Source organism: Acidovorax sp. FG27 (assembly GCF_040365715.1).
Lineage (GTDB): Bacteria > Pseudomonadota > Gammaproteobacteria > Burkholderiales > Burkholderiaceae_C > Paracidovorax.
In genome coordinates this window covers 448133-503271 of the sequence record NZ_BAABVY010000009.1, presented here as the reverse complement: position 1 = coordinate 503271, position 55139 = coordinate 448133, and the positions used below count along the sequence as shown (strand labels likewise).

The window sequence follows — 55139 nt, the reverse complement described above, 5'->3', positions numbered from 1 at the left end:
CGCTGCTGCGGGGTGATCGGCCCGATCTGGCTGCCCGGGGGCAGCACGAAGACGCGCTCGGTGACGCTGGGCCGGCCCTTGGCATCGAGGAAGCTCACCAACGCCTCGCCCACGGCCAGCTCGGTGATGGCCGCCTCGATGTCCAGCCCGGGCTTGGGCCGCATGGTGGTGGCGGTGGCCTTCACCGCCTTCTGGTCGCGCGGGGTGAAGGCGCGCAGCGCATGCTGCACGCGGTTGCCCAGCTGCGCCAGCACGCTGTCGGGAATGTCCAGCGGGTTCTGGGTGACGAAATAGACGCCCACGCCCTTGGATCGCACCAGCCGCACCACGAGCTCGATCCGCTCGACGAGCACCTTGGGCGCTTCGTTGAACAGCAGGTGGGCCTCGTCGAAGAAGAAGACGAGCTTGGGCTTTTCCGGGTCGCCGATCTCGGGCAGTGTCTCGAACAGCTCCGACAGCATCCAGAGCAGGAAGGTGGCGTAGAGGCGCGGCGAATTCATCAGCTTGTCGGCCGCGAGGATGTTGATCACGCCCCGGCCATCGACGGTCTGCATCAGGTCGTTGATGTCGAGCATGGGCTCGCCGAAGAACCGGTCGCCACCCTGGGTCTCGATCTGCAGCAGCCCGCGCTGGATGGCGCCCACGCTGGCGGCGCTGATGTTGCCGTACTCGGTGGTGAACTGCTTGGCGTTGTCGCCCACGTGCGTGAGCATGGCGCGCAGGTCTTTCAGGTCGAGCAGCAAAAGGCCGCTGTCGTCGGCGATCTTGAACACGAGGTTCAGCACGCCCAGCTGGGTTTCGTTCAGGTTCAGCATGCGGCCCAGCAGCAGCGGCCCCATGTCGGAAATGGTGGCGCGCACCGGGTGGCCCTGTTCGCCGAAGACGTCCCACACCGTGGTGGGGCAGGCGACGGGCTCGGGCACCTGCAGGCCGCGCTCGGCGAGCGTGGCCGCCAGCTTGTCGCCGATGCGGCCCGGCTGGCTGATGCCGGTAAGGTCGCCCTTCACGTCGGCCATGAAGACCGCCACGCCGATGCGCGAGAACCCTTCGGCCAGCGCCTGCAGCGTGACCGTCTTGCCCGTGCCGGTGGCGCCGGTGATGAGCCCGTGCCGGTTGGCGAGGCCGGGCAGGAGGTGGCATTCGGCAGTGCCCGAACGGGCGATCAGAAGAGGTTCGGCCATGATGGGTGGGCAGTCAAAAGTAAAATCGCGGCCAGTAGATTAAATCAATACCAGCACCCGAAGGACACCCGTGGCAGGACACAGTAAATGGGCGAACATCCAGCACCGCAAGGGGCGGCAGGATGAGAAGCGCGGAAAGATCTGGACGCGGATCATCCGCGAGATCACGGTGGCGGCACGCGCCGGTGGCGGCGACGTGTCGGCCAACCCGCGCCTGCGCCTGGCGATCGACAAGGCCAAGGCGGCCAACATGCCGGCCGACCGCATCAAGTACAACATCGACAAGGCCACCGGCAATGCCGAGGGCGTGAACTACGAAGAGATCCGCTACGAGGGCTACGGCATCGGCGGCGCGGCCATCATTGTTGACACCATGACCGACAACCGCGTGCGGACCGTGGCCGACGTGCGACACGCTTTCAGCAAATATGGCGGCAACATGGGCACCGAAGGCTCGGTGGCGTTCCAGTTCAAGCACTGCGGCCAGCTCATCTTCGCGCCCGGCACCGACGAGGACCGCGTGATGGAACTCGCGCTGGAAGCCGGCGCCGAGGACGTGGTCACCGGCGAGGACGGGGCCATCGAGGTGCTGACGGCCTATGGCGACTTCGAAGCCGTCAAGAATGCGCTGCAGGCCGCTGGCCTGGTGCCCGAGGTGGCCGAGGTCACCATGCGCGCCGACAACACCATCGAGCTGGAAGGCGACGACGCTGCCCGCATGCAGAAGCTGCTCGACGTCCTGGAAGACCTGGACGACGTGCAAGAGGTCTATCACAACGCAGCATTATGAAAATTCTCGTGATTGGTGGCGGCGGCCGGGAACACGCAATGGCCTGGAAGATCAGCCAGTCGCCCAAGGTGGCGAAGGTGTTCGTGGCGCCCGGCAACGGCGGCACGGCGCTCGATTCCAAGCTGGAAAACGTGGACATCACCGACGTGCGGGCGCTGCGCGAATGGGCGCAGGCGCAGAAGATCGCGCTGACCGTGGTCGGCCCCGAGGCGCCGCTCGCCGTCGGCGTGGTGGACGAGTTCCGCGCGCACGGCCTGCGCATCTTCGGCCCCACCCGGGCCGCCGCGCAGCTGGAGAGCTCCAAGGCGTTCTCCAAGGCTTTCATGAAGCGCCACGGCATTCCCACGGCCGAGTACGAGGCCTTCACCGACCCGGCGGCCGCGCACGCCTACGTGGACCGGCTGGGCGCGCCCATCGTGGTCAAGGCCGATGGCCTGGCCGCCGGCAAGGGCGTGGTGGTCGCGATGACGCTGCAGGAAGCGCACGACGCGGTCGACTTCATGCTGGTGGACAACAAGTACGGCGTGAGCCACAACGAAGGTGGCGCGCGCGTGGTGATCGAGCAGTTCCTCGAAGGCGAGGAGGCCTCCTTCATCGTGCTGTGCGACGGCAAGAACGTGGCGGCACTGGCCACCAGCCAGGACCACAAGCGGCTCAAAGACGGCGACGAAGGCCCCAACACCGGCGGCATGGGCGCGTACTCGCCCGCGCCCGTGGTCACGGCCGACGTGCACGCCCGCGCAATGCGCGAGATCATCCTGCCCACCATCCGGGGCATGGAAAAGGACGGCATTCCCTACACCGGCTTCCTCTACGCCGGTCTGATGATCGACGCCACCGGCCACCCGAAGACGCTGGAATTCAACTGCCGCATGGGCGACCCGGAAACCCAGCCCATCCTGATGCGCCTGAAGAGCGACCTGGTCGACGTGCTGGCCGCCGCCGTGGACGGCAAGCTCGACCAGCTCGAGATGCAGTGGGACCGCCGCCCCGCCCTGGGCGTGGTGATGGCCGCGCACGGCTACCCCGAAAGCCCGCGCAAGGGCGACGCCATCACCGGCCTGCCCGCCGATGCCGACGACGCCATGGTGTTCCATGCCGGCACCGCGCTCGACGAGGCGGGCGTGCCGCGCACCACCGGCGGCCGCGTACTGTGCGTCACGGCGCTGGCCGACAGCGTCAAGCTGGCGCAGCAGCGGGTGTACGACGTGGCACGCGGCATCCACTTCGACGGCGCGCAGTACCGCCGCGACATCGGCCACCGCGCCATCAAGAGCTGATGCAGCCCACCGACGCGGGCTCGGCCGCGCAGCCCCTGCATTCCGGCGGCGTGGCCGCCCGGGTGCGCGGCTATCTGGTCGGCCTGCAGGCACGCATCACCGACGCCATCGAGGGCGTCGAGGGGGCGGTGCAAGAAGGCGGTGCGCGCTTTCGCTCCGACGCCTGGACCAAGGAGGCCGGCGAGCCGCTGCAGGGCGACGGCATCACCCGCATCCTGGAAGGCGGGCGCGTGTTCGAGCGGGCCGGCTGCGGCTTCTCGCACGTGCGCGGCCCGCGGCTGCCGCCTTCGGCCACGGCGCACCGGCCCGAGCTGGCCGGCGCGCCGTTCGAGGCCATGGGCGTGTCGCTGGTGTTCCACCCGCGCAACCCCTACGTGCCGACCGTGCACATGAACGTGCGCATGATCGCCGCCGGCCACCCGGGCGCGGCGCCGGTGTGCTGGTTCGGCGGCGGCATGGATCTGACGCCCATCTACGGCTTCGAGGAAGACGCGGTGCATTTCCACCGCAGCTGCCAGGCCGCGCTGGCGCCTTTCGGCGGCGACAAGTACCCGCGCTTCAAGGCGTGGTGCGACGAGTACTTCTTCCTGAAGCACCGGGGCGAGCAGCGCGGCGTGGGCGGCATCTTCTTCGACGATTTCTCGGAGCCGGGCTTCGACGCCAGCCTGGCGATGATGCAGTCGGTGGGCGACGCCTTCCTGGGTGCCTACCTGCCCATCGTGCAGCGCCGCCAGGGGCTGCCCCATGGCGAGCGCGAACGCGAGTTCCAGCTCTACCGCCGGGGCCGCTACGTCGAATTCAACCTGGTCTGGGACCGGGGCACGCACTTCGGGCTGCAGTCGGGCGGGCGCACCGAATCCATCCTGCTGTCGATGCCACCGCTCGCCGCCTGGGCCTACCGGCGCGAAGACCCGGCCGGCTCGCCCGAGGCCGAACTGACGGCCCGGTTCCTGCAGCGGCGCGACTGGCTGGGAACATGTTGACGAGTGCCTGAGAGCCCGGCCACAGGTTCCAAGGCTCCGCCGAGGGCCATCAACTATAATTTTGATAGCTGCAAGCGCTTGAACCCATTGCGCCAAACGCACAAAACACCCCTGGCGGGGCACGGGGGCGCCGGCAGGCGCAGGGAGCGGTCCACTGGCCGGCGGCCCGCCAGCCCGCTATAAATACATTTCCTTCTTCACCGAACACAGCCTGATGACCACCTCCACCACCTCGGAAACCGCCGCCAAGAAAGACGTCACCAAGCTCCAGCGCGCCATCGTCGATGGCCTGGAGGACGTCAAGGCGCAAGACGTGCAGGTGTTCAACACCGAGCACCTGTCGCCGCTGTTCGAGCGCGTGATCGTGGCGTCGGGCACCTCCAACCGGCAGACCAAGGCGCTGGCCTCCAGCGTGCGCGACGCCGTGCGCGAGGCCGGCTTTCCGAAGCCGCGCATTGAGGGTGAAGACAACGGCGAGTGGATCATCGTGGACTGCGGCGCGGCCGTGGCGCACATCATGCAGCCCGCCATCCGCCAGTACTACCGGCTGGAAGAAATCTGGGGCGACAAGCCCGTGCGCCTGAAGCTGGGCGCGCCCAAGCCCGCCGTCGCCGAAGCCGGCGACAAGCCCAAGCGCAAGAAGGCCGCCGTGGCCGCCAAGCCGGAACAGCCCGCCCGCAAGCCCGGCGTGTCCAAGGCCAAGGCGGCGACGGCGGAAGCCGCACCCGCCGCCGGCCGCAAGACTGCTGCCGCCAAGACGGCGGCCAAGACGACGGCGGCCAAGGCCCCTGCGAAGAAGGCCGCCGCCTCGAGCCGCGCGCCGGTCAAGACCGCCGCGAAAACGGCAGCCAAGACGGCAGCGAAGGCACCCGCCAAGACCGCAGCCAAGCCCATCAAGACCCTGGTCGTGAAGCCAGCCGCCAAGAAGGCGGCTCCCGCCAAGACGGGCGCACGCTCGGCGCCCCGCGCCGCAGCCAAGGCGTCGGCCAAGGCGCCCGCCAGGAAGGCCCCGGCCCGCAAGTCCTGACTGACGAGCAGGCACGGGCCGGGCACCGATGAAGCTGCTGATCGTGGCCGTGGGCCAGCGCGTGCCCGATTGGGCGCAGACGGCCTACGACGACTACGCCAAGCGGTTTCCGCCGGAGCTGAAGGTCGAACTCAAGGCCGTGAAGACGGAGCCGCGCGGCTCCAAGACGCTCGAGACGCTCTACGCCGCCGAGCGCGAGCGCATCGAGGCGGCGATCCCCCGCGGCATGCGGGTCGTGGTGCTCGATGAGCGCGGCACCAACCTGACCACCAAGGCCCTGGCCCAGCGCCTGAAGGACTGGCAACTGAGCGGCGACGACGTGGCGCTGGTCATCGGCGGCCCGGACGGCCTGGAGCCGGCCTTCCGGCAGGCGGCGCACGAGCGCATTCGCCTGTCGGACCTGACGCTGCCCCACGCCATGGTCCGCGTGCTGCTGATCGAACAGCTCTATCGCGCGTGGTCCGTCAACGCCGGCCACCCGTATCACCGGGAGTGAGCGGCCCGCGGTTGGCTACGCCGAGCTGCTGCCACTCTTCATCTTGCTATGAAATTTATAGCTGAATGCGCTTGATGTACGGGCGCGAGAGGCTGTTTTGACCCCGAATTCCAAAGCCATGGCCGACTTCCTCTATCTCGCATCCCAGAGCCCGCGCCGCCGGCAGTTGCTCGAACAGATCGGCGTGCGCGCCGAACTGCTGCTGCCCAACGCCGATGGCGACGTGGCGGAAGACGCGGAAGCCATCGAAGCCGTGCTGCCCGGCGAGTCGCCCGAAGCCTACGTGCAGCGCGTCACGGGCCTGAAGCTGGATGCCGCCGTGGCGCGGCATGCCCGGCGCGCCCTGGCGGCCGCGCCCATCCTGTGTTCCGACACCACGGTGGCGCTGGACGGCCGCATCTTCGGCAAGCCCGAGGACGCCGCCGATGCTGCGCGCATGCTGGCCGTGCTGGCCGGGCGCGAGCACCAGGTGCTGACCGCCGTGGCGGTGCAGGCGGCCGGACGGCGGTGGGCGGCGCTGTCCGTCTCCACCGTACGTTTCGCTGCCATGACCCCGGCGCAGATCGACGCCTACGTCGCCAGCGGCGAGCCGCTCGGAAAGGCCGGCGCCTACGGCATCCAGGGCCGCGTGGCGGCGCACGTGGAGCACCTGGCGGGCAGCTATTCGGGCATCATGGGCCTGCCTCTGTACGAGACGGCGCAACTGCTGCGCGCAGCCGGCTTCGTCGTCTAACTCCTCTCCCGGCGGCTGCCGGCGTCTTCCCTTCCGACCATGCAACAAGACATCCTCATCAACTGGTCGCCCCAGGAAACCCGCGTGGCCGTCGTCGAACACGGCGCCGTGCAGGAGCTGCACGTGGAGCGCACGCTGGAGCGCGGGCTGGTCGGCAACGTGTACCTGGGCAAGGTCTCGCGCGTGCTGCCGGGCATGCAGTCCGCCTTCATCGACATCGGCTTGGAGCGCGCCGCCTTCTTGCACGTGGCCGACGTGTGGCAGCGGCAGGAGGGCGGCGAGGCGCCCATGTTCGCCCGCAAGGGCGAGCCGCCAGTGCCCATCGAAAAGCAGGTGTTCGAGGGCCAGTCGATCATGGTGCAGGTCATCAAGGACCCGATCGGCACCAAGGGCGCGCGTCTCTCCACGCAGATCAGCGTGGCGGGCCGGCTGCTGGTGTTTCTGCCACAGGACGACCACATCGGCATATCGCAGAAGATCCCGGCCGCCGAGCGCGACGCGCTGCGCGCGCGGCTGCAGGCCCTGGTGGCCGACAAGACGCACGGCGGCGCTTCGGGTGGCGGCTTCATCCTGCGCACCAATGGCGAGGATTCGACCGACGCCGAGCTGGCCGAGGACATCACCTACCTGCGCAAGACCTGGGCGCGCATCAAGCAGGCCGCGCTGCGGCTGCCGCCCACCTCGCTGCTGCACCAGGACCTGAGCCTGCTGCAGCGCGTGCTGCGCGACCTGGTGGGCGAAGAGACCACCAGCATCCGGCTCGACTCCCGCGAGCAGTTCGCGGCGCTGCAGGCCTTCGGCCGCGAGTTCATGCCCGCGGCGGTGCCCAAGCTGCAGCTCTACCGGGGCGAGCGGCCCATCTTCGATCTCTACGCCATCGACGAGGAGATCGCGCGTGCGCTGGGCCGGCGGGTGGACCTGAAGTCGGGCGGCTACCTCATCATCGACCAGACCGAGGCGCTGACGACGGTGGACGTCAACACCGGCGGCTACGTGGGTGCCCGCAATTTCGACGACACCATCTTCCGCACCAATCTGGAGGCCGCCGGCGCCATTGCCCGCCAGCTGCGGCTGCGCAACCTGGGCGGCATCATCATTGCCGACTTCATCGACATGGCGCGGGAAGACCACCAGGAAGCGGTGCTGGCCGAATTCCGCAAGCAGCTGTCGCGCGACCGGGTGAAGACCATGTCGGGCGGCTTCTCGCAGCTGGGGCTGGTGGAGATGACCCGCAAGCGCACCCGCGAGTCATTGGCCCACATGCTGTGCGAGCCGTGCAGGCACTGCCAGGGCTCGGGCCAGGTGAAGACCGCCCGCAGCGTGTGCTACGACGTGCTGCGCGAGATCCTGCGCGAGGCGCGGCAGTTCAACCCGCGCGAATTCCGCGTGATCGCCTCGCCGCACGTGGTGGAGCTGTTCCTCGACGAGGAGAGCCAGCATCTGGCGGGGCTGTCGGACTTCATCGGCAAGCCCATTTCATTGCAGGCCGAAGGCGCCATGGCGCAGGAGCAGTACGACATCGTGCTGCTCTGACGCCGCCGCGCAGACTGCCCGAGTCCGCAGATGCACACGGCGCGGTGATTCATGCAGAGGTTCCCTAGAGCCGCCGCAGCCGCAGCAGCGCTTCGTTCAGCGTCGCATCCTGCTTGGCGAAGCAAAAGCGCACCACGCGCTGATCGAAGCCGTTGCCATAGAAGGCCGACAGCGGAATCGCCGCCACGCCGATCTCGCGCGTGAGCCAGAGGCAGAAGTCGGCCTCGCTCAGGTCGCTGACGGCGGAGATGTCCACGCACTGGAAATAGCTGCCCGTGCTGGGCAGCAGCTTCAGGCGCGAGCCGGCCAGGCCCTGGCGGAAGAGGTCGCGCTTGGCCTGGTAGAAGGCCGGCAGCTGCAGATACGGCGCCGGGTCTTGCAGGTACGCGGCCAGGCCGTGCTGCATGGGCGTGTTGACGGTGAACACGTTGAACTGGTGCACCTTGCGGAATTCGGCCATCAATGGCGCCGGCGCGGCCACGGTGCCCACCTTCCAGCCGGTCACGTGGAAGGTCTTGCCGAAGCTGGAGACGATGAACGCGCGCGCCGCCAGGCCCGGGAACCGCGCCGCGCTCTGGTGCTCCACGCCGTCGAACACCATGTGCTCGTATACCTCGTCGCTGATCAACAGCACGTCGGTCGGGGCCAGCAGCTCCTGCAGCGCCAGCATGTCCTGATCGGACCAGATGGTGGCGCTGGGGTTGTGCGGGGAGTTGACGATGATGGCCCGGGTGCGCGGCGAGAGGGCCGCGCCGATGGCGCCGAAGTCGGGCCGGAAGGTGCCCGGCGTGAGCGGCACACGCACCACGGTGCCGCCCGCCAGCTCGATGTTGGGCACGTAGCTGTCGTAGCAGGGCTCCAGCACGATGACCTCGTCGCCCGGCCGCACCGTGGCGAGGATGGCCGTCAGGATCGCCTGGGTGGCGCCGGCGGTGACGGTGATTTCACTGTTCGCGTCGTAGGCGCGGCCGTGCAGCGCCTCGATCTTGCGGGCCACGGCCTGGCGCAGAGCGGGCACTCCGGGCATGGGCGGGTACTGGTTGTGGCCGGCCTGCATGGCTTGCGTGACGGCGTCGACCAGCGCCGGGTCGCAGGCGAAGTCCGGGAAACCCTGGCCCAGGTTCACCGCCCCATGCTCCAGCGCCAAAGCGGACATCACGGAAAAGATGGTGGTGCCGACCTGCGGCAGTTTGGTGGGCACGGCAGGCGTGCGGGGTGAGGGCGAAGCGGCTTGGTTCATGGGACGCTGTAAGGGCTGAGAGCAGACGGGTGAAGAGGCTGCGACCGCAAGCACGGCGGCCGCTTCACAGTTCGTAGTCGTTGACGTGGCCGGTCATGGCGCGGGAAATGAGTTCACGGTTGAGCCGGTCGCTCAGCAGTTCGGCGAACTTGTAGACGAAGTTGCGCAGGTAGGCGCCGCGCTTGAAGGCCACGCGGGCCACGCTCTGGCCGAAGAGATGGCCCACGGGGCGCACCACCAGGTCGTTCAGCGGGTCGTCGCGCATCGCCATCTCGGCCACGATGCCCACGCCCAGTCCCAGCCGCACATAGGTCTTGATCACGTCGGAGTCGATGGCCTCCAGCACGATGCGCGGCTGGAGCTTGCGCGCGGCGAAGGCCTGGTCGATCTTGCCCCGGCCGGTGAACGAAGGGTGGTAGGTGATGAGCGACTCGTGCGCGATGTCGTCCAGGCCGATGCGTTCCTTCTGCGCCAGCGGGTGGTGGGTGGGGATGACCAGTACGTGCTGCCATTCGTAGCAGGGCAGGGTCACCAGGTCGGGGTAGTCGGCGAGCGACTCGGTGGCCATGCCGATTTCGGCCACCTCGTCGATCACCATGCGCGCCACCTCGTGCGGTGTGGCCTGGTGCAGGCTGATGTTGACCTTGGGGTAGGCCTCGCGCAGCTTGGCCACCGGCACGGGCAACACGTAGCGGGCCTGCGTGTGGGTGGTGGCGATGCTGAGCGTGCCGCTGTCCTGCGCGCTGAATTGCTCGCCGATGCGCTTCAGGTTGCCCACCTCCCGCATGATCAGCTCGATGCTTTTCAGCACGTGCTGGCCCGGTTCGGTGATGCGCTTGAGCCGCTTGCCGTGGCGCGCGAAGATGTCCACGCCCAGCTCGTCCTCCAGTTCGATGATGGCCTTGGAGACACCGGGCTGCGAGGTGTGTAGCGCCTTGGCGGCCTCGGTCAGGTTCAGGTTCCGGCGGGCGGCTTCCTGAACGAAGCGGAACTGGTGCAGGTTCATATCTGATTGCGGCTAAGAAGTCGCAACATTATGCTGCAGACTTCTAAGCTGAACGGATGGGGGCGACCGTTTTCAGGCAAACGGCGTCGCGGCGATCTCGGCCATCAGGGCCGTCATGCGCTCGTCTTCGCCGATCGCCTGCTGCACGTGGAACTGCACCTGGGGGTGGTCGTCGCGCAGCGCCTGCACCAGGACGGGCAGGTCTTCCCGCGCATGCCGGCCGGTGCCGAGGAACATGGGCACGATGGTGATGCGGCGCACGCCCGCCTGCGCCATGCGCGCCACGGTGGTCGGCAGGTCGGGCTCGCTGAGTTCCAGGTAGGCGCACGCCACGGCGAGCGCGGGCCTCTCCGCCGCGATGCGGGCGGCGACTGCCTCCATGGGCTGGCTCCAGAGCGGGTCGCGCGAGCCATGGGCGAACAGCACGACGCCGTCGCGGGAAGAAGAATCGATGGAAGTCATCGCCTGAGCACCAGCCAGCCGAACGCGCCGAGTGAGAGAAGGGAATAGATCAGCCCCGGCGCCGCCGCCGTGAGCCACGGAGACCAGTTCTGCAGGTTGCCGGCATAGCCGAACACGTTATTGAGCAGGAAGAAGCTGATGCCGGCCATCACCCCGCCGAAGACGTAGCCGGCGATACCGCCCGAGCGGAAGTGCAGGTAGGCGAAGGGCAGCGACAGCACCACCATCACCAAGCAGCTCAAGGGGTAGAACACCTTGCGCCAGAACTCGATCTCGTACTTCTGCGCCGACTGGCCGTTGGCCTCGAGGTGACGGATGTACTGGAACAGGTCGATGGTCGCCATCTTGTCGGGCTTGAGCAGCGAGGCCGCCACCATGTCGGTGCTGATGCGCGTCGGCCACCGGTAGTCCGGTGCCTGCAGCCGTTCCACGCGAGGCGCCGCGGCGCCCCCGCCGGCCATGGAGGTGAGCGCGCCGGGCGACGCGCTGCCGTGGTGAAAGACGCTGCGGCGCACGCCCTCCAGGTTCCAGCCCTCGCCGTCGGGCGCGAATTCGCCCCGTTCCGCCTGCACGGTGGCGGCGATGCGGCCCTGCGCGTCGAATTCGAACACCCGCACGCCCCGCATGTGGCCGTTGGGGTCGAGCGCCCGCACGTTCACCGCCACCGAATGGTCGCCCTGGCGTTCCTTCAACCAGGCGCCGGTGGCGCCCGCGCTGATCTGACCCGTGCGGCGGGCCTTCACCAGTTGCGCGGCCCGGTCGCTGAGCGGCGCCAGGTAGTCGCCCACGGCGAAGGTGACGATGACGAACGCGCAGCCCAGCACCAGCAGCGTGCGCAGGGCCCGCCAGGGCCCCAGGCCGCTGGTGCGCATGATGGTGAATTCCGAGCTCTGCGCGAGGCGGGCCATCACGAAGATGGTGCCGATCAGCACGGTGATGGGCAGCAGCTCGTAGAGGTGGGCGGGCAGGCTGAGCGCGACGTATAGCAGTGCGTAGGAGAGGGTGTAGCCGGCTTCGCTGGCGCGGCCCACCCAGCGCAGTTCGTCCACCATGTCGAAGAAGAAGAACAGCGCCAGGAAGGCGAGGGTGACGAAGGCCACGCCGGTGGCGGCCTCGCGGTAGATGAGTCGGCGGATGGTTTTCATGGGCGACGGCGTCCGGCCAGCAGCATGCGCAGGGACCAGTGGTTGTGGCGCCAGGCCAGCAGGGCGACGCCGAAGGCCAGCGTGCCGCCGTGCAGCATCAGCATGAAAGGCCCGACGTCCAGGCGCCCGACGGCCACCCAGCTCTGGCCGACGGTCATGAGGTTGTAGTAGGTGATGAAGGCGAAGAGCGCGAACAGCATGCTGCCGCTGCGCCCGGCCCGCGGGTTGACCACGGCGATCGCCAGGCCGAGCACGACGAAGTTGAGCGCGGCCAGCGCAAGGCCCAGGCGCCAGCCCAGTTCCGCCATGTTGACGGGCGTGGGCTCCTTGATCAGGTCCAGCGTGTCCTGCGTCTTGACGGCGGCATCGTCCGACGAGCGGGACGACGCGGAGCCGATCCGCGTGCCGTATTCCTCGAAATCGCTGACCTTGATGGAAGGCTTGTCGAGTGTGTTCTCGAGCCGCTGGCCGTCGCTCAGCAGCACGAGGCGCTCGTTGTTGCGCACCTCGAGGCGCGCGCTGCGCGCGGAGGTGACCGTCTCGCGGTTGTGCTCGTTCGTCGCGATGAACACGTTGGAGGCCTCGCCCGCGTCGGACGTGGCGCGGTCGATGAAGAAGACGCGCGAGCCGTTCGCCGATTCCTGGAATTCACCCGGCGCGACGCGGTCGATGTCGCTGCGCTGCTCGTACTGGGCGCGCAGCTCCTGCACCTGCCGGTTGGCCCAGGGCCAGATGGCCAGAGACAGGGCCGCCACCACCACCATCACCGGCCAGGCGAAGCGCAGCAGCGGCTTGAGCAGGCTGAGCAGCCCCCGTCCGCTGGCGAACCAGATCACCATTTCGCTGTCGCGGTACATGCGCGAGAGCGTGCTGACCGTGGCCACGAACAGGCTGAGCGTCAGGATGGTGGACAACTGCCCCAGCACCGTGAAGCCCATCACCAGCATGACGTCGGAGGGGTTGACGCTGCCGCGGGCGGCCTGGCCCAGCGTGCGGATCAGCATCATCGTCATGACCACGGTGACCAGCACCACCAGCGTGGCCCCGAAGCTGCGTGCCAGCTCCTTGCGGATGGATGAATCGAATAACATGGGCTCGAAGGAAAACGCCGATTATGAACTTCGATCTGAAGACCCTGCCCCTGTCCACCGCCGCTGCCGAGAAGTGCGACCTGTTGGTCGTGCTCGTCCCCGAAGGCTTCAAGCCGGCCTCCGATGCCCTGTCCACCCTGGTCGCCCATGCGCTCAAGCAGGCCGACCTGGAAACCAAGCCAGGCAAGCACCTGTCGCTCTATCAGGCGCCCGCCGTGGCCGCCCGCCGGCTGGTGCTGGCCGGGGCCGGCAACGGCAGCCCGCGCCACGTGCGCCAGGCGCTGCAGGGCTGCGCCGCCGCGCTGAAGACGCCCCAGGTCAAGCGTGCGGCCATCGTCTTCGCCGGGGCCGCCCAGCCCGACGCCGTGGGCGCCGCCGTGATGGCGCTGGCGGACGCCAGCTACGCCTACACGGCCACCAAGTCCAAGGCCGAGCCCCGCATGCTCGGCCGCGTGACGGTGGGCGTGCCGGACGCGGCCGCCGTGCGCGAGGCGTTCGTGCGTGGCACCGGCGTGGCCGCCGGCGTGGAGTTCGCCCGGGAGTGGGCCAACCGCCCGGCTAACCATGCCACCCCGACCCTGCTCGCGGACGCCGCCAAGGCGCTGGCCAAGGCGTCCAACATGCAGTGCAAGGTGCACGGCCCGGCCGAGGTGGCCCGCCTGGGCATGGGCTCGTTTATGGCCGTGGCGCGGGGCTCCGAGGAGCCGCTGCGGTTCATCGAGCTGCACTACAGCGGCGCCGGCAAGGGCGTGGCCCCGGTCGTGCTGGTGGGCAAGGGCATCACCTTCGACACGGGCGGCATCTCGATCAAGCCGGCGGCCGAGATGGACGAGATGAAGTTCGACATGGGCGGCGCGGCCAGCGTGCTGGGCGTGTTCAAGGCGCTGGCCGAACTCAAGCCCGCGATCAACGTCGTGGGGCTCATCCCGGCCTGCGAGAACATGCCCGACGGCCGCGCCGTCAAGCCGGGCGACGTGGTCACCACCATGAACGGGCTGACGGTGGAAGTGCTCAACACCGACGCCGAGGGCCGGCTGGTGCTGTGCGACGCGCTCACCTACGCGGCGCGCTTCAAGCCGGCGGCCCTGGTCGACATCGCCACCCTGACCGGTGCCTGCGTGGTGGCCCTGGGCGGCTTGCGCAGCGGCCTCTTCGCCACCGACGAGGCCCTGGCTCGCCAGCTGGAGCAGGCCGGGGATGCGGCGCTCGACCCCTGCTGGCGCATGCCGCTGGACGACGAATACGCCGACAGCCTGAAGAGCAATTTCGCCGATCTGGGCAACGTGGGCGGCCGCGCCGGCGGCGCCATCACCGCCGCCAAGTTCCTGCAGCGCTTCGTCGGCGACACGCCCTGGGCGCATCTGGACATCGCGGGCACGGCCTGGAAGGGCGGGGCGGCCAAGGGCGGCACGGGGCGGCCCGTCGGCCTGCTGGTGCACTACCTGCTGGACGTGGCGCGCACGCCCGCCGTGGCCCCAAAGGCCGCGGGCCGGCGCACCGCAACGGCGGGCAGCAAGCCCGTGCGCGCTGCCGCTCGTTGAGACCGGCGGCGGGCCATGACCGAGATCGCCTTCCACTTCAATGCGCCCGACAAGCTGGCCTACGCCTGCCGGTTCGCCCGCAAGGTGAGCCGGGGCGATGCGCGGCTCGTGATCACCGGGCCCGACGAGGTGCTCGACCCGCTGGACCGCATGCTGTGGGCCATGGGCGCGACCGACTTCGTGGCGCACTGCCGCGACGACGCCGACGAAGACACGCAGCGCGCATCGCCGGTGCTGCTGGCGCGCGATGCGGGCACCGCGCCGCACAGCGACGTGCTGCTGAACATGGGGGCCGTGGTGCCGCCTGCGTTCAGCCGGTTCTCCAGGCTGATCGAGGTGGTGAGCAGCATCGACGGGCAGGACCGCCAGGCAGCCCGGGACCGCTGGCGCCACTACGCCGCCCGGGGCTACCAGATCGTGCGGCACGACCTCGTGCTGAAAGGCGCGTGATGACCATCCCCCCGCAGCCGCCCAAGGGCCCTCCCAGATTCGTGCCGACGCTCACCGAAGTGGTGCGCATCGACCCGGCCGCCGGGCCGGACGCAGCGCTGCCGGCCGCGCATCCGCAACCCGCTGCCCCGCCGGCCTCCTGGAATGCCGCCCCGGGCCTTGCGGCGCCCGCTGTGCCGGTGCCGGCTCCATGGCAGCAACCTGCGGCCGCTGCCTTCGCGCCGCCACCGGGGGCCGCGCCACAGCCTGCATCCGCCAGCGCCTTGCCGGCCGGCATCGAGGAGTACATCGTCCACCGCGTGATGCAGCGCGTGGACGTGGTGCTGGACCAGCGCCTGCGCGAGGCCATTGCCACGGTGGTGCAGGAGCAGACCCGCTCGATGGTGCCGCGCCTGCGCGAGGAGGTCGAATCGGTGGTGCGGCATGCGGTCTACGAGGCGGTGGCCGAGGAACTTTCGGCCGATGCCGCCGCGCCGCGCTGAGTTGACAGGGTAAATCCTGCCGATTTGCATCATCCTTTCGCGTGTTCCCTAGTGATCTGGCCCGTAAATTGCGATATGTTCGCCTGCGTTGGGACACAACCATATTTCTCAGCGCCTACCCCTTAATGGAGATCCATATGCAATTGAAGTTGAAACTGACCGTCGCCGCTGCTATCGCTGCGGTCGCCGGAATGGCCACCGCCCAAGAAGTGGTGAAAATTGGCCACGTCGGCCCGGTTTCTGGTGCGCAGGCCCACTACGGCAAAGACAACGAAAACGGCGCTCGCATGGCCGTCGAGGAACTGAATGCCCAGGGCGTGACCATCGGTGGCAAGAAGGTCAAGTTTGAACTCCAGGCGGAAGACGATGCCGCCGATCCGAAGCAGGGCACCGCCGCTGCGCAGAAGCTCTGCGACGCCAAGGTCGCCGGTGTGGTCGGTCACCTGAATTCGGGCACCACCATCCCCGCATCCAAGGTGTACAACGACTGCGGCATTCCGCACGTCACCGGCGCGGCCACCAACCCCAACCTGACCAAGCCTGGCTACAAGACCACGTTCCGCATCATCGCCAACGACAACGCGCTGGGCGCAGGCCTGGCCGCTTACGCTGCCGACACGCTGAAGCTCAAGAACGTCGCCATCATCGATGACCGTACCGCTTACGGCCAGGGCGTCGCGTCGGTGTTCAAGAAGATCGCTGCCGAAAAGGGCATCAAGATCGTCGACGAGCAGTTCACGACCGACAAGGCCACCGACTTCATGGCCATCCTGACGGCCATCAAGGCCAAGAACCCCGACGGCGTGTTCTACGGCGGCATGGACCCACAGGCCGGCCCGATGCTGCGCCAGATGGAACAGCTGGGCATGGCCAACGTGAAGTACTTCGGCGGCGACGGCATCTGCACGGCAGAAATCGCCCGCCTGGCTGCCGGCGCCAAGACGCTGGAGAACGTGGTCTGCGCCGAAGGCGGCGCATCGCTGGCCAAGATGCCTGGCGGCACGGCCTGGAAGGCCAAGTACGACGCCAAGTACCCCAACCAGTTCCAGGTGTACAGCCCCTACACCTATGACGCCACCATGCTGCTGGTGGACGCCATGAAGCGCGCTGGTTCGTGGGATCCGAAGGTCTACATTCCCGAGCTGGCCAAGTCCAACTTCAAGGGCGTGACCGCGAACATCGCCTTCGAACCCAACGGCGAAATGAAGAACCCCGCTATCACCCTGTACGTGTACAAGGACGGCAAGAAGTCGCCTCTGAACTGACGACGCCTGCTGCCTGGCCGGTCCCGGACCGGCCAGGCATGCACCCGACCCGGCCGGACGCCATGTCCCGCCGGGTTTTTTTATGGCTGGGCGGGGGAGGTGACGAGGGGATGCGAAGGCAACGGTCGCAGCACGCGTGCGATCCGCCGGTCGCTCGCGGCTTCGAGGCAGGACGAAAAAAAGCGGCCATGTGGCCGCTCTTTTCCAAGGTGCACCCGAAGGTGCGCGCCACACCGCTCCTGAAGGGCAGCAGGCAGGCGAAGGGGATTACTCTACCTTGGCCTTGGTGCGCAGTTCTTCCTGGAACTTCATCAGCTTTTGCTGCTGCATCTGCTGGGCGATCTGCGCCTTGACTTCTTCCAGCTTCGGCAGCTGGGCTTCGCGCACGTCGTCCAGGCGGATCACGTGCCAGCCGAACTGGCTCTTGACCGGGGTCTGCGTCATCTGGCCCTTGTTCAGCTTGACCAGTGCCTCGGTGAATTCAGGCACGTAGGTGCTGGCGTTGGCCCAGTCCAGATCGCCGCCACGGGCGCCGGATCCAGGGTCCTTCGACTGCTTCTTGGCGATGTCGGCGAACTTGGCGCCCTTCTTGATGGAAGCGATGATGGCCTTGGCCTCGTCTTCCTTCTCCACCAGGATGTGGCTGGCCTTGTATTCCTTGCCGGTGTTGGCGGCGACGTACTTGTCGTACTCGGCCTTGATCTCCGCATCGGAGACGGGATTGTTCTTCTGGAAGTCTTCGAACAGCTGGCGGATCAGGATCGTCTGGCGGGCGATTTCCATGTTCGCCTTGAACTCGGGCGAGCCTTCCAGGCCGCGCTTTTGCGCTTCCTGCATGAAGATCTCGCGGGCGATGACCTCTTCCTTGATCTGGCCTTCGACTTCGGGCGTCACGGGACGGCCCGAGCGCTCGACCTGCTGCCTCAGCGCGTCGGCGCGTTCCTTGGGAACGGCCTTGCCGTTCACCACGGCGATGTTTTGCGCAGAGACCGGCAGAACCACCGTGCCCAGCAGAGCTGCGGCCACGAGGCCTGACAAGAGCTTTTTCTTCATTCGCTTATCCACAAAAAGGAAGTTGGTCGCGGCGCTTGTGGCCGCCAGCCCGAGAAGGGGGCAGATCAGACAATTTCAATGGCGATGGCGTGGGCGCCCTGGTCAATGAAAAGCCGCAGCGCATCATACACAAGGCGATGCTGCGCCACCCGTGTACGGCCCGTAAAGAAAGGTGACGCGATGCGCACCCGGAAGTGGGTGCCGAAACCGGTGCCGTTGGCGCCCACATGGCCCGCATGGGCGGCGCTTTCGTCCAGCACCTGCAGGTGCGTGGGCGTCAATGCCTGCGCCAGGCAGGCGTGCATGGCCTCGGCCGTGATGGGCAGCGGGGCGCCAGGCTCGGGCCCGCTCATGGCTGCGCGTCCTTCGGTGCGGCGGCCCCCGTGTGCGCGGCATCGCTCGCGGTGCCCGCTTCGCCCTCCGTCTCTTTCAGGAAGCGGCTGATGTAGAAGGCCTGCGCCACGACGAACACCACCATCAGGCCCATGCCGCCGAAGAGCTTGAAGTTGACCCAGGTATCGGTGTCGAAGGTGTAGGCCACCCACAGGTTGACGAGCCCCATGGCCGCGAAGAACCCCGCCCAGCTCCACTGGAGCGTGCGCCAGGCGGTGTCGGGCAGCTGCATCTGCGCGCCCATCACCGAACGGATGAGGTTCTTGCGAAACAGCAGCTGGCCCAGGATCAGCGCCGCGCCCATCAGCCAGTACAGCACCGTGGGCTTCCACTTGATGAAGGTCTCGCTGTGCGAGAGCAGCGTGGCGCCGCCGAAGACCACGATCACGCCCAGGCTGACCCACTGCATCGGTTCGACCTTGCCGTGGCGCATGCGCAGGTAGGCGATCTGCACCACCGAGGCCGCGATGGTGACGGCCGTCGCGGTGAAGATGCCCCAGACCTTGAAGGCCACGAAGAACAGGATGATGGGGAAGAAGTCGATCAGCAGTTTCATGAAAGGCGGAAGCGTTGGTTCGGTGCCGGTGCGCGCTGCGATGGGCCCTCAGCGAGCCTCTGGCGGCTCGAAGTCGAGCGACGCCGAATTCATGCAGTAGCGCAGGCCGGTGGGCGCCGGGCCGTCCTCGAAGACGTGGCCCAGGTGCGCCCCGCATTGTGCACAAACGGTTTCGGTGCGCACCATGCCATGGCTGCGGTCCACGATTTCCTCGATGGCGCCCGGCACGGCCTGCGAGAAGCTGGGCCAGCCGCAGCCGGCGTCGAACTTGGTGTCCGAGTCGAACAGCTTGGCGCCGCAGCACACGCAGTGGTAGCTGCCGTCGGCCCAGTGGGCTTCGTACTTGCCGGTGAAGGGCCGCTCGGTCGCCGCGTGGCGGGTGACCTGGAAGGCGGCGGGCTCGGCGCCCTTGTCTTTCAGCAGGGCTTGCCATTCGGCGTCGGATTTTTCGATGGAGAAGGTCATGATGAGCAGCTGATCTCGATGGTGGAGGCCCAGTCGGGCGGGAAGTCCGCCCAGTGGGCGTCCTGCGAGGCGTGTTCTTCACATGGGCGCTCCAGCAGCGCCTGCAAGGTGTGCAGCACCGTGAAGTCGCCGCGGGTGGCCGCGCGGATGGCTTCTTCGCCCAGGTGGTTGCGCAGCACGAACTTGGGATTGGTCTTGAGCATCAAATCGGCCGCCAGCGCTTGATCCTCGAGCGCATTGCGCTCTTGAAATGATAGCAACCAGCGATTCCAGCCCGTCCGGTCGAGGAACAGGTCGCCCACGGCCTCGTAGTCGCCGCCCGCACGCGCCTGCGACAGGCGCCGCCAGAAGATGGTCCAGTCCACGCCGCCCTGCGCCAGCAGCTGCAGCAGCCCGTCGATGAGCGCCGCGTCGCCGTCGCCCGCGCCCGGCTGCAGCAGGCCCAGCTTCTCGCGCATGCGGGCGATGAAGCGGGCAGGAAACACCGCCTTGTACGACTCCAGCGCCGCCTGCGCATGCGCCGTGTCGCCGATCAGCGGCATCAGCGCCTGTCCCAGGCAAAAGAGGTTCCAGTACGCCACGTTCGGCTGCCGGTTGAAGGCGTAGCGGCCCTGGTGGTCGCTGTGGTTGCAGATGTGGCCGGGCACGAACGCGTCGAGGAACTGGAACGGGCCGTAGTCGATGGTCAACCCGAGGATGCTCATGTTGTCCGTGTTCATCACGCCGTGGCAGAAACCCACCGCCTGCCACTGCGCCAGCAGCGCGGCCGTGCGCTCGCTCACCGCCTGCAGCAGCGCCGCGTAGGCGTTGCCGCCGAGGTGGGCCGTGGCATCGGTACCGCGGCAGTCGGGGTAGTAGCGGTCGATGACGTAGTCGGCCAGCTGGCGCAGCTCGGCCTGCCGGCCCTGGGTGGCGAAATGCTCGAAATGCCCGAACCGGATGAAGCTCGGCGCCAAGCGCGTGACCACCGCCGCCGTCTCCGCTTCTTCCCGGTACACCGGCGCGGGCGAGCCGGTGAGGCTGAGCGCACGGGTGGTGGGCACGCCCAGCGCGTGCATCGCCTCGCTGCAGAGGAACTCGCGGATCGACGAACGCAGCACTGCCCGCCCGTCGCCGCCGCGCGAATAGGGAGTGCGGCCGGCGCCCTTGAGCTGCACTTCGATGCCGCCCTCGGTTTCGCCCAGCAGGATGGCGCGCCCGTCGCCCAATTGCCCCGCCCACACGCCGAACTGGTGGCCGCTGTAGACCGAGGCGAGCGGCCGCATGCCTGCCAGCGCGGCGTTGCCGCTGAACACCTGGAGCGCGGTGCCCGAGGCCAGCCATTCGGGCGACACGCCCAGCCACCGGCCGGCATCGGCGCTGGTGGCGATCGCGTAGGGTGCGGGCAGCGGCGTGGGCTGCAGCTCGGTGAAGAACGCGGGGCCCAGGTCCGCGAAACCATTGCGCCAGACCAGGCCCGAGCGCGGTGGGGCCTCGTCAATCGAGAGGGTGAAAGGCATGGCCCGATTGTCTCGCAGGGGTGATCTCCAGCCCGCGGCAGGGACTTCGGGCGCGCCCTTGTCCGCTGCGCGACAGCGTGGACGCATGGCCGCCGCCGGGTGGGGCCTGCCCCTGCCCGCAGGCTGCAAAGCGCACGGTAGGATGCCCGTCGTCACAACGATCCCCCCCATCCAAGGAGACACCGACATGCTGGGACTGATGCAGAACCAACCGTTGCTGGTTTCGACATTGATCGAGTTCGCCGAGCGCCACCACGGCGACGCCGAGATCGTGTCGCGCCGCGTGGAAGGCGACATCCACCGCACCACCTACCGCGCCCTCTCGGCGCGCGCCAAGCAACTGGCGAACGCGCTGGACGGGCTGGGCCTGCAGGCGGGCGACCGCGTGGCGAGCCTGGCGTGGAACGGCTACCGGCACCTGGAGATGTACTTCGGCGTCAGCGGCTCCGAGCGCGTGATGCACACCATCAACCCGCGCCTGCACCCCGACCAGATCGCCTGGATCGTCAACCACGCCGAGGACCAGGTGCTGTGCTTCGACCTGACCTTTCTGCCGCTGGTGCAGGCGGTGCATGCCCGCTGCCCCACGGTGCGCCACTGGGTCGCGCTGTGCGATGCGGACCGGCTGCCGCAGGACAGCGGCGTGCCGGGCCTGGTCAGCTACGAAGCGCTGATCGGCGGCGCGTCGCCCGACTACGCCTGGCCCCGCTTCGACGAGAACACGGCCTGCGGCATGTGCTACACCAGCGGCACCACGGGCAACCCCAAGGCGGCGCTCTACAGCCACCGCTCCAGCACGCTGCACGCCTACGCGGCCGCGCTGCCCGACGTCATGTGCCTGTCGGCGCGCGACGCGGTGCTGCCGGTGGTGCCCATGTTCCACGTCAACGCCTGGGGCATTCCGTATTCCGCGCCGCTCACGGGCTGCAAGCTGGTGTTTCCGGGCCCGGCGCTCGATGGCAAGTCGGTCTATGAGCTGATCGAAGCCGAGGGCGTGACCTTCGCGGCCGGCGTGCCCACCGTGTGGCAGATGCTGCTGGGCCACATGAAGGCCGGCGGCTTGCGGTTCTCCACACTCAACCGCACGGTGATCGGCGGCTCGGCGTGCCCGCCCGCGATGATCCAGACCTTCCAGGACGACTACGGCGTGCGCGTGCTGCACGCCTGGGGCATGACCGAGATGAGCCCGCTGGGCACGCTGACCACGCTCAAGAACAAGCACCTGGGCCTGCCCAAGAAGGCGCAGATGGAGATCCTGCGCAAGCAGGGCCGCGCCATCTTCGGCGTCGACATGAAGATCGTGGACGGCAACGGCCGCGAGCTGCCCTGGGACGGCAAGACCTATGGCGACCTGCTGGTCAAGGGGCCGTGGATCGTCGCCGGCTATTTCAAGAGCGAGGGCGGCGACCCACTGGTGCCCGACGAGCACGGCATCGGCTGGTTCCCGACCGGCGACGTGGCCACCATCGACGAAGACGGCTTCATGCAGATCACCGACCGCAGCAAGGACGTGATCAAGTCGGGCGGCGAGTGGATCAGCTCCATCGACATCGAGAACATCGCCATGGGCCACCCCGCCGTGGCCATGGCCGCCTGCGTGGGCATGCCGCACCCCAAGTGGGACGAGCGGCCCATCGTGGCCGTGGTGCGCAAGCCCGGCGCCGAGGTCACGCGCGAGGAGCTGCTGCAGTTCTACGAAGGCAAGACCGCCAAGTGGCAGATCCCGGACGACGTGGTGTTCGTCGAGGCCATCCCCATCGGCGCCACCGGCAAGATGCTCAAGACCCGGCTGCGCGAGCAGCTCCAGGGCTATCGCCTGCCGGGCGTTTGACGGCTGCGGCGGGCCCGCCGCCGCCGTCCGCCGCCCGTAGTCGCTTGGGCGATAGCGGCTACGGGCATTCCCTGAAACGAACCCTGGCCCTTGCCGATACGCTGCATCGTGTTGACAACCCGTTGACCTCAAAAAAAGGAGACAGACCATGGGCTTCGCTATCAAGGCAATAGCAGCATCCGTCCTGTTGGCGAGCGCTGGCGGCGCATTCGCCCAAAAGGGTGAGACCGTCAAGATCGCCTGGCTGGACCCCCTGTCCGGCCTGATGGCGGCGGTCGGCACCAACCAGTTGAAGAGCTTCCAGTTCATCGCCGACGAGTTCAGCAAGAAGAACGCCTCGGGCGTGAAGTTCGAGATCATCGGTATCGACAACAAGCTGAGCCCGCAGGAGACCACCAGCGCGCTGCGCTCCGCGATGGACCAGGGTGCCCGTTACGTGGTGCAGGGCAACGGCTCGGGCCCGGCGCTGGCCATCATGGACGCGCTGGAAAAGCACAACGCCCGCAACCCGGGCAAGGAGGTCGTCTTCCTCAACTACGCGGCGGTGGACCCGGACCTCACCAACAGCAAGTGCAGCTACTGGCACTTCCGGCTCGACGCCGACACGTCGATGAAGATGGAAGCCATGACCACCTTCATCAAGGACGTGCCCGAGGTCAAGAAGGTCTACCTGATCAACCAGAACTATTCGCACGGCCAGCAGGTGGCCAAGTACGCCAAGGAAAACCTGGCGCGCAAGCGCCCCGACGTGCAGATCGTGGGCGACGACCTGCACCCGCTGGCGCAGGTGCGCGACTTCGCGCCCTACATCGCCAAGATCAAGCAGTCGGGCGCCGACACGGTGATCACCGGCAACTGGGGTTCCGACCTGGCGCTGCTCATCAAGGCGGCCAACGACGCGGGCCTGAACAACGTCAACTTCTACACCTATTACGGCGGCGTCACCGGCAGCCCCACGGCCATGGGCGCGGCGTCTGCGGGCCGGGTGTACATGGTGTCGTACAACCACCTGAACCTGCCGGGCGACATCGGCCGCATCGTCAAGGACTACAAGGCCAAGTTCAACGACGACATGTACACCGGCGCCGTCTACCATGCGTTCGCCATCCTGGACAACAGCTTCGTCAAGGCCAGGTCCACCGACCCCGTGAAGGTGGCCGCCGTGATGGAAGGCATGAAGTTCAACAGCTTCAACGGCGAGGTGGAGATGCGCAAGAGCGACCACCAGCTGCAGCAGGGCCTCTTCGTGTCGAAGTGGGAAAAGGCCGGCGGCAAGTACCCCAACGACGCCGAGAACACGGGCTACACCTTCGTGCCGGTGAAGTACTACGAGCCCTACGTCGCCAGCACGCCCACCTCGTGCCAGATGAAGCGGCCGTCCTGACGCGGCACACGCGTCCAGCCGTTCGGGGCCCGACTCGCTTCGGGCCTTTTTTTCACCCCAGCCTCCGACCTCTCCGATGAACCTTGAGTTTTTCGCCATCTCGTTGCTGAACGGCGTGAGCTACGGCTTGCTGCTGTTCATGTTGAGTTCGGGGCTGACGCTGATCTTCAGCATGATGGGCGTGCTCAACTTCGCCCACACCAGCTTCTACATGCTGGGCGCCTACCTGGCCTATTCGATCTCGGGCGTGATCGGCTTCTGGCCGGCGCTCGTCATCTCGCCGCTGCTGATCGGCGCCATGGGCGCGGCCTTCGAGCGCTTCGCGCTGCGGCGCGTGCACAAGTTCGGCCACGTGCCCGAATTGCTGGTCACGTTCGGCCTGTCCTACCTCATCCTGGAGGTGGTGCAGCTCATCTGGGGCCGCTCCACCGTGCCCTACGCCTTGCCCAGCCAGCTGCAGGGGCCGCTCTTCACGCTCTACGGCACGCAGTTCCCCAAGTCGCGCTCCTTCATCATGCTGGTGGCGCTGCTGATGCTCGTGTCGGTGTGGCTGCTGCTGACCCGCACCCGCATCGGCCTTGTCATCCAGGCGGCGCTGAAGCACCCGGACATGGTCGAGGCGCTGGGCCACAACGTGCCGCGCGTCTTCATGCTGGTGTTCGGCGGCGGCTGTGCGCTGGCGGGCCTGGCCGGCGTGATCGGCGGCAATACCTACATCACCGAGCCGGCCATGGCGGCATCGGTAGGCTCCATCATCTTCGTGGTGGTGGTGGTGGGCGGCATGGGCTCGCTGGCGGGGGCGTTCATCGCCTCGCTGCTCATCGGCCTGGTGCAGACCTTCGCCGTGGCGCTCGACTACTCGCTGGTGCATGCCTTCGCCCGCTTCGGGGTGCAGGTGACCGAGCAGACCTTCGGCTGGCCGGTGCTCAAGCTCACCATCTCGCAGATCGCCCCGATCCTTCCGTACCTCTTCCTGGTGCTGATCCTGATCTTCCGGCCCAAGGGCCTGCTGGGTACCCGGGAGGACTGACGCATGAGCCAAAACCCATCCTCTTCCTCGCCATCGACCAGCCCCGGGACCGCGCCTGCCGCCGTGCGATACCACCGCTTCAGGCCGCTCAACGTGGGCCGCTTCGTCGTCTGGACCGCCTTCGCGCTGGCGCTGATCGCCGCGCCCTGGGTCTTCACCAGCAGCCTGGCGCTGACCATGCTGGCGCAGGTCGGCTATCTCATCATCATCTGCCTGTCATACAACATCCTGCTCGGGCAGGGCGGCATGCTGAGCTTCGGCCACGCGGTGTACACGGGGCTGGGCTCGTTCATCGCCATCCATGCCATGAACCTGGCCGGCAAGGGCGCGCTGCCGATCCCGCTGGTGTTCATTCCGCTGGTGGGCGGCCTGGCCGGGCTCTTCTTCGCGGTGCTGCTGGGCTTCGTCACCACCAAGAAATCGGGCACCACCTTCGCCATGATCACGCTGGGCATCGGCGAGCTGGTGGCTTCGATGGCGCTGATGTTCCCCGAGTTCTTCGGTGGCGAAGGCGGCATCACCACCGACCGGGTGTACGGCAAGTCGTTCTTCGGCATCAGCTTCGGCCCGGCCATCCAGGTGTATTACCTGATCGCGGTGTACTGCTTCATCTGCACGGCGCTGATGTTCGCGTTCACCGGCACGCCGCTCGGCCGCATCCTGAACGCGGTGCGCGACAACCCCGAACGGGTGGAGTTCATCGGCTACAACACCCAGCGCGTGCGCTACTACGCCTTCATCATCGCGGGCTTCTTCGCCGGCGTGGGCGGGGGGCTGGCCGCCATCAACTTCGAGATCGTCACGGCGGCCGACAGCGTGAGCGTGGTGCGCTCGGGCGGCTACCTGCTGTTCACCTTCCTCGGCGGCGCCACCTTCTTCTTCGGCCCCATCATCGGCGCCGTGCTGCTGGTGCTGGCCTCGGTGCTGCTGTCCGAGCTGTCGAAGGCGTGGCTGCTCTACCTGGGCCTGGCCTTCCTCTTCATGGTGATGTATGCGCCGGGCGGCATCGCCAGCCTCATCATGATGAACCTGCGGCTGGCGCGCTTCGGCAAGCTCAAGCAGCTGCTGCCGTCCTATCTGGCGCTCACCGCCACCGCGCTGGTCGCGCTGCTGGGCGCCGCTGCCATGGTCGAGATGACCTATCACCTGCAGCTCAACGCCGCGCTCGGCCCGAAGCTGCCCTTCATGGGCGTCACGCTCGATGCGCGGGCCTTCGGCACCTGGGCGGGGGCGGGGCTGCTGTTCGCCATCGGCATCGGCCTCTTCGAGGTATGCCGACGCCGCTTCGTGCGCCGCTGGAGCGTGATCCAGGAGGAAATCGAACATGCCGTCAAGCGCGGGGAGGGCGCCTGAATGAACCGCGACGACCTGACCGTGACCGCCACTACACCCGTGAAGACACCTGCGACCACGCCCGCGGCCACCCCGGCGCTCGAATTGCGCGACCTGCGCAAGAGCTTCGGCAAGACCGAGATCATCCGGGGCGCCAACCTGTCCGTGGCGCCGGGCGAGCGCGTGGCCATCATCGGCCCCAACGGCGCGGGCAAGTCCACGCTGTTCAACCTCATCAGCGGGCGCTTTGGCGCCACCAGCGGCGAGGTGCTGCTGAACGGCCAGCGCATCGACGGCAAGGCGCCGTATGAGATCAACCGCATGGGGCTGTCGCGCAGCTTCCAGATCACCAACATCTTCCCCAAGCTCAGCGTGTTCGAGAACCTGCGCTGCGGCGTGCTGTGGAGCCTGGGCTACCGCTACACCTTCCTTAAGTTCCTCTCGCGGCTCCATGATGCGAACGAGCGGGCCGAGCAGCTCATGCAGCAGATCCGCCTGGACAAGAAGCGCGACACGCTGGCGATGAACCTGACCTACGCCGAGCAGCGCGCCCTGGAGATCGGCATCACCATCGCTGGCGGCGCCAACGTCATCCTGCTGGACGAGCCCACCGCCGGCATGAGCAAGAGCGAGACCACGCGCTTCATCCACCTCATCAAGGAAGTGACCGTGGGCCGCACGCTGCTGACCGTGGAGCACGACATGGGGGTGGTCTTCGGCCTGGCCGACAAGATCGCCGTGGTGGTCTATGGCGAGGTGATCGCCTACGACACTCCCGAAGCCGTGCGGGCCAACCCCCGGGTCCAGGAGGCCTACCTCGGCTCCGTCATCGCCGCGCAGCAGGAAGGGGGCCACTGAATGCTTCACATCGATCAACTGCACGCGTATTACGGCAAGAGCCACGTGCTGCATGGCGTCTCGTTCGACGTGCAGCCCGGCGAGATTGTCGCGCTGCTGGGCCGCAACGGCTCGGGCCGCTCGACCACCGCCAAGGCCATCATGGGACTTGTGCACTGGGAAGGGGGCCTGGCCTGGAAGGGCGAAAGCCTGCAGGGGCGCAAGGCGTACGAGATCGCCCACCGGGGCATCGGCTATGTGCCCGAGAGCCGCGACATCTTCCCGAATCTGACCGTGCACCAGAACCTGCTGCTCGGCCAGAAGGGCAACGGCCGCGGCAGCCGCTGGAGCTTCGACGACATGTACGAGATGTTCCCGCGCCTGAAGGAGCGCCAGCACACCGAGGCCGGCGTCATGTCGGGCGGCGAGCAGCAGATGCTCACCCTGTGCCGCACGCTGATGGGCGACCCGGAGCTCATCATCATCGACGAGCCCACCGAGGGCCTGGCGCCCAAGATCGTGGAGCTGGTGGCCGAGTACCTGGTGAAGATCAAGTCGCGCGGCGTGTCGGTGCTGCTCATCGAGCAAAAGCTCACCATCGCCATGACCATCTCCGACCGGGCGCTGGTGATGGGGCACGGCAGCATCGTGTTCGAGGGCACGCCGGGCGACCTGCGCGCCAACACCTACGTGCGCAAGGAGTGGCTGGAGGTGTGAAGGCAGGCACGCGGGGGCGGTGCCCCACCGCCCGCCCGCCGGCCCCGCGGCCGCGTCACTCCAGCTTGGCGCCCGAGTCCTTCACGATGGCCTGGTAGCGCGCCACCTCGCTGGCGGCGAACGCCTGGAACTGCTCGGGCGTGCCCGGGTTGGTTTCCGCGCCGAATTCCTGCAGATGCCGCGCCACCGCCGGCTGCTGCAGGATCTTGTTGATCTCGCGGTTGAGCCGCTGGGTGATGTCTTTCGGCAGGCCGGCCGGCGCCATGACACCGTACCAGGCCGACGCCTGGATGCCCCCGGGCACGCCGGCTTCCTCGAAGGTTGGCACCTCCGGCAGGGCGGCCATGCGCTTTTTCGACGCGACCGCCAGCGCCCGCAGCGTGCCGCCCTGCACGTGGGGCAGCGAGCCGGTGTCCAGCATCATGTCCAGGTGCCCGGCCATGAGGTCGCTGGCCGCCGGCCCGCTGCCCTTGTAGGGAACGTGCGTCATCTGCAGTTGCGTGGCGCGAACGAGCATCGAGCCGGCCAGATGCTGCGACGAGCCATTGCCCGCCGAGCCATACGACAGCTTGCCCGGCTGGGCGCGCGCCGCCGCCAGCAGCTCGGCCAGCGTCTTGTAGGGCGATGCGGCGCGCACCACCAGCACGTTGGGTACCGAGGCCACGAAGGCCACCGGCGTGAAGTCCTTCGCCGGGTCGAAGGGTAGCTTGCTGTAGAGATGCGGATTCACGGCGTTGGTGGAGCTGGTCGCCATGATCAGCGTGTAGCCGTCGGCCTTTTCGCGCACGAACTGCCCCGTGCCGATGTTGCCGCCGGCGCCGGGGCGGTTGTCCACGATCACGGACTGGCCCAGCGCCTGCCCCAGCGGCACCGCCAGCACCCGGGCGATGGCGTCCGTCGCGCCGCCCGGCGCCCACGGCACGACCAGCCGGATCGGGCGCTCGCCCGGATAGTCGGCCGCGTGGGCGGTCAGCGTGGGCGCCAGCGAAGCCAGCAGCGCACAGGCCAGGGCGGTACGTCGGGAAAGAAGAGGGGGTTGGTGAAAGGGCATCTGATGTCTCCGGTGATTGTTGGAATGGAGGGAGTGCGGCGGCGTCACGGCCGGGGTGTATCGGCCAGGCCCGCCGGCACCAGCACCTTGTCGAGCCAGGATTGCTGCACCTGGCCGTTCGCGATCTCGGCCTTCACGGCCGTTTCGTGCGCGGCCGTGCGCAGCGCGGCCTGCAGGAGCGCCGGCGCCTCGGCCGCAGGGAAGCTGACCACGCCGTCTTCGTCGCCCACCAGCAGGTCGCCCGGCAGCACGACCTGGCCTGCGACCGTGACCGGCACGTTGATGGCGCCCGGCCCGAGCTTGTAGGGACCACGGTGGCTCACGCCACGGGCATAGCAGGGGAAGTCCGCTGCCTCGAAGGCGGCGGTGTCGCGGACCGCACCGTCGATCACGAAGCCCGCGCAGCCGCGTTGCTGGGCGTAGAGCAGGATGAGTTCGCCCACCAGCGCATTGGTGGTGTCGCCGCCGCCGTCCACCACCAGCACGTGGCCCGGCCGCATCATGGTGAGCGCCTTGTAGATCAGCAGGTTGTCGCCGGGGCGCACCTTCACGGTGATCGCCGTGCCGACGAGCCGGGCACGCGAATGGATGCGCCGCAGGTTGCACAGGCCCGACAGGCGCTGCAGGTTGTCGCTGAGGTGCGAGACGGCGATGTCGCGAAACGACTCCGCCAGCGGGCTGGGCTCGGGCGCGGCAAGGACGGTGTACGGGCAGGGGATTGCGCTCATCGGTGAATCTGGGTGCGGGGAAGGAACGAGCGCGATTGTTCGATGCCTTGCAGTTGAAGAAAAGCGATATTTATCGATGGTTTTCGATATCGAAGATTGATACATTGACCGGGTTAACCACCACCCGTTCGCCCATGTTTTCTTTCAAGCAACTCGAGGCGCTGTACTGGATCGACCGGGCGGGCAGCTTCGCCGGCGCCGCCCAGCGGCTCAATACCTCGCAGGCGGCGATTTCCAAGCGCATCCAGGAGCTGGAGTCGGTGCTGTCCGCCGACATCTTCGACCGCAGCCAGCGGCAGGCCCGGTTGACCGAGAAGGGCGAAGAGGTGCTGCAGGCCGCCGTGCGGCTGCTGGAGCAGCGCGATCAGGCGCTGGAGGCGCTCACCCGGCCGGAAGCGATGACCCGGCGGCTGCGCATTGGCGTGACCGAGCTCACCGCCATGACCTGGCTGCCCCGCCTGCTGCAGCGCGTGCGTGCCGAGTACCCGCGGGTCGCCATCCTGCCCGACGTGGATTCAGGCCTGCACCTGCGCGACAAGCTGCTGGCCGACGACATCGACGTGGCCATCGCCCCGCAGGCATTGGACGAGCCCCGCTTCACCACCCGCTCGCTCGGGCCGGTCCCGTTCGCCTGGATGTGCCAGCCGGGCGCGCTGCCCGCGGACCGGCTGGTGGCGGCGCATGAGCTGGCGGGGCAGACCATCCTGGTGCAGGGCCCGAAGTCGGTGCTGGGCGAGGTGGTGGAGCGCTGGCTGCGCAGCCAGCAGGTGCACTGCGCGCGCTCCATCTCGACCGACAGCGTGTTGCCGCTGATCGGGCTGACGGTGGCCGGCATGGGCGTGAGCTACCTGCCCCGCGATTGCCTGGCCACCTGGATCGACACGGGCGCGCTGCAGACCTTCCGCACCGCCATGCCGGCGCCGGAGGTGCAGTACGCAGTGTCCTGGAGGGCGGAGCGCCGGAGCGTGCTGGTGTCGTCGGTGAGCGAGATCGCCCGGGAATGCTGCGACTTTTCGAGCATGTTCCAGCGGTCGGCCCAGGATGCCGTCGCCGGTCGCGCCTGACGGTGCTCGCGCTTCTGTCCGGTCTGGGACAGACCTGTCTTTGCCGTGCCATCCACCGCCCCTAGAATGGAAAAGCACGATCGTTCGATTCGTCGCCCAGCGCGGCGCCCCGTTTGCCACCCTTTCACATCCGAGGAACTCCAGAGCATGACCGCTGCCTACGAAGTCCACGGCGACATCGCCGTGATCACGCTGAACAACCCGCCCGTCAACGGGCTGGGCCATGCCACCCGCAAGGGCATCACCGACGGGCTGGAGCGTGCCAACGCTGATGCCGCCGTGAAGGCCATCGTCATCACCGGCGCGGGCGGCGCGTTCTCGGGCGGGGCCGACATCAAGGAGTTCGGCACCGACAAGGCGCTGCAGGAGCCCAACCTGCTGTCGGTCATCAGCACCGTGGAGAATTCGGCCAAGCCGGTGGTCGCGGCCATCCACACCGTGTGCATGGGCGGCGGACTTGAGCTGGCGCTGGGCTGCCACTACCGCATCGCCGCGCCCGGCTGCAACGTGGCGCTGCCGGAGGTAAAGCTCGGCCTCCTGCCCGGCGCCGGCGGCACGCAGCGGCTGCCCCGCGTGGTGGGCGTGGAGCCGGCCCTCAACATGATCGTGAGCGGCGAGCCGGTCAAGAGCGAGCTGATCGGCTCCATCCCCGGCCAGAAGCTGTTCGACAAGATGGCCGCCTCGCCCGAGTCACTGGCCGAGGAGGCCCTGGCCTTCGCCCGCAGCGTGGCCGATTCCCGGCCGCTGCCGCTGGTGCGCAACCTGCCCTGCAAGCACCCCGAGGGCGATGCGTACTTCCAGTTCGCGCGCAACATGGTCAAGGGCATGGCCAAGAATTTGCCCGCGCCCGCCAAGTGCGTGGATGCGGTCGAGGCCGCTACCAAGCGCAAGTTCGCCGACGGCATGGCCTATGAGCGCGAACTGTTCATCAACCTGATGTGGACGCCCGAGTCGCGCGCGCTTCGCCACATCTTCTTCTCCGAGCGCGCGGCCAGCAAGATTCCGGACGTGCCGTCCGACACGCCGCAGCGCGCCATCAAAACGGTGGGCGTGATCGGCGCGGGCACCATGGGCGGCGGCATCGCCATGAACTTCCTGAACGCCGGCATTCCGGTGACGATCCTGGAAACGAAGCAGGAAGCGCTCGACCGTGGCACCGCCACCATCCGCAAGAACTACGAATCGCAGGTCAAGAAGGGCAAGCTCAAGGAAGACAAGTACCAGCAGCGCATGGGCCTGCTGCAGACCACGCTGAGCTATGAAGATCTGAAGGACGCCGATCTCATCATCGAGGCCGTCTTCGAGGAAATGGGCGTCAAGGAAGCGGTCTTCAAGCAGCTCGACGCCGTGGCCAAGCCCGGCGCCATCCTGGCCTCCAACACCTCCACGCTGGACGTGGACCAGATCGCCTCGTTCACGAAGCGCCCGCAGGATGTGGTGGGCATGCATTTCTTCAGCCCCGCCAACGTGATGCGCCTGCTGGAAGTGGTGCGCGGCAAGGAGACCGCCAAGGAAGTGCTGGCCACGGTCATGGCGATTGCCAAGAAGATCAAGAAGACGGCGGTCGTATCCGGCGTGTGCGATGGCTTCATCGGCAACCGCATGATCGAGCGCTACAGCCAGCAGGCCGGCTTCCTGCTGGACGAAGGCGCCACACCGCAACAGGTGGACCGCGCCATCGAGAAGTTCGGCTTCGCCATGGGCCCGTTCCGCATGGGCGACCTGGCGGGCAACGACATCGGCTGGGCGATCCGCAAGCGGCGCGCCGTCGAGCGTCCGGACATGAAGTACAGCCGCACGGCCGACAGGCTCTGCGAGCTGGGCCGCTTCGGCCAGAAGACCGGCGCTGGCTGGTACGACTACCAGGCCGGCAAGCGCGACGCCATTCCGAGCGAGCTGGTGAACAAGATGGTCGAAGACCACCGCAAGGAACTGGGCGTCACGCCGCGCAAGATCAGCGACGAAGAGATCGTGCAGCGGCTGGTGTTCGCGCTGGTAAACGAAGGCGCGAAGATCCTGGACGAAGGCATCGCCAGCAAGGCAGGCGACATCGACATGGTGTACCTCACCGGCTATGGCTTCCCGATCCACCGCGGCGGCCCCATGCACTACGCGAGCGAGCTGGGCCTCTTCAACGTCGAGCAGGCCATGAAGCGCTTCGCCAAGAACCCGCTGGACGACGCCGCCGCCTGGGAGCCCGCGCCGCTGCTCTCGCGCCTGGCCGCAGAAGGCAGGGCCTTCGCCTGAGCACGGCGTCTTCGCCGCTCCCGCTGACCGAACAAGGAATCTTGCACATGACCTCCGCAGTGATCGTCTCCACCGCCCGCACCCCGCTCGCCAAGAGCTGGAAGGGCTCGTTCAACATGACCCACGGCGCCACCCTGGGCGGCCATGCCGTGCAGCACGCCGTGCAGCGCGCCGGCATCGACGGCGCAGAAGTCGATGACGTCATCATGGGCTGCGCCACGCCCGAAGGCGCCACCGGCAGCAACATCGCCCGCCAGATCGCGCTGAAGGCGGGCCTGCCCGTCACCACCTCGGGCATGACCATCAACCGCTTCTGCTCCTCGGGCCTGCAGACCATCGCCACCGCCGCGCAGCGCATCATCGCGGGCGAGGGCGACGTGTATGTGGCCGGCGGCGTGGAAAGCATCTCCTGCGTGCAGCAGGAAATGAACCTGCACATGATCCGCGACCTGGCACTGGAAAAGCAGAAGCCCGAGATCTACTGGAACATGCTGCAGACGGCCGAACAGGTCGCCAAGCGCTACGGCATCGGCCGCGAAGCGATGGACGAATACGGCGCCGCCAGCCAGCAGAAGGCCTGCGCCGCACAGGCCGCCGGCCTGTTCGACGCCGAGATCGCGCCCATCACCGTCACCGCCGGCATCGCCGACAAGACGATGGGCCTGATCACGAAACAGGTCACCGTCTCCAAGGATGAAGGTACGCGCGAAGGCACGACGGTGGAGGCCATTCGCGGCCTGCGCTCGGCCCTGCCGGGTGGCCTGGTTTCGGCCGGCAACGCCAGCCAGTTCAGCGACGGCGCGGGTGCCTGCGTGGTGGTGAGCGAAGCCTACGCCGGCAAGCACGGCCTCAAGCCCCTGGGCCGCTTCCTGGGCTTCGCCGTGGCCGGCTGCGAGCCCGACGAGATGGGCATCGGCCCCGTCTTCGCCGTGCCCAAGGTGCTGAAGAAGCTGGGCCTCTCGGTGCAGGACATCGACCTCTGGGAGCTGAACGAGGCCTTCGCCGTGCAGGTCATCTACTGCCGCGACAAGCTGGGCATTCCGGCCGACCGCCTGAACGTCAACGGCGGCGCCATCGCCCTGGGCCACCCCTACGGCGTGAGCGGCCAGCGCCTGACGGGCCATGCGCTCATCGAAGGCAAGCGGCGCGGTGCCAAGCGCGTCTGCGTCACGATGTGCATCGGCGGCGGCATGGGGGCTGCGGGCATCTTCGAAGTGCTTTGAGCGCCGGCCTGCACGCCGAACGCCCGTCGATGAGCCCTGTGCGAGCCCCGCGCGCGCACGGGGCTTTTTGCATGGAGCCGCGCTCCGCACGCAACCCGCGAACACGTCACGCAGCGGACATGCCGCACGCCACCCACTCCCCATAATTTCCCGCATGACCACCTCACTGCGCTCCACCCTCGACTTCCTGCTGCACGACTGGCTGCAGGCCGAAGCGCTCACGGCCCGCGAACGCTTCGCCGACCACGCGCGTGAGACCTTCGACGCCGTGCTGGACACCAGCGAGCGCATCGCCCGCGAGAAATTCGCGCCCTTCAACCGCCTGGTCGATACCGAGGAGCCGCGCACCGAAACCCAGCCCGGCGGCACGCTGCGCGTGGTGCTGCCGCAGGCCACGCACGATGCGCGCCGCGCCTATGCCGAATCGGGCCTGCTGAGCGCCGCGCAGGACTACGCCATCGGCGGCATGCAGCTGCCCTACACGGTGGAGGCGGCGGCCAACAGCTTCTTCGCGGCGGCCTCGGTCAGCATCGGCTCCAACCTGCTCACCTCGGGCAATGCCAACCTGCTGATGGCGCACGGCACGCCCCTGCAAAGGCAGGTGTTCGCGCAGAACGAATTCGACGGCCGCTGGGCCGGCACCATGTGCCTGTCGGAGCCGCAGGCGGGCTCGTCGCTGTCCGACGTGGCGACCCGCGCCGTGCCCGATGGCGAGGGCTTCGCGGGCGATGCGCTCGGAGCCCGCTACCGCCTCACGGGCAACAAGATGTGGATCAGCTCGGGCGACCACGAGATGACCGAGAACATCGTGCATCTGGTGCTGGCCAAGATCCCCGGGCCGGACGGCAAGCTGGTGCCGGGCGTGCGCGGCATCTCGCTCTTCATCGTGCCCAAGCAACTGGTGGATGAACGAGGCCAGTTGACCGGCGAGCGCAACGACGTGGCGCTGGCGGGCCTGAACCACAAGCTGGGCTGGCGCGGCACCACCAACACGCTGCTGAATTTCGGCGAAGGCACCTACCCGGTGCGCGGCGGCGCGGGCGCCATCGGCTACCTCGTCGGCCAGCCCGGCGAGGGGCTGAAATGCATGTTCCACATGATGAACGAGGCGCGTATCGGCATCGGCATGGCCGCCACCATGCTGGGCCTCGCCGGCTACTACGCCAGCCTGGACTATGCAAAGAGCCGCCCGCAGGGCAGGCCGGTGGGGAAGGGCGGCAAGGACGCCGCCGCGCCCCAGGTGCGCCTGATCGAGCATGCCGACATCAAGCGCATGCTGCTGGCGCAAAAGAGCTACGGCGAAGGCGCGCTGGCGCTCAACCTGTACTGCGCGCGGCTGGTGGACGAGCAGCACACGGGCGATGCCCAGGCGGCCGATGAAGCGCGCCTGCTGCTGGAGGTGCTGACGCCCATCGCCAAGAGCTGGCCCAGCGAATGGTGCCTGGAGGCCAACTCGCTCGCCATCCAGATCCACGGCGGCTACGGCTACACGCGCGACTTCCCCGTCGAGCAGTACTGGCGCGACAACCGCCTGAACATGATCCACGAAGGCACGCACGGCATCCAGGCCATGGACCTGCTGGGCCGCAAGGTGCTGATGGAAGGCGGCCGGGGCCTGATGCTGCTGGCCGGCCGCATCGACGCCACGGTGCAGCAGGCCATCCAGCAGCCCGCGCTGGCGGCCCATGCCAATGCCCTGGCCGGCGCGCTGGGCGAGGTCGGCGCGGCCACCAAGGCGGCCTGGGCCACCGGCGAGCCGGCCGACGCGCTGGCCAATGCCGTGCCCTACATGCAGGCCTTCGGCCACACCGTGCTGGCCTGGGTCTGGCTGGATTTGGCGCTGGCCACCCAGCGCACCGATGCTGCGCTTTCGATAGCGGCGAGCCAAGGCAGGATGGGCGCCATGCGCTATTTCTTCCATTACGAGCTGTCCAAGATCGGCGCCTGGCTGAACGTGGTGCGCCGGCGCGACACGACCTGCGCGGCACTGCCAGAAGACGCGTTCTGACCGGTTGCGGGCAGGGCCCGGCCCGCCGACCCTGATCCGGTCAACGGCGCGACACGCTGGCGCCGCCGTCGCGCCGCACAATGCCCCGCAGCCTGCCTTGCATCCGCAGCCACAGACCCCATTCCAAGGAGACCCATCGCCATGACCCGCACCGTCCAGCAACTCTTCGACCTCTCGGGCAAGACCGCCCTCGTCACCGGCGGCTCGCGCGGCCTGGGCCTGCAGATGGCCCACGCCCTGGGCGAAGCCGGCGCCCGCGTACTGATCACCTCGCGCAAGGCGGGCGACCTGGAAGAGGCCACCGCCACGCTGCAGGCGGCCGGCATCGACGCGCGCTGGGTCGCGGCCGATTGCGGCCAGGAGGCCGACATCCAGCGCCTGGCGTCCGAAACCCTGCAGCGCCTGGGCGACGTGGACATCCTGGTCAACAACGCCGGCGCCAGCTGGGGCGCGCCGGCCGAGGACCACCCCACCGCCGCGTGGGACAAGGTGATGAACCTCAACGTACGCGGCTACTTCCTGCTGTCGCAGGCCATCGCCAAGCAGAGCATGATCCCGCGCCGGCGCGGCCGCATCCTGAACGTGGCCTCCATCGCGGGGCTGGGGGGCAACCCTTCGGCGATGAAGACCATCGCCTACAACACGTCCAAGGGCGCGGTCATCAACTTCACCCGCGCGCTGGCGGCGGAGTGGGGCGAATACGGCATCACCGTGAACGCCATCTGCCCGGGCTTCTTCAAGACCAAGATGGCCACGGTGCTGATCGAGTCGCTGGGCGAAGACAAGATGGCCCAGCATGCGCCGCTGCGCCGCCTGGGCGACGACGAAGACCTGAAGGGCATCGCGCTGCTCTATGCCAGCGACGCGGGCAAGCACATCACCGGCCAGTGGATGGCGGTGGATGGCGGGGTGAGCGTGGTGACGGGCGGCTGAACTGCGGTACAACCACCGCACCTGCCTTTCGTTCAACGCCTGTGACTGCCTCCATGCTCCAAGACCTCCCTTCGCTCAGCTTCGGTGTCGAGATTCCCTTCGTGACCCACCTGGGTTTCACCCTGCACCGCATGGCGGACGGCGAATCGGAGCTGCGCTACGAGGCCGCGCCCGAGCACCTCAATTCCTTCGCCGTGACGCACGGCGGCGCGACCATGGCGCTGCTGGACGTGACCCTGGCCACCGCGGCGCGCAGCGTCACGCCGGACTTCGGCGTGGTCACCATCGAGATGAAGACGAGCTTCATGCAGCCGGCCGTGGGGCCGCTGGTGGCCAGGGGGCGCCTGCTGCATCGCACCCGCTCCATCGCCTTCGTCGAGGGCACCGTCTACGACGCCGAGGGGCGGGCCTGCAGCCATGCGACCGGCACCTTCAAGTACGTGAAGCGGGCGCCCGCCGAAGGCGCGGCCCTGTCCACCGACTGATCCGCGCAGGCCGGGGCTTCATCCCCACGGCTTGCAACTTATGCATCGAATCGTGCTGCAGCGCTTGATTTACCGGCGCATGCAGCTATCGTAACAATAGCAAAGGAGACTTCCGCATGCCACGCAACCAACAGGTCCTGCTCGACAACCGCCCGCAGGGCGAAGCCACCACGGCCAACTTCAAGCTCGTCACCACCGACACCCCGGCGCTCAAGGACGGCGAGGTGCTGGTGCGCCATCACTATCTCAGCCTCGACCCGTACATGCGCGGCCGCATGAACGAAAGCAAGAGCTACGCGGCCAGCCAGCCGCTGGGCGAACCCATGATCGGCGGCACGGTGGGCGAGGTGGTGGAAAGCCGCCACCCCAAGTACGCCGTGGGCGACAAGGTGGTCGGCATGGGCGGCTGGCAGGAGTACAGCGTGGCCGACGGCAATGCGCCCGGCATGCTGCGCAAGGTCGACACCACCCATGTGCCCCTGTCGCACTATCTCGGCGCCGTGGGCATGCCCGGCGTGACGGCCTGGTACGGCCTGGTCAAGATCATCGAACCCAAGGCGGGCGAGACGGTGGTGGTGAGCGCCGCCACGGGCGCGGTGGGCAGCGCCTTCGCGGCCCTGGCCAAGGCGCGCGGCTGCCGCGTGGTGGGCATCGCGGGCGGCCCCGAGAAGTGCCGCTACGCCACTGAAGAGCTGGGCTTCGACGTGTGCATCGACCACCGCGAACATGGCGACCTGAAGGCCATGTCCAGGGCGCTGAAGGAAGCCTGCCCGAACGGCATCGACGGCTACTTCGAGAACGTGGGCGGCTACATCCTCGACGCCGTGCTGCTGCGCGCCAACGCCTTCGCGCGCGTGGCGGTGTGCGGCATGATCGCCGGCTACGACGGCCAGCCGCTGCCGCTGCAGAACCCGGCGCTCATCCTCATCAACCGCATGAAGGTGCAGGGCTTCATCGTCAGCGAACACATGGAAGTCTGGCCCGAGGCGCTGAAGGAACTGGGCGGGCTGGTCGCCGCGGGCAAGCTGCGCCCGCGCGAGACCATCGCCGAAGGGCTGGCCGCCGCGCCCGAGGCCTTCCTGGGCCTGCTCAAGGGCAGGAACTTCGGCAAGCAACTGGTCAAGCTGGTCTGAATGACGCCATTGCATTGGACCTGGGCCCGGTTCGACGACCTGGGGGTGCACGCGCTGCACGATGCCCTGGCGCTGCGCTGCCGCGTGTTCATCCTGGAGCAGGGGCCCTACCAGGACCCGGATGACGCCGACAAGACCGCCTGGCACCTGCTGGGCCGTGCCGCGCCGGGCGGCCCGCTGCTGGCCACCCTGCGGGTGGTGGACCCGGGCGTGAACTACCCCGAGCCCTCCATCGGCCGCGTGGTGGCGGCGCCCGAGGCGCGCGGCACCGGTGCCGGCCGGGCGCTGGTGGCCGAGGGCCTGGCGCGCTGCCGGCAGGCCTGGCCCGGGCAGGCGGTGCGCATCAGCGCGCAGGCGCACCTGCAGCGCTTCTATGCCGAGCACGGCTTCGCCACCGTCTCGTCCGAGTACCTGGAAGACGGCATTCCCCACGTCGAGATGCTCTGTGCCCCCGCGTGAAGGCCGGGGCGCCACAAGGAAAAGGAGAGTCCCCATGACCACCGAACTGATCCTGCACCACTACCCCTCGTCGCCGTTCTCCGAGAAGATCCGACTCGCGCTGGGCATGAAGCAGCTGCCCTGGAAGTCCGTCATCGTGCCCAGCGTCGCACCCAAGCCCGACGTGGTCGCGCTCACCGGCGGCTACCGCCGCACGCCCTTCCTGCAGGTGGGGGCCGACATCTATTGCGACACGGCGCTGATCTGCGACGTGCTGGAGCACGCCCAGCCCGAGCCGCCGCTGCACCCACCGCACCTGAAGGGCGTGGCCCGGGTCTTCGCGCAGTGGGCCGACACCACGCTCTTCTGGGCCGCCATGGCCTACAACCTGCAGCCCCGGGGCGCCAGCGTGCTGTTCGCCAACCTGCCGCAGGCCGCGCAGCAGGCCTTCGTGGCCGACCGGCGCGCCATGAACGGCGGCATGCAGCGGCTGGACCCCCGCGACGCGACGGCGGCCTACCGCTCGTACCTGCGCCGCATCGCCCACATGGCCGAAGAGCACGACTTCCTCTTCGGCGCCGAGCCCTGCGTGGCCGACCTGGCCGCCTACCACCCGCTCTGGTTCACGCGCCAGTGCGTGCCGGTCATGGCCGACATCTTCACGGCCACGCCCGCCGTCACCGAGTGGATGGACCGCGTCGCCGCGCTGGGCCATGGACGCATGGAGAAGTTCGACGCCGAGAGCGCCATCGCGGTGGCGGCCCGCTCCGAGCCGCTGCCGCTGGTGGGCGACGTCTTCCAGGACGAGCACGGCATTGCGCTGGGCAGCGAGGTCACCATCACGGCCGAGACCTTCGGCCCCGAGCCCACGCCTGGCACGCTGGTCGCCGCCACCCGCACCCGCTACACCCTGCGCCGCACCGACCCGCGCGCCGGTACGGTGCACGTGCATTTCCCGCGCATCGGCTATGCCTTGAAGCGATCCCCCTGAGGCGCTGCGCGCCTTCCCCCTTCTCTCGTTCCGCTGCGCGGTCCGGGAAGGGGGACGACGCCAGCGGTTTGGCGAAGCCAGTCCCGCGGCGTCTGCTGGCTTACGCCGCGATGAGGCATACCCCGCCGACCGATTCACGCAAAACATACGCAGGAGACAAAAGATGATCGAAGACTTCCACGGCAAGACCGCCGTCATCACCGGCGCGGGTTCCGGCTTCGGGCTGGAGTGCGCGCGCATCGGCGCCCGGCGCGGCATGCGCCTGGTGCTGGTTGACGTCCAGCAGAACGCGCTGGACGCCGCCGCCGCCGAGCTGCAGGCGGCCGGCGCCCAGGTGCTGGCGCGGCGCGTGGACGTGTCGGACGCGGCGCAGATGGAGGCGCTGGCCGCCGCCGTGCAGGAGCGCTTCGGCGCGCCGCACCTGGTCTTCAACAACGCCGGCGTGGGCTCGGGCGGCCTGCTGTGGGAAAGCAGCGTGGCCGACTGGGAGTGGGTGTTGGGCGTGAACCTCTGGGGCGTGGTGCACGGCGTGCGCCTCTTCACGCCGATGATGCTGGAAGCCGCCGCGAAGGACCCGACCTGGCGCGGCCACATCGTCAACACCGCCAGCATGGCCGGCCTGCTGAACCCGCCCAACATGGGCATCTACAACGTCAGCAAGCACGCGGTGGTGAGCCTGAGCGAGACGCTCTACCAGGACCTGTCGCTGGTCAGCGACCAGATCGGCGCCAGCGTGCTGTGCCCGTACTTCGTGGCGACGGGCATCAACGCCAGCGAACGCAACCGGCCCGGCGCGCTGGCGGCGGGGCAGCCCACCCGGAGCCAGCTGATCGGCCAGGCCATGATCGGCAAGGCCGTGAGCAGCGGCAAGGTGCAGGCCGCCGACGTGGCGGCCAAGGTGTTCGAGGCCGTCGCCGCCAACCAGTTCTACATCTACAGCCACCCGAAGGCGCTGGGCCCCGTGCAGACCCGGCTGGAAGACGTGATGCAGCAGCGCAACCCGACCGATGCCTTCGCCGACAAGCCGGAGCTCGGCGCGCAGCTGCGGTCGCAACTGCGCGGAGCCTGAGTCCTCGCCTACAGCCAGCCCAGCCAGGTGCCCCAGACCCACTGACCCATCGCCCGCTGGGGCAGCAGGGTGAAAAGCCCGGTGACGATGCAGGCCCCGATGTAGAGCCGTTGCATGCAGCGTCGGTGCCGGGGGATGTCGCCTCGTGCCAGGGCCCGGAACGCGGCGAACAGGTATGCCGCCGTGACCACGATGAGCAGATGGATCGGGGTGAACCCTGCGACGTTGGGCAGGCCGAAGTCGCGAATGAAGAGGGCCGATGTGGCGGTGATGACCATGAGCATGACCCACGCACGGCCGAACACCCGGTGCAGTCGCGGACGGGTGATGCGCCCATGGCGCGCCCAGAGGGCCACCGGCCCGGTAAGCACGGCCAGGAAGGCAGCGCTCGCGTGAAGGGCGATGAGCGGAGTGAATTGCATGGCGGCCTCAACTTGCTGGTGCACGCAATGTGCCTGCTGCCAGCGCGGGCCGCCGCGCGCTTGCGACGGGGTGCGTCTGCCGCGCCGCGAGCGGTGCGATGGCGGCGCGAACTGCGGCCGGTGGGCAGTGCCGCGTGGTGCGCAGCTCAGTCAACGCGTGTCTGCGTACTGACGGCCGCCGCCGTGCTCCGCCGGGTGCCGAAGTGGCCAGACTTCGGCCGCCGCCGAGTTCAACCGGCCGGGGGCGCCACCGACGCGCCTGCGATGCCGTGCCGCGCCAGCGCCTCGGCCACGAAGCCGCTGGCCTTGGCCTCTTCCACGAACGCGGCGAGCGCCTGCGCGGCTTGCGAACCCCGCGACTTGGGCACGCCCATGGCCTGCTGGATCACCATGAACCGGCCCGGCAGCAGGCGCAGCCCGGGGTGGCGGGCCGCATCGGCCTGCAGCTGCTGGCGCACGCCGGCCGCGACGTTGGCCCGTTCGGCCAGGAAGGTGGGCACCACCTCGGGCGACGTGGGCGCGCGCACCAGCTCGGCATGGCGGATCTCGCGGGAGAGGTGCAGGTCGTAGGCACTCCCGCGGCCCACCACCAGGCGGTGGCCGGGCGCATCCACCTCGGCGTTGTCCCGCAGCGGGGAATCCTCGCGCACCAGGTAGCTGCCTTCGATCAGCACATAGGGCGCCGAAAACGCGATGCCCGCGCCCCGCACCGGGTCCACCGCGAAGAAGCCGAAGTCGGCCCGCTCGGCTGTCACCGCCTCGACCGACTTGCCGGCGGCATCGAACACGCACAGCTGCAGGGGCACGTCCAGCTGGTCGGCCAGGCGCCGCGCCAGATCGACCGAGACGCCTTCGGCGCCGCCGTCACCGGCGGGCCGCGCCAGGATGGGGTTGCCGGTGTTGATCGCGGCACGCAGGGCGCCCGCGGGGGCCAGAACGGATTGGAGAGCGCTGGTAAGGGGCATGGAGCATCAGGCTTGAACGGCCTGCCGATGGGTGGGAGGGTGAGGCGGACAGTATCGACCGGCGGGCTCGGAAAAGCGAGCGGCGGCGCCGACGCTCACGGCAGCGGCCGCACGAGCCGGACCGGCAGCCGTGTGCCCTTGCCGACATTGCCGCGCGCCTCGCCGGTTTCCATGTCCACGGCCCAGCCCTGCTGGGCCTGCAGCCCGCTTTCGCCGCTGCCGCCACGCGCCACGTTGCCATAGTTGTAGGGGTTCACGGTGGCGGTGTTCACGCTGGCCGTGCCCGTCCAGTGCCACTGCATCGGCGTGGCCGGGAACAGGATGGGATCGACGATGGGCGGCTGGCGCGTGCGATCGACCAGCCGGCGCAGCTCGGGCACGCGCGGCAGGCGCCAGTTCACGCCCTCGGCCTGCCAGCGCGACCGGGCCAGCGCCTGGGCCTCGGAGTAGGTGAAAAGGCGTGGCTCGCCGGCGCAGGCGCGGCCCGTCCATTGCATGCCCTCCACGCACCGGGGCCAGGCGAGCCGGGCGCGCTCGTCCAGCACATAGGTGCCGTCGGCGGATGCGGCCAGTGAAGGCCTGGCTGCGGCCGCGCCGGCCTCGGCAGCGGCCCGGGCGACGAGGCCGCCGAAGGCCAGAACGGCGGCCAGCGCGAGCCGTGTGGCGGCAGTGCCGGGGAAGAAGGGAGGGGCAGTGCGGGGCATGGCGCCTGCATTCTCGCGCAAGCCCCCACGCGGAGGGGCGCCGGGCGCGGGGCCCTGCGGCAGCCGTCACAATCTCGTCCCCATCGATTCACCGGCCAGTGGGCTTCCGCCCGCCCGTTCGCTCGCTCGCTTGCTCGTTTTGTGCCATGTCTTCCGCCTTGCCCGCTTCCAGCCCTCCACCGTCCGCGCAGCGCCTCGTGTCCATCGACGCGCTGCGTGGCCTTGTGATCGTCTTCATGCTGCTGGACCATGTGCGTGAGACGTTCTTCATGCACCACCAGGTGGCCGATCCGATGGCGGTGGCCACCACGCTGCCCGAGCTGTTCGGCAACCGGCTGCTGGCCCACCTGTGCGCGCCGGTGTTCGTGTTCCTCACGGGGCTCTCGGCCTTCCTCTACGGCGCCCGCCAGCCGGACGGCCGCGCCGCCACGGCGGCCTTCCTGGCCAAGCGGGGCCTGTTCCTGGTGCTGCTGGAGCTGACGCTGGTGAACTTCGCCTGGACCTTCCAGCTGCCGCCGCAGGTGCTGTATCTGCAGGTGATCTGGGTCATCGGCCTCAGCATGCTGGCGCTGGCCGGTCTGCTGTGGCTGCCGCGCCCGGCGCTGGTGATGGTGGGCGTTGCCATCGTGGCCGGCCACAACCTGCTCGACGGGCTGCACTTTCCGCCGGGCGACGCGATGCATGTGCCCTGGGCGGCGCTGCACGACCGGGGCTGGCTGTCCCTGGGCGGCGAGGGGGCCCTGCGCATCCGCACTTCGTACCCGCTGCTGCCATGGATCGGCGTGATCGCGCTCGGCTATGCGGCCGGCCCCTGGTTCGCGGCGCACGCCGATCCGGCGGCGCGCCGGCGACGCCTTGCGGGCTGGGGCCTCGCGCTGCTGGCGGGCTTCGTGGTGCTGCGCGCGCTGAACGGGTATGGCGACCATCCATGGGTGGTGGGCGAATCCATGCTGCGCACGGCGATGGGTTTCTTCAACGTCACCAAGTACCCGCCCTCGCTGCTCTATGTGGCGCTGACGCTGGGTGTCGGCCTGCTGCTGCTCGGCGGGTTCGAGCGGCTCGACCCCCGGGGCCCGTTCGTGCGGGTGCTGACGGTGTACGGCGCCGCACCCATGTTCTTCTACCTGCTGCACCTGTACGTGCTCAGGTGCCTCTACCTCGCGGCCCTGGCGGTGTGGGGGCCCAACCAGGGGACGTACTTCGGTTTCGACAGCGTGGCCGCCATCTGGCTGGCCTCGCTGGCGCTGGCGGCGGCGCTGTTCTGGCCGGTGCGGGCGTTCGGGCGGTTCAAGGCCCGCCGCAAGGACATTGCCTGGCTGAAGTATTTCTGATCGGACCGGGGGGTGCCCGGTGCGCAACGGCATCCACGATGCTATTGTTTTGATAGCTATACCCGCTGGTGGATAAAGCGCCAGCGGCCTGAAATGCTTGCAGTCTTGACCCCACGCAGGCGCGCGGCGGCGCGGTTGGCGACAATCGCCCGGATGCGTTCTCCGTCCGATCCTTCCTCCTCCCGTTCCGCGTCTTCCGCCGTTCCCGCCGCTTCCACCGACGGCGCCGTGTCTTCCGAGTCCGCCTCCATCACCACGGCCACCGGGCCCATGCCCCATTTCGTCGGGCTCGCGCTGGTGCTGGGCCTGCTCTCGGCCATCGGCCCGTTTGCCATCGACATGTACCTGCCGGCCTTGCCCGACATCGGCGCCAGCCTGCGCGCCGACGTGGGCGCCGTGCAGTGGAGCCTGACGGCCTTCTTCGTGGCGCTGGGCGTGGGGCAGCTCATCTACGGCCCCGTGTCCGACCGGGTGGGCCGCAAGCCGCCGCTCTACGTGGGGCTGTCGCTGTTCGCCGTCACCAGCGTGGGCTGCGCCCTGGCCACCGACATCCACACGCTGATCGCGCTGCGCTTCATGCAGGGCCTGGGCGCGGCGGCTGGCATGGCCATTCCCCGCGCCGTGGTGCGCGACCTGCACACCGGCACCGAGGCCGCGCGGCTGATGTCGCTGCTGATGCTGGTGTTCAGCGTGTCGCCGCTGCTGGCGCCGCTCGCGGGCAGCGGCGTGATCGCGCTCGCCGGCTGGCGCGGCGTGTTCTGGGCCGTGGCGCTGGCGGCGGTGGCCGGCCTCGCCCTGGTGCATCGCTCGCTCGAGGAGACGCTGCCGCCGCAGCGCCGGGCGCGGGGCGCCGAGGCCTCCTGGGGCCGGGCGCTGGCCGCCTACGGGGTGCTGCTGCGCGACGGCCACTACCTGGGCCTGGTGCTGATCGGGGGCTGCTCCATGGCGGGCTTCTTCGTCTATCTGGCCGGCTCGCCCTTCGTGCTCATCAACCACTACGGGCTGTCTTCGGTGCAGTACAGCCTGGCGTTCTCGGTCAACGCGGCGGCCTTCTTCGCGGCCGCGCAGTTCACTGCCCGGCTGGGCCGGCGCTTCGGCCTGGTGCGGGTGGTGAAGGCGGCGGTCACCGTGGCCGCCGCCGTCATGGTCGTCATGCTCGGCTACTACGCGGCGGGCGGCGACCGGCTGGCGGTGCTGCTGGGCCTTTACTTCCTGGCCAGCGCCGCGATGGGGCTGGTGATCCCGACCACCTCGGTGCTGGCGCTGGAGGAGCATGGCGCCATCGCCGGCACCGCGTCGGCCCTGCTGGGCACGCTGCAGATGCTGGTGGGCGCTGCGGCGATGGGGGTGGTGGGCGTCTTCGCCACCGGCAAGCCCTTGCCGATGGTCATCGGCATGACGTCCGGCGCGCTGGTCGGCTTCGCGCTCACCTGGATCACGCTGGGCGGCAAGCGCGCGCACCGCGTGGGCGGGGCCGTCCATTGACGGCGATGCCCCCGCCAGAACATTCAGCCCCCGACGGCCTGCCGCAGCCGGCGCGCGCGCAGGCGATGTTCGTCATCATCCTGGGGCTGACGCTGGCGGTGCTCGACAGCAGCATCGTCAACCTGGCCCTGCCCGGCATCGCCCGCGAGCTGAACGCCAACGCCTCGCAGGCCATCTGGGTGGTCAATGCCTACCAGATCGCCGCGCTGGTGCTGCTGCTGCCGCTGGCGGCGCTGGGCGACCGGCTCGGCTACCGGCGCGTGTACCTGGTCGGCATGGCGGTCTTCGTGCTGGCGTCGGTGGGCGCGATGGTGGCTTCGTCGCTCTCCGCGCTGATCGCGGCGCGAGCGCTGCAGGGCGCGGGCGCGGCGGGTGTCATGAGCGTGAACGCGGCGCTGGTGCGGCTCATCTACCCGCGGTCGGTGCTGGGGCGGGGCGTGGCGCTCAATTCGCTGGTGGTGGCCGGCGCCACCATGGCCGGGCCCTCGGTCGCGGCCGCCATCCTCTCGGTCGCCACCTGGCCCTGGCTGTTCGCGCTGAACCTGCCGCTGGGCGCTTTCACGCTCTGGCGAGGCCGGCGCGCGCTGCCGGGCAACCCGCGCAACTCGGCCGGGGCGGGTGGCCCGCCCATCTCGGCGGTGGACGTGGTGCTCAACATCGCCATGTTCACGTTGATCTTCATCGGCGGCGAACGCCTGGGCGTGCGGGCCGATGCGGCCCAGGGGGCCGGCGGCGCGGGCCTCTCCGGCTGGCTGCTGCTGGCGGCCGGCCTGGCGGTCGGCGCGATCTTCCTGCGGCGGCAGTGGCGCCTGCAGGCGCCGCTCTTTCCGGTCGACCTGCTGCGCATTCCGGTGTTCGCGCTCTCCATGGGGTCGTCCGTGAGCGCCTTCTGCGCGCAGATGCTCGCCTTCCTCGCGCTGCCCTTTTTGCTGCTGGAAGTGCATGGCCGCTCGCACATCGAGGCCGGCCTGCTCATCACCGTCTGGCCGCTGGCCATCGTGCTGGTCGCGCCGGTGGCCGGCCGCCTCATCGGCCGCTACGCCGACGGCGCGCTGGGCGGCGCCGGCATGGCCATCTTCGCCGCCGGGCTGCTGGCCCTGGCGTTTTTGCCCGTGCATGCCGCCAGCGCCGACATCGCCTGGCGCATGGCACTGTGCGGCGCGGGCTTTGCCCTCTTCCAGTCGCCCAACAACCACACCATCGTGACCACGGCGCCCCTGCACCGCAGCGGGGCGGCCAGCGGCATGCTGGGCACGGCGCGCCTGACCGGCCAAACCCTGGGCGCGGTACTGCTGGCCGGCATCTACGCCGTCTGGCACCAGCACGACGGCCGGGCGGAATCCATCGCCATGCTGCTGGCCGCCGGCAGCGCGGGTGTGGCGGGCGTGTGCAGCTCGCTGCGGGTGGGGCGCTCCCGCAACTGATGCTTCAGCCGGTGGGCGGGTTGCTCAGGGTCGACTCGACCTCAGCCACGATCCGCTGTGCCAGCGTGCGAATGGTGAGCGGCGCGCAGCCCTCCGCGTGGTTGCTCACGGTGACGTACGCGTTCTGCCCGCGCCCGGTGGTGCCGGCGATGACGCGGGCCAGCCCGGCATGCAGGTCAGGGTCCGGGTGGTGGATGCGGTCGAACGGCTCATAGCGCTTTTCGGCGTCTTCATAGCCATACATGCCGTGCACCGGGTTCAGGTTCCAGCGGCAGACCAGGGGGCCGGGCCACAGCAGGCGCAGCAGCGGCAACTGGTCTTCGAGGGCGGGCATGCGGGCATGCAGGCCCAGGCAATAGGTGGCGCGGCTGGCACGCAGCACCTCGGCCAGCCGGGGCAGCACCTCGGGCGCCAGCCATTCGGGGTCGCGCACTTCCACGGCCAGCACCGCGTCCGGGGCGGTGGCCTGCAGCGGCGGCTGGGCGCGCAGCATCGCACCCAGCCGATCCAGCACCTCGGGGAGCCGGTGCAGCAGCGTCTGCGGCAGCGGGCTGAGCTGGAACACGAGGGCCCCGGCCCGCTCGCCCAGGCCCTCCAGCACCGGCTGCACGAATTCCTGCAGTGCCAGCTCGGGGCTGAGGAAGGCGCTGTTGGCCTGCTTGCCGCGTCCGTCCTCGCTGCGCACCAGGGCATCGGTCACCAGGCTGGGCGCCTTGACGACGAAGCGGAAGTCCGCCGGCACCTGGCCGGCGTAGCGGGCGTACTGTTCGGCGGTCAGCGGCCGATAGAAGCTGCGGTCGATGCTGACGGTGCGCAGCAAGGGGTGCTGCGCGTAGACCGCCAGGCCCTGTTTGGACAGCAGGGCCTGCGAGTGCTCGCCTTCCCAGACCAGTCCCTTCCAGCCCGGATAGGTCCAGGACGACGTGCCCAGCCGCACGCGGGGCGGCAGCGCCGCGCCCAGGGCGTGCAGCGCTTCGTCCCATTCGGCCGGCCGCACGCCCGCCGATCGGCGCGGGGCGGGCGGGGTGGCAGGTTCGGCAGCCGCCTCGGGCACGGCCGGGGCAGTCGGCGCGGGCGGCGCGGCCGGCCAGTCGCCGAAAAGATCGTCCTGCGGAGCGTCGGGCGGGGGTGTTGCGGTCACGCGCTTGCGAACAGTCCGTCTTCGTCCAGCAGGTCCCAGGCAATCTGCGGCCGCTGGTCCATGCTCTTCTTGATGGCGGCGGGAATGGCCTGGCGGGTCTTGCGGCACAGGCCCGGCTGCTCGTGCACGAGGATGGTGATGCCGCGCAGGGTGCGGACTTCGTTCGCGCCGGCGGCGATCGACAGGCGCACGCCCAGTTGCTCGAACAGGCGCGACTCCATGCGGCGCAGGTCTGCCAGGTCGGCCAGGTTCTCGAGCCGGTGCAGCAGCCGCTTTTCTTCGTCCCGGGTGAGCCGCAGGATACGCACGTCGCCGCCCGGCTGCGCGATCAGCGCGTCCCGCCCGCACACGCACGCGCCGGGCGGGCATTCGGTGCGAACGGGAAAGGGCAGGGGCGTCATCTGGAAAAGGAAAATGGGGCGCGACCCCAGGGGAGCCGCGCCCGCATTCTAGAAACGATCCGGCCCGATGGGCGAGGGCAGGGCGGCGTGAAGCCGCCGGCCGCCGCTCAACCCGCGTTCTTGAGCGACTTCTTCGCCTTGTTGGCAGAGTGTTCCGAGCGCTTCTTGTGATAACTGGCCTTGGTGTTGTTCACCGCCTTGCCGACCGGGCCGCTCTTCTGGGCCTCGTTCTCGGCACGCTTTTGTTCGATCTTGTGTTCCGCCGAGTCGCTGGCCTCGGCAGCCGCCTTGCCGACCTGGGCGTTGGCGGTGCCGGCGGCAGCCAGGAGCGACAGCGACGCGGCGATGGCGAGCAAAGTCTTGTGTTGCATGGAGCGCCTTTCTGGAGTGGGTTGTAGTTTGCACATCGTTGCAGTTGCGCCAGGGCGGCGGTGTCGGCCGAGGCCGAATCGGCCGTAGGCGCTATGGCAAACTGCCCGGTTCGTTTTTCGTCTCATTCATCGGCAGAACATGCAGCAGATCATCCGGCAGTTGGCGGCAGAAATCAGGGTCAGTGAACAACAGGTGCGTTCGGCGGTGGAGTTGCTGGACGGTGGCGCCACGGTGCCGTTCATCGCGCGCTATCGCAAGGAAGTGACCGGCGGGCTGGACGACATCCAGCTGCGCGAGCTGGAAGCGCGCCTTTCTTACCTGCGCGAGCTGGAAGACCGCCGCGCCGCCGTGCTCAAGGCCATCGACGAGCAGGGCAAGCTGACAGACGCGCTGCGCGCTTCAATAGCCGCCGCGCCGACCAAGCAGGAGCTGGAAGACATCTACCTGCCCTTCAAGCAGAAGCGCCGCACCAAGGGCCAGATCGCCCGCGAATTCGGCATCGAGCCGCTGGCCGACAAGCTCTTCGCAGACCCCACGCTGAACCCGGCCGCCGAGGCCGCGGCCTTCACCCGCCCGCCCGAGGTGCTGGACGACGGCAAGCCCGGCGCCGACTTCTCCACCGTGCCCGCGGTGCTGGACGGCGTGCGCGACATCCTGTCCGAGCGCTGGGCCGAGGATCCGGCGCTGGTGCAGTCGCTGCGCGAATGGCTCTGGGCCGAGGGCCTGCTGCGCAGCAAGAAGGTCGATGGCAAGAACGAGACCGACCCCGAGGTCGCCAAGTTCCGCGACTACTTCGAATACGACGAGCCCATCGGCCGGGTGCCGTCGCACCGCGCGCTGGCGGTGTTCCGGGGCCGGGCGCTGGAAATTCTCGAAGCGAAACTGGTGCTGCCGGTGGAGCCCGAGCCCGGCAAGCCCAGCATCGCCGAAGGCAAGATCGCCCTGCACCTGGGCTGGAGCCATGCCGGCCGCGCCGCCGACGACCTGCTGCGCAAATGCGTGGGCTGGACCTGGCGCGTGAAGCTCAGCCTCTCCACCGAGCGCGACCTGTTCGCCCGCCTGCGGGAAGAGGCCGAGAAGGTGGCCATCAAGGTCTTTGCCGACAACCTGCGCGACCTGCTGCTGGCCGCGCCGGCCGGCTCGCGCGTGGTGATGGGGCTGGACCCGGGCATCCGCACCGGCGTGAAGGTGGCGGTGGTGGACGCCACCGGCAAGCTGGTCGAGACGGCCACCGTCTATCCGCACGAGCCGCGCCGCGACTGGGAAGGCTCCCTGCACACGCTGGCCAAGCTGGCGGACAAGCATGGCGTGAACCTGATCGCCATCGGCAACGGCACGGCCAGCCGCGAGACCGACAAGCTGGCCGCCGACCTGATCAAACTCGCCGCCAAGGCGGAGCGTGTGATCGAGAAGGTGGTGGTGAGCGAGGCCGGCGCATCGGTCTATTCGGCCAGCGAATACGCCAGCCAGGAAATGCCCGACGTGGACGTGAGCCTGCGCGGCGCGGCGTCCATCGCCCGGCGGCTTCAGGACCCGCTGGCCGAGCTGGTGAAGATCGACCCCAAGAGCATCGGCGTGGGCCAGTACCAGCACGACGTGAACCAGAGCGAGCTGGCGCGCACCCTCGGCACCGTGGTGGAAGACTGCGTGAACTCGGTCGGCGTGGACCTGAACACGGCCAGCGTGCCGCTGCTCTCGCGCGTCTCGGGCCTGTCGGGCAGCGTGGCCAAGGCCGTGGTGCGCTGGCGCGAGGCCAACGGCGCGTTCAGGAGCCGCCGGCAGCTGATGGAGGTGAGCGGCCTGGGCGCCAAGACCTTCGAGCAGAGCGCGGGCTTCCTGCGCATCCGGGGCGGCGACAACCCGCTGGACATGACCGGCGTGCACCCCGAGACCTATCCGGTGGTCGAGCAGATCATGGAAAAGACCGGCAAGCCGGTGGCCGAGCTGATGGGCCGGGCGGACATGCTCAAGACCCTGAAGCCCGAACTCTTCGCCAACGACAGGTTCGGCGTCATCACCGTCAAGGACATCCTGGGCGAGCTGGAAAAGCCCGGCCGCGACCCGCGCCCCGACTTCAAGGTGGCGCGCTTCAACGACGGCGTGGAAGACATCAGCGACCTGAAGGAAGGCATGGTGCTCGAGGGCACGGTGAGCAACGTGGCCCAGTTCGGCGCGTTCATCGACCTGGGCGTGCACCAGGACGGCCTGGTGCACGTGAGCCAGCTCAGCCACAAGTTCGTCAGCGATGCGCGGGAGGTGGTGAAGACCGGCGACATCGTGAAGGTGAAGGTGATGGAGGTCGACGTCCTGCGCAAGCGCATCGGCCTGTCGATGAAGCTGGACGCCGCGCCCCCGCGGCGCGACGGCCCACGGGACAACCGCTTCGAGGGCGCCGGCCGCGGGCACCAGCAGGCGCCGCGCCGCCATGCCGAGCCGGCGGGGCAGTCGGCCATGGCCTCGGCCTTCGCCAAGCTGCAGCAGGGCAAGCGCTGAGCAGCGGCTGCCGCCCATTCCGCGGGCCGCGCCCGGCCGGCGGCAGCTTGCTCGGATAATCGGCGCTCCACCGCCCGATCCCGCCCACCTGGCATTCCACCCGCCCCGCACCCATGGAGTTGAACGCACTGCTGGCCGTCCCCGTCGCGCTGCCGAGCCAGCCCCGTGCCGTGGCGCTCTTGATGAGCGAGCTGGCCTCGCCCGAGCCCGACCTGCGGCGGGTGAACCAGGTGTTCTGCACCGACCCGGCCATGGCGGCGCGTCTGCTGGAAGAAGCCAACTCGCCCGCGTTCGGTGCGCAGGGGCATATCGCCGGCATTCCGGAGGCCCTGGCCCTGCTGGGCGTGCGGCAGTTGCGCACGCTGGTGGCCTCGGCGCCGCTGGGCACCACGTCGCGCTCGGTGCCGGGGGTCAACCTGCAGCAGTTCTGGCGCTACAGCCTGCGCACGGCCAAGCTGGCCCGCTCGCTCGCCGGGATCGTCCACCAGAACCCGCTGGCGGCGTACACCGCCGGCCTGCTGCATGCCCTGGGCGAACTCACGCTGCACCTGGCCGATCCGGACCGCGCCCAGTCCATCAACGCCCTGATCGCGCCGCTGGAGCTGCGCCGCGCGCGGATGGAGCAGCGCGTGATGGGCTACAGCTACGCGCACATCAGCGCGGGCATGGCCCGCCGCTGGCAGCTGCCGCCGACGGTGGTCGACGCGCTGCAGCACCACTGCGCGCCGTTCGACAACGGCGTCTACGAGCCCCTGGCCGGCGTGCTGCACCTCTCGGCCTGGCGCATGCGCGCCGGCGAGGCCGAGATGGACGACAAGGAGCTGGCGGTGAGCTTTCCCGACGAGGTCGGCGTGGCGCTGGGGCTGGACATCGACATGGTGCTGCAGCAGGACCCGATCGACTGGACGGTGCGCCCCGACGCGGGCGACTGGGTGTGAAAGCGCTCCGCATCCATGCCGGCCCGGCGGCGATGCGGCGGCTGCGCCAGCAAGGCGGCCTGCGCCCGGCCGACGTCGGCGTGATTCCAGCAGCAGCCGGCGGGCCGAAGGGCTTGATCTTGGGGCCGCTCGACCGCTTCCTGTTCGGGGACTGGCTGGCCGCATCGAGCCACCCGGTGCATCTGGTGGGCGCCTCCATCGGCGCCTGGCGCATGGCCACGGCCTGCCTGCGGCAGGACCCGCTCGCCGCCTTCGAGCGGCTGGAGCACGAATACATTCACCAGGCCTACGAGGTGCCGCCCGGCGCGCGCCGGCCCACGGCCGCGCACGTCAGCGAGCGCTTCGGCCAGACCCTGCGCGGCGTCTTCGGAGGGCGCGAGGCCGAGGTGCTGGCGCATCCACGCTGGCGGCTGCACATCGTCACCGCGCGCGGGCGGCACGTGCTGGCGCGGGAACACCGCTACGCCACCCCGCTGGGCTACATCGCCGCCTTTGCCAGCAACGCCCTGCACCGGCGGGCGCTCGGGTGGTGGCTGCAGCGGGTGGTGTTCTCGTCCCCGACCGGCGAGGGGCCCGGCCCGGCGGCGCTGCCCTTCGATGCGCGCGACCTGCCGACCCGGCAGGTCGCCCTGTCCGCCGCCAACCTGCTGCCGGCACTGCAGGCGAGCTGCTCGATCCCTTTCGTTCTGCAGGCGGTGCAGGACATTCCGGGCGCGCCGCCCGGCGCCTACTGGGATGGCGGCATCACGGATTATCACCTGCACCTGCGGTATGGGAGTGGTTCGCTCAATGCTACAGAAAAAATAGCATCAAGCCCAGATAGATCAAGCGCTGGAGGCCTTTTTGGTGCTGAAGATGGCGCGCCCCTGGTGCTCTACCCGCATTTCCAGTCCAGCGTGGTGCCGGGCTGGCTCGACAAGCACCTGCGCTGGCGGCACCGCAGCACGCCCGCGCTCGACTCCATGATCGTGCTCTCGCCCAGCCCGGAGTGGATCGCGGGCCTGCCGCTGGGCAAGCTGCCCGACCGCAACGACTTCATGCACTACGGCACCGACACGGCCGCCCGCGTGCGCGCCTGGAGCGCCGCGACTGCCGCCGCCCGGCAGTTGGCGGATGAGTTCGCCGAATGGCTGCGGCGGCCCGATCTGGACCGCGTGCAGCGGCTGTGACGGCAGGCCCCGACGAGCTACATCGAAGCCCGCAGCATTTCGCGGTAGTCGTCCACGCTCGCCTCGCGCGGGTTGGTCTTGTGGCAGTGGTCGGCCATGGCGCCGCGGATCACGTCGCCCCACATGTCCTCCGTCACCCCCAGCCCCGCCAGACCGGTGGGCAGGCCCAGCCGGGCGGTCATGTCGCGCACGGCGTCGGGCACGTCGCTGGCGCTCGCCAGGCCCATGGCGTGCGCCATGCGTTCCAGGCGCCGGCCTTGCTGCACGGCCGGGGCGCCCGCGTTGAAGCGGATGACGGCGGGCAGGAAGACGGCGTTGAGCGTGCCGTGGTGCAGGCGCGGGTTCACGCCGCCCAGGCTGTGGCTGAGCGAATGCACGCAGCCCAGGCCTTTCTGGAAAGCCATCGCGCCCTGCATGCTGGCGCTCATCATGTTCAGGCGTGCGTCCTGGTCGGCGCCGTCGCGGGTAGCACGCTCGATGTGGTGCCAGCCGCGTTCCAGCCCGTCGAGCGCGATGCCGTCGGCCGGCGGGTTGAAGGCCGACGACATGAAGGTCTCCATGCAGTGCGCGATGGCGTCCATGCCGGTGGCGGCGGTCAGGTGCGCGGGCAGGCCGAGCGTCAGGCCGGGGTCGCAGATGGCGGTGCGCGGCACGATGTGCCAGGAATGGAAGCCCAGCTTGCGGTGGTCGTCCACGATGATGATGGCGCCCCGGGCGACCTCGCTGCCGGTGCCGCTGGTGGTGGGCACGGCGATCAGCGGCGCCGCCCGGTCGGTGATGAGCCCGGAGCCGCCCTCGATGGTGGCGTAGCGCGTGAGCGGCCCCTCGTGCGTGGCGGCGATGGCGATGCCCTTGGCGCAGTCGATCGCCGAGCCACCGCCCACGGCGATCAGGCCGTCGCAGCCCTGCGCGTGGTAGAGCGCCACGGCGTCACGCACGGCCGCCTCGGTGGGGTTGGAGGGCGTCTGGTCGAACACGGCGTGCGGCAGGCCGCCCAGGGCATCCAGCGCGGTCTGCAGCACGCCGGCCGCCTTCACGCCCTGGTCGGTCACCACCAGGGGCCGGGTGATGCCGACGCGCGCGCACTCCTGCGGCAGCAGGCGCACGGCGCCGAATTCGAAC

General features: G+C 69.0%; 54 protein-coding genes (2 of these 54 running past the window's edge). 33 read left to right on the top strand and 21 right to left on the bottom strand.

The genetic code is table 11. The features are described 5' to 3' along the window. Positions 1-1181, bottom strand: the 5' portion of a protein-coding gene (locus tag ABWV53_RS09285) for a helicase HerA-like C-terminal domain-containing protein (RefSeq protein WP_353365154.1). It extends 328 nt beyond the left edge of the window; the window shows 1181 of its 1509 coding nt (coding positions 1-1181); the start codon lies at positions 1179-1181; its stop codon lies beyond the left edge, outside the window. A 70-nt stretch (positions 1182-1251) separates the two neighbouring features. Here ABWV53_RS09285 and ABWV53_RS09280 point away from each other — a divergent pair, with 70 nt between their 5' ends. From ABWV53_RS09280 to rng, 7 genes are all read left to right on the top strand, one after another. Beyond that, complete coding sequence (locus ABWV53_RS09280) at positions 1252-1971, top strand: YebC/PmpR family DNA-binding transcriptional regulator (RefSeq protein ID WP_056663288.1); 720 nt, start codon at positions 1252-1254, stop codon at positions 1969-1971. Beyond that, positions 1968-3251, top strand: coding sequence for a phosphoribosylamine--glycine ligase (gene purD, locus ABWV53_RS09275; RefSeq protein ID WP_353365152.1), 1284 nt, complete (start codon positions 1968-1970; stop codon positions 3249-3251). The genes ABWV53_RS09280 and purD overlap by 4 nt, the downstream gene beginning before the upstream one ends. Next, positions 3251-4234: an oxygen-dependent coproporphyrinogen oxidase gene (hemF, locus tag ABWV53_RS09270; protein WP_353365150.1), complete on the top strand. Its 984-nt coding sequence runs from the start codon at positions 3251-3253 to the stop codon at positions 4232-4234. The genes purD and hemF overlap by 1 nt, the downstream gene beginning before the upstream one ends. 214 nt (positions 4235-4448) lie before the next feature. After that, positions 4449-5261 (top strand): ribosome silencing factor, encoded by an 813-nt coding sequence (gene rsfS, locus ABWV53_RS09265; RefSeq protein ID WP_353365148.1) that lies wholly within the window; start codon positions 4449-4451, stop codon positions 5259-5261. A 28-nt stretch (positions 5262-5289) separates the two neighbouring features. Then, positions 5290-5757: a 23S rRNA (pseudouridine(1915)-N(3))-methyltransferase RlmH gene (gene rlmH, locus ABWV53_RS09260; protein ID WP_056663299.1), complete on the top strand. Its 468-nt coding sequence runs from the start codon at positions 5290-5292 to the stop codon at positions 5755-5757. 118 nt (positions 5758-5875) lie between these two features. Continuing rightward, positions 5876-6490 (top strand): Maf family protein, encoded by a 615-nt coding sequence (locus ABWV53_RS09255; RefSeq protein WP_353365145.1) that lies wholly within the window; start codon positions 5876-5878, stop codon positions 6488-6490. Positions 6491-6529: 39 nt separating this feature from the next. Continuing rightward, positions 6530-8023 carry a ribonuclease G gene (rng, locus tag ABWV53_RS09250; RefSeq protein WP_353365143.1) on the top strand — a complete coding sequence of 498 codons (1494 nt, stop codon included), beginning with the start codon at positions 6530-6532 and terminating at the stop codon, positions 8021-8023. A gap of 64 nt (positions 8024-8087) precedes the next feature. Here rng and ABWV53_RS09245 read toward each other — a convergent pair whose 3' ends face one another. From ABWV53_RS09245 to lptF, 5 genes are all read right to left on the bottom strand, one after another. Beyond that, positions 8088-9263: a pyridoxal phosphate-dependent aminotransferase gene (locus tag ABWV53_RS09245; RefSeq protein ID WP_353365141.1), complete on the bottom strand. Its 1176-nt coding sequence runs from the start codon at positions 9261-9263 to the stop codon at positions 8088-8090. A 64-nt stretch (positions 9264-9327) separates the two neighbouring features. Continuing rightward, a complete protein-coding gene (locus tag ABWV53_RS09240) occupies positions 9328-10269 on the bottom strand; it encodes a CysB family HTH-type transcriptional regulator (RefSeq protein ID WP_353365139.1) in 942 nt (313 codons plus the stop codon). Between the two features lie 72 nt (positions 10270-10341). Then, the gene (locus ABWV53_RS09235) at positions 10342-10731 is read right to left on the bottom strand and encodes a sirohydrochlorin chelatase (protein WP_353365137.1); all 390 of its coding nucleotides are present in this window, start codon (positions 10729-10731) and stop codon (positions 10342-10344) included. Continuing rightward, positions 10728-11876 (bottom strand): LPS export ABC transporter permease LptG, encoded by a 1149-nt coding sequence (gene lptG / locus ABWV53_RS09230; protein ID WP_353365135.1) that lies wholly within the window; start codon positions 11874-11876, stop codon positions 10728-10730. Before lptG ends, ABWV53_RS09235 begins: the two co-directional genes overlap by 4 nt. Further along, on the bottom strand, positions 11873-12967 hold the full coding sequence (gene lptF, locus ABWV53_RS09225) for an LPS export ABC transporter permease LptF (RefSeq protein ID WP_353365133.1): 1095 nt from the start codon (positions 12965-12967) through the stop codon (positions 11873-11875). Before lptF ends, lptG begins: the two co-directional genes overlap by 4 nt. A gap of 23 nt (positions 12968-12990) precedes the next feature. Here lptF and ABWV53_RS09220 point away from each other — a divergent pair, with 23 nt between their 5' ends. The 4 genes from ABWV53_RS09220 to ABWV53_RS09205 all read left to right on the top strand — a co-directional run bounded on the left by ABWV53_RS09220 (position 12991) and on the right by ABWV53_RS09205 (position 16705). Beyond that, on the top strand, positions 12991-14508 hold the full coding sequence (locus tag ABWV53_RS09220; RefSeq protein ID WP_353365131.1) for a leucyl aminopeptidase: 1518 nt from the start codon (positions 12991-12993) through the stop codon (positions 14506-14508). 15 nt (positions 14509-14523) lie between these two features. Beyond that, positions 14524-14958 carry a DNA polymerase III subunit chi gene (locus ABWV53_RS09215; protein ID WP_353365129.1) on the top strand — a complete coding sequence of 145 codons (435 nt, stop codon included), beginning with the start codon at positions 14524-14526 and terminating at the stop codon, positions 14956-14958. Next, positions 14958-15440: a hypothetical protein gene (locus ABWV53_RS09210; protein ID WP_353365127.1), complete on the top strand. Its 483-nt coding sequence runs from the start codon at positions 14958-14960 to the stop codon at positions 15438-15440. Before ABWV53_RS09215 ends, ABWV53_RS09210 begins: the two co-directional genes overlap by 1 nt. A gap of 137 nt (positions 15441-15577) precedes the next feature. After that, a complete protein-coding gene (locus ABWV53_RS09205; RefSeq protein ID WP_353365125.1) occupies positions 15578-16705 on the top strand; it encodes a branched-chain amino acid ABC transporter substrate-binding protein in 1128 nt (375 codons plus the stop codon). A 267-nt stretch (positions 16706-16972) separates the two neighbouring features. On the opposite strand, the gene ABWV53_RS09200 is transcribed toward ABWV53_RS09205, so the two are convergent. The 5 genes from ABWV53_RS09200 to ABWV53_RS09180 all read right to left on the bottom strand — a co-directional run bounded on the left by ABWV53_RS09200 (position 16973) and on the right by ABWV53_RS09180 (position 20671). Further along, positions 16973-17758, bottom strand: coding sequence for a peptidylprolyl isomerase (locus tag ABWV53_RS09200; protein ID WP_353365123.1), 786 nt, complete (start codon positions 17756-17758; stop codon positions 16973-16975). A 65-nt stretch (positions 17759-17823) separates the two neighbouring features. Further along, complete coding sequence (locus tag ABWV53_RS09195) at positions 17824-18063, bottom strand: BolA family protein (protein WP_353365121.1); 240 nt, start codon at positions 18061-18063, stop codon at positions 17824-17826. A 44-nt stretch (positions 18064-18107) separates the two neighbouring features. Further along, complete coding sequence (locus ABWV53_RS09190; protein ID WP_353365119.1) at positions 18108-18707, bottom strand: septation protein A; 600 nt, start codon at positions 18705-18707, stop codon at positions 18108-18110. A 48-nt stretch (positions 18708-18755) separates the two neighbouring features. Then, positions 18756-19172, bottom strand: coding sequence for a peptide-methionine (R)-S-oxide reductase MsrB (msrB, locus tag ABWV53_RS09185; protein ID WP_353365117.1), 417 nt, complete (start codon positions 19170-19172; stop codon positions 18756-18758). Next, the gene (locus ABWV53_RS09180) at positions 19169-20671 is read right to left on the bottom strand and encodes a protein adenylyltransferase SelO (RefSeq protein ID WP_353365115.1); all 1503 of its coding nucleotides are present in this window, start codon (positions 20669-20671) and stop codon (positions 19169-19171) included. Before ABWV53_RS09180 ends, msrB begins: the two co-directional genes overlap by 4 nt. A gap of 187 nt (positions 20672-20858) precedes the next feature. On the opposite strand from ABWV53_RS09180, the gene ABWV53_RS09175 reads away from it, so the two are divergent. The 6 genes from ABWV53_RS09175 (at position 20859) to ABWV53_RS09150 (ending at position 27802) form a co-directional block, all read left to right on the top strand. Beyond that, positions 20859-22502, top strand: a complete 1644-nt coding sequence (locus ABWV53_RS09175; protein WP_353365113.1) for a 3-(methylthio)propionyl-CoA ligase — start codon at positions 20859-20861, stop codon at positions 22500-22502. Positions 22503-22650: 148 nt separating this feature from the next. Continuing rightward, complete coding sequence (locus tag ABWV53_RS09170; protein ID WP_353365111.1) at positions 22651-23886, top strand: branched-chain amino acid ABC transporter substrate-binding protein; 1236 nt, start codon at positions 22651-22653, stop codon at positions 23884-23886. Between the two features lie 76 nt (positions 23887-23962). Then, entirely contained in the window at positions 23963-24916 is a 954-nt protein-coding gene (locus tag ABWV53_RS09165) for a branched-chain amino acid ABC transporter permease (protein ID WP_353365109.1), read from the top strand. A 3-nt stretch (positions 24917-24919) separates the two neighbouring features. Further along, complete coding sequence (locus ABWV53_RS09160; RefSeq protein ID WP_353365107.1) at positions 24920-26269, top strand: branched-chain amino acid ABC transporter permease; 1350 nt, start codon at positions 24920-24922, stop codon at positions 26267-26269. Then, the gene (locus ABWV53_RS09155; RefSeq protein WP_353365105.1) at positions 26270-27106 is read left to right on the top strand and encodes an ABC transporter ATP-binding protein; all 837 of its coding nucleotides are present in this window, start codon (positions 26270-26272) and stop codon (positions 27104-27106) included. Beyond that, positions 27107-27802 carry an ABC transporter ATP-binding protein gene (locus ABWV53_RS09150; protein ID WP_353365103.1) on the top strand — a complete coding sequence of 232 codons (696 nt, stop codon included), beginning with the start codon at positions 27107-27109 and terminating at the stop codon, positions 27800-27802. Positions 27803-27857: 55 nt separating this feature from the next. Here the strand turns inward: ABWV53_RS09150 and ABWV53_RS09145 are convergent, their stop codons facing one another. Both ABWV53_RS09145 and ABWV53_RS09140 read right to left on the bottom strand, forming a co-directional pair. Further along, positions 27858-28853 carry a Bug family tripartite tricarboxylate transporter substrate binding protein gene (locus tag ABWV53_RS09145; protein WP_353365101.1) on the bottom strand — a complete coding sequence of 332 codons (996 nt, stop codon included), beginning with the start codon at positions 28851-28853 and terminating at the stop codon, positions 27858-27860. A 44-nt stretch (positions 28854-28897) separates the two neighbouring features. Continuing rightward, entirely contained in the window at positions 28898-29581 is a 684-nt protein-coding gene (locus tag ABWV53_RS09140; RefSeq protein WP_353365099.1) for an RraA family protein, read from the bottom strand. A gap of 134 nt (positions 29582-29715) precedes the next feature. Here ABWV53_RS09140 and ABWV53_RS09135 point away from each other — a divergent pair, with 134 nt between their 5' ends. The 10 genes from ABWV53_RS09135 to ABWV53_RS09090 all read left to right on the top strand — a co-directional run bounded on the left by ABWV53_RS09135 (position 29716) and on the right by ABWV53_RS09090 (position 41172). After that, complete coding sequence (locus ABWV53_RS09135) at positions 29716-30645, top strand: LysR family transcriptional regulator (protein ID WP_353365097.1); 930 nt, start codon at positions 29716-29718, stop codon at positions 30643-30645. Between the two features lie 147 nt (positions 30646-30792). Next, on the top strand, positions 30793-32892 hold the full coding sequence (locus tag ABWV53_RS09130; RefSeq protein WP_353365095.1) for a 3-hydroxyacyl-CoA dehydrogenase NAD-binding domain-containing protein: 2100 nt from the start codon (positions 30793-30795) through the stop codon (positions 32890-32892). Positions 32893-32939: 47 nt separating this feature from the next. Next, positions 32940-34115, top strand: a complete 1176-nt coding sequence (locus ABWV53_RS09125) for an acetyl-CoA C-acyltransferase (protein WP_353365093.1) — start codon at positions 32940-32942, stop codon at positions 34113-34115. A 154-nt stretch (positions 34116-34269) separates the two neighbouring features. After that, positions 34270-36123, top strand: a complete 1854-nt coding sequence (locus ABWV53_RS09120) for an acyl-CoA dehydrogenase (protein ID WP_353365091.1) — start codon at positions 34270-34272, stop codon at positions 36121-36123. 141 nt (positions 36124-36264) lie between these two features. Continuing rightward, positions 36265-37056: an SDR family oxidoreductase gene (locus ABWV53_RS09115; protein ID WP_353365089.1), complete on the top strand. Its 792-nt coding sequence runs from the start codon at positions 36265-36267 to the stop codon at positions 37054-37056. Between the two features lie 53 nt (positions 37057-37109). Further along, the gene (locus ABWV53_RS09110; protein ID WP_353365087.1) at positions 37110-37541 is read left to right on the top strand and encodes a PaaI family thioesterase; all 432 of its coding nucleotides are present in this window, start codon (positions 37110-37112) and stop codon (positions 37539-37541) included. Between the two features lie 116 nt (positions 37542-37657). Further along, positions 37658-38674 (top strand): NADP-dependent oxidoreductase, encoded by a 1017-nt coding sequence (locus ABWV53_RS09105; protein ID WP_353365085.1) that lies wholly within the window; start codon positions 37658-37660, stop codon positions 38672-38674. Continuing rightward, positions 38675-39133 carry a GNAT family N-acetyltransferase gene (locus ABWV53_RS09100; RefSeq protein WP_353365083.1) on the top strand — a complete coding sequence of 153 codons (459 nt, stop codon included), beginning with the start codon at positions 38675-38677 and terminating at the stop codon, positions 39131-39133. 34 nt (positions 39134-39167) lie between these two features. Next, a complete protein-coding gene (locus ABWV53_RS09095) occupies positions 39168-40103 on the top strand; it encodes a glutathione S-transferase family protein (RefSeq protein WP_353365081.1) in 936 nt (311 codons plus the stop codon). A gap of 163 nt (positions 40104-40266) precedes the next feature. Then, complete coding sequence (locus ABWV53_RS09090) at positions 40267-41172, top strand: SDR family oxidoreductase (protein WP_353365079.1); 906 nt, start codon at positions 40267-40269, stop codon at positions 41170-41172. Positions 41173-41180: 8 nt separating this feature from the next. Here ABWV53_RS09090 and ABWV53_RS09085 read toward each other — a convergent pair whose 3' ends face one another. From ABWV53_RS09085 to ABWV53_RS09075, 3 genes are all read right to left on the bottom strand, one after another. Then, positions 41181-41594: a DUF2306 domain-containing protein gene (locus ABWV53_RS09085; protein ID WP_353365077.1), complete on the bottom strand. Its 414-nt coding sequence runs from the start codon at positions 41592-41594 to the stop codon at positions 41181-41183. Positions 41595-41824: 230 nt separating this feature from the next. Beyond that, on the bottom strand, positions 41825-42559 hold the full coding sequence (locus ABWV53_RS09080) for an ABC transporter substrate-binding protein (protein WP_353365075.1): 735 nt from the start codon (positions 42557-42559) through the stop codon (positions 41825-41827). Between the two features lie 95 nt (positions 42560-42654). Then, positions 42655-43263: an Lcl C-terminal domain-containing protein gene (locus ABWV53_RS09075; RefSeq protein WP_353365073.1), complete on the bottom strand. Its 609-nt coding sequence runs from the start codon at positions 43261-43263 to the stop codon at positions 42655-42657. Between the two features lie 146 nt (positions 43264-43409). On the opposite strand from ABWV53_RS09075, the gene ABWV53_RS09070 reads away from it, so the two are divergent. Further along, positions 43410-44594: an acetyltransferase domain-containing protein gene (locus tag ABWV53_RS09070; RefSeq protein ID WP_353365071.1), complete on the top strand. Its 1185-nt coding sequence runs from the start codon at positions 43410-43412 to the stop codon at positions 44592-44594. Between the two features lie 56 nt (positions 44595-44650). On the opposite strand, the gene ABWV53_RS09065 is transcribed toward ABWV53_RS09070, so the two are convergent. Beyond that, positions 44651-44866: a hypothetical protein gene (locus tag ABWV53_RS09065; RefSeq protein WP_353365069.1), complete on the bottom strand. Its 216-nt coding sequence runs from the start codon at positions 44864-44866 to the stop codon at positions 44651-44653. On the opposite strand from ABWV53_RS09065, the gene ABWV53_RS09060 reads away from it, so the two are divergent. Together ABWV53_RS09060 and ABWV53_RS09055 are read left to right on the top strand one after the other, a co-directional pair. Next, a complete protein-coding gene (locus ABWV53_RS09060; RefSeq protein WP_353365067.1) occupies positions 44865-46079 on the top strand; it encodes a multidrug effflux MFS transporter in 1215 nt (404 codons plus the stop codon). The two genes, ABWV53_RS09065 and ABWV53_RS09060, sit on opposite strands and share 2 nt — an antisense overlap. 5 nt (positions 46080-46084) lie before the next feature. Then, positions 46085-47503, top strand: coding sequence for an MFS transporter (locus tag ABWV53_RS09055; RefSeq protein ID WP_353365065.1), 1419 nt, complete (start codon positions 46085-46087; stop codon positions 47501-47503). Between the two features lie 4 nt (positions 47504-47507). Here ABWV53_RS09055 and ABWV53_RS09050 read toward each other — a convergent pair whose 3' ends face one another. The 3 genes from ABWV53_RS09050 to ABWV53_RS09040 all read right to left on the bottom strand — a co-directional run bounded on the left by ABWV53_RS09050 (position 47508) and on the right by ABWV53_RS09040 (position 49416). After that, on the bottom strand, positions 47508-48644 hold the full coding sequence (locus ABWV53_RS09050; protein WP_353365063.1) for a DUF72 domain-containing protein: 1137 nt from the start codon (positions 48642-48644) through the stop codon (positions 47508-47510). Continuing rightward, a complete protein-coding gene (locus tag ABWV53_RS09045; RefSeq protein ID WP_353365061.1) occupies positions 48641-49045 on the bottom strand; it encodes a hypothetical protein in 405 nt (134 codons plus the stop codon). The genes ABWV53_RS09050 and ABWV53_RS09045 overlap by 4 nt, the downstream gene beginning before the upstream one ends. A 107-nt stretch (positions 49046-49152) precedes the next feature. Then, complete coding sequence (locus ABWV53_RS09040) at positions 49153-49416, bottom strand: hypothetical protein (RefSeq protein ID WP_353365059.1); 264 nt, start codon at positions 49414-49416, stop codon at positions 49153-49155. 139 nt (positions 49417-49555) lie between these two features. On the opposite strand from ABWV53_RS09040, the gene ABWV53_RS09035 reads away from it, so the two are divergent. From ABWV53_RS09035 to ABWV53_RS09025, 3 genes are all read left to right on the top strand, one after another. Further along, the gene (locus ABWV53_RS09035) at positions 49556-51910 is read left to right on the top strand and encodes a Tex family protein (protein WP_353365057.1); all 2355 of its coding nucleotides are present in this window, start codon (positions 49556-49558) and stop codon (positions 51908-51910) included. A gap of 113 nt (positions 51911-52023) precedes the next feature. Next, the gene (locus ABWV53_RS09030; RefSeq protein ID WP_353365055.1) at positions 52024-52848 is read left to right on the top strand and encodes an HDOD domain-containing protein; all 825 of its coding nucleotides are present in this window, start codon (positions 52024-52026) and stop codon (positions 52846-52848) included. Further along, positions 52845-54017 carry a patatin-like phospholipase family protein gene (locus ABWV53_RS09025; protein WP_353365053.1) on the top strand — a complete coding sequence of 391 codons (1173 nt, stop codon included), beginning with the start codon at positions 52845-52847 and terminating at the stop codon, positions 54015-54017. The genes ABWV53_RS09030 and ABWV53_RS09025 overlap by 4 nt, the downstream gene beginning before the upstream one ends. A 17-nt stretch (positions 54018-54034) precedes the next feature. Here the strand turns inward: ABWV53_RS09025 and gbd are convergent, their stop codons facing one another. Beyond that, positions 54035-55139, bottom strand: partial view of a 4-hydroxybutyrate dehydrogenase gene (gene gbd, locus ABWV53_RS09020; protein ID WP_353365051.1) — the 3' portion only. Its footprint extends 32 nt past the window's final position; the window shows 1105 of its 1137 coding nt (coding positions 33-1137); its start codon lies beyond the right edge, outside the window; it ends in the stop codon at positions 54035-54037.

Excerpts from the sequence above, each read along its gene's own strand:
- purD (WP_353365152.1), top strand. The coding sequence starts at position 1,968 with ATGAAAATTCTCGTGATTGGTGGCGGCGGCCGGGAACACGCAATGGCC.
- hemF (WP_353365150.1), top strand. The coding sequence starts at position 3,251 with ATGCAGCCCACCGACGCGGGCTCGGCCGCGCAGCCCCTGCATTCCGGC.
- rsfS (WP_353365148.1), top strand. The coding sequence starts at position 4,449 with ATGACCACCTCCACCACCTCGGAAACCGCCGCCAAGAAAGACGTCACC.
- rlmH (WP_056663299.1), top strand. The coding sequence starts at position 5,290 with ATGAAGCTGCTGATCGTGGCCGTGGGCCAGCGCGTGCCCGATTGGGCG.
- ABWV53_RS09255 (WP_353365145.1), top strand. The coding sequence starts at position 5,876 with ATGGCCGACTTCCTCTATCTCGCATCCCAGAGCCCGCGCCGCCGGCAG.
- rng (WP_353365143.1), top strand. The coding sequence starts at position 6,530 with ATGCAACAAGACATCCTCATCAACTGGTCGCCCCAGGAAACCCGCGTG.
- ABWV53_RS09245 (WP_353365141.1), bottom strand. The coding sequence starts at position 9,263 with ATGAACCAAGCCGCTTCGCCCTCACCCCGCACGCCTGCCGTGCCCACC.
- ABWV53_RS09240 (WP_353365139.1), bottom strand. The coding sequence starts at position 10,269 with ATGAACCTGCACCAGTTCCGCTTCGTTCAGGAAGCCGCCCGCCGGAAC.
- ABWV53_RS09235 (WP_353365137.1), bottom strand. The coding sequence starts at position 10,731 with ATGACTTCCATCGATTCTTCTTCCCGCGACGGCGTCGTGCTGTTCGCC.
- lptG (WP_353365135.1), bottom strand. The coding sequence starts at position 11,876 with ATGAAAACCATCCGCCGACTCATCTACCGCGAGGCCGCCACCGGCGTG.
- lptF (WP_353365133.1), bottom strand. The coding sequence starts at position 12,967 with ATGTTATTCGATTCATCCATCCGCAAGGAGCTGGCACGCAGCTTCGGG.
- ABWV53_RS09220 (WP_353365131.1), top strand. The coding sequence starts at position 12,991 with ATGAACTTCGATCTGAAGACCCTGCCCCTGTCCACCGCCGCTGCCGAG.
- ABWV53_RS09215 (WP_353365129.1), top strand. The coding sequence starts at position 14,524 with ATGACCGAGATCGCCTTCCACTTCAATGCGCCCGACAAGCTGGCCTAC.
- ABWV53_RS09210 (WP_353365127.1), top strand. The coding sequence starts at position 14,958 with ATGACCATCCCCCCGCAGCCGCCCAAGGGCCCTCCCAGATTCGTGCCG.
- ABWV53_RS09205 (WP_353365125.1), top strand. The coding sequence starts at position 15,578 with ATGCAATTGAAGTTGAAACTGACCGTCGCCGCTGCTATCGCTGCGGTC.
- ABWV53_RS09200 (WP_353365123.1), bottom strand. The coding sequence starts at position 17,758 with ATGAAGAAAAAGCTCTTGTCAGGCCTCGTGGCCGCAGCTCTGCTGGGC.
- ABWV53_RS09195 (WP_353365121.1), bottom strand. The coding sequence starts at position 18,063 with ATGCACGCCTGCCTGGCGCAGGCATTGACGCCCACGCACCTGCAGGTG.
- ABWV53_RS09190 (WP_353365119.1), bottom strand. The coding sequence starts at position 18,707 with ATGAAACTGCTGATCGACTTCTTCCCCATCATCCTGTTCTTCGTGGCC.
- msrB (WP_353365117.1), bottom strand. The coding sequence starts at position 19,172 with ATGACCTTCTCCATCGAAAAATCCGACGCCGAATGGCAAGCCCTGCTG.
- ABWV53_RS09180 (WP_353365115.1), bottom strand. The coding sequence starts at position 20,671 with ATGCCTTTCACCCTCTCGATTGACGAGGCCCCACCGCGCTCGGGCCTG.
- ABWV53_RS09175 (WP_353365113.1), top strand. The coding sequence starts at position 20,859 with ATGCTGGGACTGATGCAGAACCAACCGTTGCTGGTTTCGACATTGATC.
- ABWV53_RS09170 (WP_353365111.1), top strand. The coding sequence starts at position 22,651 with ATGGGCTTCGCTATCAAGGCAATAGCAGCATCCGTCCTGTTGGCGAGC.
- ABWV53_RS09165 (WP_353365109.1), top strand. The coding sequence starts at position 23,963 with ATGAACCTTGAGTTTTTCGCCATCTCGTTGCTGAACGGCGTGAGCTAC.
- ABWV53_RS09160 (WP_353365107.1), top strand. The coding sequence starts at position 24,920 with ATGAGCCAAAACCCATCCTCTTCCTCGCCATCGACCAGCCCCGGGACC.
- ABWV53_RS09155 (WP_353365105.1), top strand. The coding sequence starts at position 26,270 with ATGAACCGCGACGACCTGACCGTGACCGCCACTACACCCGTGAAGACA.
- ABWV53_RS09150 (WP_353365103.1), top strand. The coding sequence starts at position 27,107 with ATGCTTCACATCGATCAACTGCACGCGTATTACGGCAAGAGCCACGTG.
- ABWV53_RS09145 (WP_353365101.1), bottom strand. The coding sequence starts at position 28,853 with ATGCCCTTTCACCAACCCCCTCTTCTTTCCCGACGTACCGCCCTGGCC.
- ABWV53_RS09140 (WP_353365099.1), bottom strand. The coding sequence starts at position 29,581 with ATGAGCGCAATCCCCTGCCCGTACACCGTCCTTGCCGCGCCCGAGCCC.
- ABWV53_RS09135 (WP_353365097.1), top strand. The coding sequence starts at position 29,716 with ATGTTTTCTTTCAAGCAACTCGAGGCGCTGTACTGGATCGACCGGGCG.
- ABWV53_RS09130 (WP_353365095.1), top strand. The coding sequence starts at position 30,793 with ATGACCGCTGCCTACGAAGTCCACGGCGACATCGCCGTGATCACGCTG.
- ABWV53_RS09125 (WP_353365093.1), top strand. The coding sequence starts at position 32,940 with ATGACCTCCGCAGTGATCGTCTCCACCGCCCGCACCCCGCTCGCCAAG.
- ABWV53_RS09120 (WP_353365091.1), top strand. The coding sequence starts at position 34,270 with ATGACCACCTCACTGCGCTCCACCCTCGACTTCCTGCTGCACGACTGG.
- ABWV53_RS09115 (WP_353365089.1), top strand. The coding sequence starts at position 36,265 with ATGACCCGCACCGTCCAGCAACTCTTCGACCTCTCGGGCAAGACCGCC.
- ABWV53_RS09110 (WP_353365087.1), top strand. The coding sequence starts at position 37,110 with ATGCTCCAAGACCTCCCTTCGCTCAGCTTCGGTGTCGAGATTCCCTTC.
- ABWV53_RS09105 (WP_353365085.1), top strand. The coding sequence starts at position 37,658 with ATGCCACGCAACCAACAGGTCCTGCTCGACAACCGCCCGCAGGGCGAA.
- ABWV53_RS09100 (WP_353365083.1), top strand. The coding sequence starts at position 38,675 with ATGACGCCATTGCATTGGACCTGGGCCCGGTTCGACGACCTGGGGGTG.
- ABWV53_RS09095 (WP_353365081.1), top strand. The coding sequence starts at position 39,168 with ATGACCACCGAACTGATCCTGCACCACTACCCCTCGTCGCCGTTCTCC.
- ABWV53_RS09090 (WP_353365079.1), top strand. The coding sequence starts at position 40,267 with ATGATCGAAGACTTCCACGGCAAGACCGCCGTCATCACCGGCGCGGGT.
- ABWV53_RS09085 (WP_353365077.1), bottom strand. The coding sequence starts at position 41,594 with ATGCAATTCACTCCGCTCATCGCCCTTCACGCGAGCGCTGCCTTCCTG.
- ABWV53_RS09080 (WP_353365075.1), bottom strand. The coding sequence starts at position 42,559 with ATGCCCCTTACCAGCGCTCTCCAATCCGTTCTGGCCCCCGCGGGCGCC.
- ABWV53_RS09075 (WP_353365073.1), bottom strand. The coding sequence starts at position 43,263 with ATGCCCCGCACTGCCCCTCCCTTCTTCCCCGGCACTGCCGCCACACGG.
- ABWV53_RS09070 (WP_353365071.1), top strand. The coding sequence starts at position 43,410 with ATGTCTTCCGCCTTGCCCGCTTCCAGCCCTCCACCGTCCGCGCAGCGC.
- ABWV53_RS09060 (WP_353365067.1), top strand. The coding sequence starts at position 44,865 with ATGCCCCATTTCGTCGGGCTCGCGCTGGTGCTGGGCCTGCTCTCGGCC.
- ABWV53_RS09065 (WP_353365069.1), bottom strand. The coding sequence starts at position 44,866 with ATGGGCCCGGTGGCCGTGGTGATGGAGGCGGACTCGGAAGACACGGCG.
- ABWV53_RS09055 (WP_353365065.1), top strand. The coding sequence starts at position 46,085 with ATGCCCCCGCCAGAACATTCAGCCCCCGACGGCCTGCCGCAGCCGGCG.
- ABWV53_RS09045 (WP_353365061.1), bottom strand. The coding sequence starts at position 49,045 with ATGACGCCCCTGCCCTTTCCCGTTCGCACCGAATGCCCGCCCGGCGCG.
- ABWV53_RS09040 (WP_353365059.1), bottom strand. The coding sequence starts at position 49,416 with ATGCAACACAAGACTTTGCTCGCCATCGCCGCGTCGCTGTCGCTCCTG.
- ABWV53_RS09035 (WP_353365057.1), top strand. The coding sequence starts at position 49,556 with ATGCAGCAGATCATCCGGCAGTTGGCGGCAGAAATCAGGGTCAGTGAA.
- ABWV53_RS09030 (WP_353365055.1), top strand. The coding sequence starts at position 52,024 with ATGGAGTTGAACGCACTGCTGGCCGTCCCCGTCGCGCTGCCGAGCCAG.